The sequence below is a fragment of the Pseudomonas sp. AB6 genome (assembly GCF_034314105.1).
Lineage (GTDB): Bacteria > Pseudomonadota > Gammaproteobacteria > Pseudomonadales > Pseudomonadaceae > Aquipseudomonas.
Window position 1 is genome coordinate 3,134,166 of record NZ_JAVIWJ010000001.1, and the last position, 57,671, is coordinate 3,191,836.

Sequence of the window (57,671 nt, forward strand, 5' to 3'; positions counted from 1 at the left end):
ACATTTGGCGACCTTGCAACGTGCGGGGCTGATCACCACCAAAAAGGTCGGCCAGTGGCATTTTTTCAGGCGCAACGACGAAACTATCCAAGCGTTCCTCGAAGCTTTAAGCAAACAGCTCTGACTTTTTAAATTCTCCAAGGAGACGCTTCGTGCCCCTTTCGCTGCTTATGCTAGCCCTGAGCGCTTTCGCCATCGGCACCACCGAATTTGTGATTATGGGACTGTTGCCCGAGGTCGCAGCAGATTTGGGTGTTTCAATTCCCGGTGCTGGCTGGCTGGTCACCGGATACGCCTTAGGCGTCGCCATCGGCGCCCCATTCATGGCCATTGTGACCGCAAAACTTCCACGCAAAGCCGCACTGGTGGCATTGATGGTGATCTTCATCATCGGCAACTTGCTGTGTGCTTTGGCCAGTGACTACAACGTGCTTATGTTTGCCCGAATCGTCACGGCACTTTGCCACGGCGCGTTCTTCGGGATTGGTTCGGTCGTCGCTGCCAACTTGGTTGCACCTAACCGTCGGGCTTCGGCTGTCGCGATGATGTTTACCGGCCTGACCTTGGCAAACGTGTTGGGCGTACCACTAGGAACAGCGCTGGGTCAGTACGCTGGTTGGCGCTCGACCTTCTTCGCAGTGACCGTAATCGGTGTAATTTCACTGATTGGCCTGCTCCGTTTTTTACCGGCCAAACACGATGAAGAAAAGCTCGACATGCGGGCCGAACTGGCCGCCCTTAACGGTGCCGGGGTCTGGTTATCGCTGAGCATGACCGTAATGTTTTCCGCCTCGGTATTTGCACTGTTTACCTACATGGCGCCACTGCTGGGTGAAGTCACTGGTGTTACACCGCACGGCGTGACCTGGACATTACTGCTGATCGGCCTGGGCTTGACCCTCGGGAATGTCATTGGCGGCAAGCTTGCAGATCGCAATATGCCCCGCACGTTGATTGGCGTGTTCATTACCCTGGCAGTGGTCTCCACTGTACTGACGTGGACCAGCGCCTCCTTGATCCCGACTGAAATCACCTTGTTCATCTGGGCCACCGCCGGATTCGCGGCCGTCCCCGCGCTGCAAATCAACGTGATGACCTTCGGCGCAGCCGCACCGAATTTGATTTCGACCCTGAATATCGGCGCCTTCAACGTCGGTAACGCACTGGGCGCCTGGATCGGCGGCAGCGTGATCGCCCACGGCTTGGGCTTAAACAGCGTACCGCTAGCCGCCGCAGCGCTGGCCGTGATGGCACTGCTATTGACCTTTCTTACGTTCCGCCAATCGGTTAACCCCGACGTGGCAACCGCTACCCACTGAGGATTCATCATGACGACCATTTTTGACCCGATCACTTTGGGCGACCTGCAATTGCCAAACCGCATCATCATGGCGCCATTGACCCGCTGCCGTGCCGACGAAGGTCGGGTTCCTAACGCCTTAATGGCTGAGTACTACGTTCAACGTGCCTCGGCTGGCCTGATCATCAGCGAAGCGACCGCGGTCACCCCAATGGGCGTCGGGTATCCGGATACGCCTGGCATTTGGTCCGACGCTCAAGTCCGCGGCTGGAGCAACATCACTAAAGCCGTGCATGCGGCGGGTGGCCGTATCGTGCTGCAACTGTGGCACGTAGGCCGTATCTCCCACACTTCGTACCTCAACGGCGATGCACCGGTTGCACCAAGCGCCATCGCCGCAGCCGGCCACGTCAGCCTGGTTCGTCCGCTGGCCGATTACCCAATTCCTCGTGCGCTGGAATCTGCTGAGATCGCCGATGTGGTCGATGCTTACCGTCAAGGCGCAGAAAACGCCAAGGCTGCCGGTTTCGACGGCGTTGAAATCCATGGCGCTAACGGTTACCTGCTTGACCAATTCCTGCAAAGCGGCACCAACCAACGCACTGACGAATACGGTGGCTCCGTGGAAAATCGTGCGCGTCTGATGCTGGAAGTAACCGATGCAGTGGTTGAAGTCTGGGGCGCGGGTCGTGTGGGCATGCACTTGTCACCGCGGGCTGACATTCATGACATGGGCGATGAAAACCTTTCCGAGACCTTCACCTACGTGGCTCGCGAACTGGGCAAACGCGGTATCGCATTTATCTGCTCCCGGGAAAAAGAAGCCGGCGACAGCCTCGGCCCGCAATTGAAAAAAGCCTTCGGTGGCAACTACATTGCCAACGAAAGCTTCACCAAAGACAGCGCCAATGCGTGGCTGTCCAGCGGCAAGGCTGATGCTGTCGCGTTCGGCGTGCCGTACATCGCCAACCCGGACCTGTTCGAGCGCCTGCAACAAGACGCACCACTGAACGCGCCGGTTCCAGCCACCTTCTACGCCAAAGGCCCAGTCGGCTACATCGACTACCCGCGCCTGTAAGGCCTTCGTGCTACATCAAAAGCCCTGCAAATGCAGGGCTTTTATTGACAACTGTCCCGTCAAGGCCCTCGCCTTTGGCTCCTGTATCGGCAGTATATTGCCCGGACGTTTGCTGATTTGCTCAGGGCACACGCGCCCCGAGCATGCGCCCACAGCTAGCTATGCTCAACGCAAAGGCCAGCGCGGCCTGACGGGAAAACCTACTAGACCAGTTCGATACCGTTCGCTTGATAAGTCATCCGATGTAGAGACGATTTGATTAGGCGCGGCGATGCCAAAGTGCATCAGCATTTGGCGGGATTGTATCAATAAGGCTGGTTGGAATTACTTTAAATCGGTTGCACTTATCGTATGTCATTCTGGGTATCCTCGGATTTTAGGCCAGCAATAAGAGCGACATTCATCATATAGGATTTATTACTTTTCAATGTCGGCTTAATCTGACAATACAATCGAAACTTTCTTACAGATACTCCTAACACTCGAAACTCGCTGTTGTCCGTAGGAAATATCCCACATAAATAACGGAAATTGGAGCTTTTTAAATGGCATAAATTCGCTTGTTATAAACACTTAACCGTCGTATTTTTTCGCAACCAAATTATTTGTACATATGTATCTATGCACTGACTGCCTCGACTTAGGTGCTGGGATAGTTGCGCCTATAGCGGTTTCATTCGTCTTGAGTGCGCCATTTTAAGCAGCAAGCGCGCAAATAGTTGCGCAATCTAAAACGACTAATGTCCGCGAAGTTATTCAGGAGTACCGCTTGTGGAAAAACACGACCCCAATTCCTGCCGGGTATGTCTGGCGAATCGACCAAAAGAAAAAACCCCTCAGCAACTCGCCGCCCGGGAGGAGATGCAAAAACCCGCCTTGGCCGCAATTGCGCAGAGGGAAGCACGCCAAGAGGCGCTCTACCGCAGGGTGGCTGAGCAGAAAAAACGCGAGCGGGACAGCAAGGTGCCGGTCTTCTTGACCATCGGTGTGTTCTTCGACGGCACCTGCAATAACGCCAGCAACACCGCGATGGGCATTATGTGTGGCGCGCATCACCCGATTCAGCCGCAAGACCTCGACGCCAGTTGCAAACCGTATATGGCGGATCCTGACAGCAGTTATGGGAATGATTTAAGCAATGTTGCAAAGTTGCATGATCTTTATCAAGCACCCGAGGCGTTAGAGCAAGGAGAGCTGTGGGAGCAAAGTTCGTACGCCTACCGAAAAATCTACGTCAACGGTATTGGAACCGTGGTGGGCGAAAAAGACAGCAAGCTCGGTTCAAGCCTAGGGCGTGGCGAGACTGGCGTGGCAGAGCGTGTGCAGTCGGTATTCGTTGCGATAAGTCGATTAATTAATGATATTTATGAGCTGGATACCAACCACGAAATCACCCACATCATGTTTGATGTCTTCGGTTTTAGTCGAGGCGCCGCAGCGGCCAGGCACTTTGCCACAGAAGTCGCCAAAGTTCGCAACGGTCCCTTAGACGTTGCACTCAATAACCAAAAAATTGCATTCAGCCCGGAATTCATTGGCCAATACAAAAAAGATATCCGCATCGGTTTTATCGGCCTGTTCGATACCGTGGCAGCTACGGGTGGGTTGAGTAACTTACTCAATATCAGCAGTTCAGTTACTCCCGGATTGAACATTGCATTGCCCTCGTCAGACTTCAGATACGTGGTGCAATTAGTGGCTCGCGACGAGTGCCGAGACAATTTTGCCCTTAATAAAATCGGCCCCGATCATCCTGAAATTATCGTGCCCGGTGTTCACTCGGACGTTGGAGGAGGTTATCGCGCCGAGGCGGACGAATGCGTGCTGATCACTCCCATGCAGGCGCTGACGGTCGCGGAAAACTGTGACGTAAAAACCACCTCCATTTACCAGGACGCGCTGCAAGCGAAACTGCACATGATCGCTAAAGGCTGGCCCGCCGAGATGCTGGAAATTATTACGCCGCCCTCCACGGAGTTAGCGATCGACCCGCAGGATCGACAGGCACCCCGGGAAAAAAGAGTGTTTGCGGGCCTACAACTCAAGCGAACAGTACGCGGAGAGTTGTCGCGTGTGTATTTGCGGGTGATGTACACCCTGGCGAAACAAAAGAAGGTACGTTTTACCGATATCGATGAGCAGCGTGCTGACTACAAGCTCCCTCAAGACCTCCAATCGCTGTGCGACCGCTTTGTGGCCGGTGATTACAGCACCACACCTGCCGAAGAAGCTCAGTTAAAGCTGCGCTATATCCATACCTCCGCCCATTGGAACAACCCAGTGACTAAGCGACATGGGGAGGGCCTAAAGCTTTTTTACTTTAATGCACCGACGGAAAACGGCATACGCATCCAACACCCTCACGTAATCAAGGGCCAACGATGAAGATCAAAAAGCTGTGGATATTATTGGGTCTAGCAATGATTGCAGGATGCCAGGCCGCCGACCCGTTGTCCGGCGTTAATGACCCCCATCACCCTTGGTGGGATTTACGGTTTTCTGCACCAAGGTATATGACGGGTTGGGTCGAGATGAGCGCGGTAGTGGATATCAATAACCGATTCTTTCCACGCAGAGGCGGCGGGGCTATCGGCATCGGAGCTTTTCGGAACGACGGCATCGAATATGCCCACGGATGGGCGGATACCGGTGGAAACGGGAGTTTTGTCACCGGTGCCGATCTCCCGAAACGGGTCTTCGTGCGTTGGCAATCCTCGGTCGAGCCTCAAACCTATCAAGGCTGGATAGAAATACCGGAAGAAGCCCGTCAACTGATGCGCTACTCCATCGCTCGACGCTGTGCCAAATACCCTGACCGCCCAGCATCCTGGCACCCCAGCCTGACCCTGGGGGTTGCACCCGGCGGTATCGTGCAAGTGTGGGTGTGGGATGAGTGTTTACGCCGAGTCGCCTTCAACCGCGCCCAAGTGGGGATAGAACCCTTAGGCCCGGATCTCGGCAAATCAAACGGGCACTACTTCCAACAAACCAAGGACTCGAAGCAATACATCGAACGCTTCGGCATTCCGTATGGCAGTTGGTGATCCCGGATGATTATCAGAAAACTCGCCGCATTACTGGGTCTAGCTCTGATTGCAGGATGCCAGGCCGCCGACCCGTTGTCCGGCGTTAATGACCCCCATCACCCTTGGTGGGATTTACGGTTTTCTGCACCAAGGTATATGACGGGTTGGGTCGAGATGAGCGCGGTAGTGGACATCAATAACCGATTCTTTCCACGCAGAGGCGGCGGGGCTATCGGCATCGGAGCTTTTCGGAACGACGGCATCGAATATGCCCACGGATGGGCGGATACCGGTGGAAACGGGAGTTTTGTCACTGGTGCCGATCTCCCGAAACGGGTCTTCGTGCGTTGGCAATCCTCAGTCGAGCCTCAAACCTATCAAGGCTGGATAGAAATACCGGAAGAAGCCCGTCAACTGATGCGCTACTCCATCGCTCGACGCTGTGCCGAGGATCCGGAAGAGCCAGCTTCCTGGCACCCCAGCCTGACCCTGGGGCTTGCACCCGGCGGTATCGTGCAAGTATGGGTGTGGGATGAGTGTTTACGCCGAGTCGCCTTCAACCGCGCCCAAGTGGGGATAGAACCCTTAGGCCCGGATCTGGGCAAATCAAACGGGCACTACTTCCAACAAACCAAGGACTCGAAGCAATACATCGAACGCTTCGGCATTCCGTATGGCAGTTGGTAGCCCCCGGTCAACCTCTCAACTCTTGCATTCACAACCCCGGAGAAACAAATGAAAGGAATTATCCTACTCGTTTCAGCTCTATCCCTGGCCTCCTGCTCCCATGCTGATAACGCGCCATCCAACGATTTAATCAGCCTGGAATAAAAATCCCGGCTCGCGAGAGTCGGGGATTTGTTACGTTCGCCTAATAGGAGTGGATCACTGCTTGGCAGTAATCTGCTGCTGCAAATTCTGAATCTGGCTTTGCAGGGTGTTGATGTTGCGTGTGACCTGACCTCGAAATGCATCAAACTCGGCGGTGCTTGCACTGCCTTGAGCGGAACCGGTTGGACGGTTGTCCTGTTGGCTCTTTAGCACCAGTAGCTCTTGCTCAAGACGGTCAATGGCCACACTAGGGTTACTCTGCTTTTTCAGCGCGGCCACGTCAGCACTCACGGTTTTTAACTGCGCATCCAGTAGTGCCTGAGCCGATTGAATGGCTTTTGAATCGGGTTGCGATCCCTTCAACGTATTCAATTCACCCGTCAGGCTCTTCACCTGATCCTGTAATTGAGCGTTGGCCGTCTGCAACTGGGTAGTTTGCGCCGACATTTGCTGCAGGCGCTTATCTAGCCCACTTTGTTGGCCCGCGACACCTTCCTGCTGCTTGCTTTGATCGTTTAGTTTGCTTTCCAGTTTTTGCAATTGCAGCTTCATCGCTTCACTGCCATTGGTGGCAACCGATTCCGTTGCGACCACTTTGCCGGAGATATCCTTGAGGCGCCCGGCGGCGTCTTCACTGATACGCGCAAAGCTTTCCTGGGTCGCTACAAGCTGTTGCTCCATCAATGAGGTCTGCTGAAAACTCCACCAGGCGAGTCCAGCGAAGGCAATGAACAAGGCACCGACCAACGCCCAGATCGGACCCGTATTGGCGCGCTTGACCACTACCGCAGGCGCGGTACGCGAGTACGGAATGTTGCGATCCCGCGCGCCACCAGCGGCGGCGGCGGGTACAAAATCATCATCCTCGTCGTCTTTGGCGCTGAGGTGCGGCACATCATCGAAGTCGTCGTGAGGATCGTTACGCATGGTTAAACCTTCATGGGACGCGGAGTCAAAAATGGACTGCAGTATAACCACTCCAATCGCTCGCTAAGCCGACCGGGGTCATTTCGATTGTTGTGCCTTCCACCAGCCACAAAATTCGTCGAGTGCCGCCCATAGGCTGACACGGGGCTCATAGTCCAAATAAAGCCTGGCGCGGCTGATGTCCAACGTGAAATCTTTGCTCATTACCTGCATACCCAACCGCGACAATGTCGGCTCTGGACGACCCGGCCATAGAAAGCAGGCGCCCTCATTTAAGGCAGCAGCACTGTAGGCAAGGCCGTAAGAGCGATAACGAGTGACAGGCGGCATGTCCATTTGGCGCATCACGTAATTCACCGCATCCCACAAGGGCACTGGCGCACCATTGCTGATGTTGTAGGCTTTGCCCAGCGCCGAATCCGCCGCCAACAAGCTGCTGAAGATGGCGTCGTTGAGGTTCTGGATGCTGGTGAAGTCAACTTTGTTTAAGCCATTGCCGACGATCGATAACCGCTTTTTTTGCTGCATGTTTAGCAGTCTCGGGAAGATGCTGTTGTCGCCTGCGCCGGTAACGAATCGCGGACGCAAGGCAATGACTTCAAGACCGAACTCTTCAGCCCCGAACACCTTTTGTTCAGCCAGGTATTTGGTGGCGGCGTAGTGATTGTTGAAGTGCTTGGGCACCTGTTCTTCTTTGATGTCCAGGTGAGAGCGACCATCGAAATAAATCGACGGCGAAGAGACATGCACCAAGCGTCGCACGTGCTGTTTCAGGCAGCCTTCGACAACGTTTTCAGTCACCTCAACGTTGCCCTGCTGAAAGACCTGGCGTCGGCCCCACACACCCACCGCGCCAGCACAATGCACCACGGCTTCGACGTCCTGACACAACCGCTGGACTAATTCGGGATCGGACAAATCACCCTGAATGAATTCCGCACCCCGACGCACCAGGTGCTCGACGCCCTCGGCGCGACGACCATTGACCCGCACGCTCAAACCCTGCTCTAGCGCGAAACGTGCGAAGCGTCCGCCAATAAAGCCGCTTGCGCCGGTGACCAGAATCTTCATTTACCGCTCCGTTAGCTGTGTGTGCATGACAAGTGCAGATAGAAAGACGTTCATGGCGAGTCAAGCGGCACGAGCCATTCGCCAGCGCGGCGCGTCAGAAGCTCGGTCAACTGCGTGAGCAACTGACCACCATTGCGCCAATGATGCCAATACAGCGGCACATCAATGGGCTGACCCGGCAGTAGCTCGACCAGCATCCCGCGCTGTGTCTGATCGCGCACTTGCACTTCAGGAACCAAGCCCCAACCGAGTCCGGCCTCAATCATGCGCAAGAACCCTTCGGACGACGGGCACAAGTGATGCTCAAAGCCACCGTCCACGCCCAGTGACGCCAAGTATCGATGCTGCAGAAAATCGTCAGGACCGAAGACCAGCGCAGGCGAACGTACCAGTCGCTCTGCCGTGACACCCTGCGCAAAGTGCCGCGCGATAAACGCGGGACTGGCCAGCGCACGATAGCGCATGGCGCCGAGCAATACGCTACGAGCACCGGCGACCGGCCGTTCGCTGCCACACAGACAGGCCGCGACTTCCCCGGCCCGCATGCGCTTGAGTCCGACATCCTGATCTTCGACCACCAAGTCCAACAATAGGTGCTGTTGCGCACAAAAGTCCCCCACAACAGCCGCCCACCAGGTCGCCAGGCTGTCGGCATTCAGCGCAATGCGCAAGCGCTCGGGCATGCCTTCATCGTCTAACGCCGGAACCTGGCTTTGCAGATCGCGCTCGAGGAGCCTGACCTGTTGCACATGGTTGAGTAGCCGTCGGCCTATTTCTGTCGGGGAAGGCGGCGTGGCGCGAATCAGCACCGGTTGTCCCACCCTCGCCTCGAGCAGTTTTATCCGCTGTGACACGGCCGATTGCGACAAACCAAGAACTTGGGCTGCCCGTTCAAAACCTGCCTGTTCAATCACAGCTGCCAATGCCGACAGTAATTTGTAGTCGAACATCATTTTCTCTAATGAGCGATCAGTAATATTTGTTTTTCTTATACAGGCTTGCACCCCACACTTGCCAGACAAAACCGCGATAGCGGTCGTCGGCACCGACTATGCGCAAGAGTTAAGATCAGGAGCAACATCGCATGTGGCAAAGCTATCTCAACGGTCTGCTCGTGGCAGGTGGATTAATCATGGCCATCGGCACTCAAAACGCCTTTGTTCTGGCACAAAGCCTGCGCCGTGAACATCACCTGCCCGTGGCCGCCCTGTGCGTTGTGTGCGATGCATTGTTGGTCGCTGCTGGGGTGTTTGGACTGGCGAACCTATTGGCGCAAAACCCGACACTGTTGGCCGTTGCTCGCTGGGGCGGGGCTGGCTTTTTGCTGTGGTACGGCAGCCAAGCGCTGCGTCGCGCCTGTTCTTCGCAAAGCCTGCAACAGAACGAAGAAACCGGTCTGCGCTCAAGGCGTGCGGTGCTGCTTAGTGCGTTGGCGGTCACGCTGCTTAACCCGCACGTGTATCTGGACACCGTGCTGCTGATCGGCTCACTCGGCGCGCAACAGACCGTGCCTGGCGCGTATGTCGTCGGCGCCGCTAGCGCTTCGTTGCTATGGTTCACCACATTGGCAGTTGGCGCCGCGTGGCTCGCACCATGGCTGGCAAAACCCGCGACTTGGCGGTTACTGGACTTGCTAGTGGCGGTGATGATGTTCAGCGTGGCTGTGCAATTGGTCGTGGCGCGTTGAGGGTTAAAGAAGAAATTCTTGAGCCTCGCAAAGAAAGCCGTTATTGACCGCTTGCGCCTCATCAATATCATCAATTCCCCGACGAGCCTTTGGAACCTATATCCCACACAGTTGTTGCGTGGTTATGGGTCAACCCCGGTGCTATGATCCAGACCCTGCGTCGTGGAGGGTACAAACTCCCCGGCGTATGTTTTTTTGTCTGGCCGCCCGTGATCGGCCTTGCGCTCACCGCAACTGACCTGATTAGGAGATTAACCATGGCTTTTGAATTGCCAGCGCTGCCTTACGCACACGATGCTCTTCAGCCGCACATTTCGCGTGAAACACTGGAATTCCACCACGACAAGCACCACAACACCTATGTCGTGAACTTGAACAACCTGGTGCCTGGCACTGAGTTCGCAAGCAAAACCCTGGAAGAAATCGTCAAGAGCTCTTCGGGTGGCATATTCAACAACGCTGCTCAAGTCTGGAACCATAGCTTTTATTGGAACTGCCTGGCGCCAAATGCTGGCGGCGAACCTACCGGCGCTTTGGCTGACGCCATTACCGCTACGTTCGGTTCTTTTACCCAATTTAAAGAAGAGTTCAGCAAGACCTCCATCGGCACCTTCGGTTCCGGCTGGGGCTGGCTGGTGAAGAAAGCCGACGGTTCCCTGGCCTTGGCCAGCACCATCGGCGCCGGCAACCCGCTGACCAGTGGCGACACGCCGCTGTTGACCTGCGACGTATGGGAACATGCGTACTACATCGATTACCGCAACGTGCGGCCGAAATACGTAGAAGCGTTCTGGAACCTGGTCAACTGGAAGTTCGTTGCTGAGCAGTTCGAAGGTAAAGCCTTCACTGCCTAAGCCACGCGCCAGCAAGAAACCCGGCTAACACCGGGTTTTTTTTCGCCTGAAGTCCGCTCTTTCCTTTATTGTCTCCCTGCAATAGCGCACTAATATCAAATCTCCACGATTTCTCACAGCCGCTCTAAAGTTCCCTAGGCATATGACCGACACAGTAGGGACAGCCCTACCCCGGTATTCTAAAAAGCGTTAAGGGCGGCATTCGCATACGAGCTCTTTGGCTGCGAAGCCTCTTTCACAAGCAGATTTGTTCGCCAACACGCGTAGACGGTCGCGCGCCCAGCACGGATCAAGGAATAACCATTTGAAGCTGGAACTTAAAAACAGCCTGTCGGTGAAGTTGCTGCGGGTAGTATTGCTTTCGGCGCTGATAGTAGGTGTGGTATTGAGTTGTGCGCAGATCGTCTTCGATGCCTATAAGACTCGCCAAGCCGTCGCTCACGATGCGGAGCGTATCCTCGGCATGTTCCGCGATCCTTCGACGCAGGCGGTCTACAGCCTGGACCGCGAAATGGGCATGCAAGTCATTGAGGGCCTGTTTCAAGACAGTGCCGTGCGCAAAGCGTCTATCGGCCACCCCAATGAAACGATGCTTGCGGAAAAATCCCGTGATTTGCAACAAACCTCCACCCGTTGGCTGACCGACTTGATTCTCGGTCAAGAGCGCAGCTTCACCACCCAACTGGTAGGTCGCGGTCCTTACAGCGAGTACTACGGCGACCTACGCATCACCCTTGATACCGCGACCTATGGCGAGAGCTTTATTGTCAGCTCGGTGATCATCTTCATTTCTGGCGTCTTACGCGCCTTGGCGATGGGCTTGGTGCTGTATCTGGTCTACCACTGGCTGTTGACCAAACCGCTGTCAAAAATCATCGAACACCTGACGAACATCAATCCAGATCGGCCCAGCGAGCATCTATTACCTCTGCTTAAAGGCCACGAAAAAAACGAACTGGGCATTTGGGTCAATACCGCAAACCAACTTCTGGCATCCATCGAGCGCAACACCCATCTGCGTCACGAAGCCGAAAACAGCCTATTACGCATGGCGCATTACGACTTTCTCACCGGCCTGCCCAACCGCCAGCAATTCCAACAGCAGCTGGATAAGATCCTTGTCGACGCCGGCCGCTTGCAACGACGCGTGGCTGTATTGTGTGTCGGCCTGGATGACTTTAAAGGCATTAATGAACAGTTCAGCTACCAGACCGGCGATCAACTATTGCTGGCTCTGGCAGACCGTTTACGCGGCCACAGCGGACGCCTAGGTGCTTTGGCGCGCTTGGGCGGCGATCAGTTTGCGCTGGTGCAGGCCGATATCGAGCAGCCCTATGAGGCCGCCGAGTTGGCGCAGAACATTCTCGACGACCTTGAAGCGCCCTTTGCCTTGGATTTGCAGGAAATTCGCCTGCGCGCCACGATTGGTATCACGTTGTTCCCGGAAGATGGCGATAGCACTGAAAAACTGTTGCAGAAAGCCGAGCAGACGATGACTCTGGCCAAATCTCGTTCGCGCAACCGTTATCAGTTCTATATCGCCAGCGTTGACAGCGAAATGCGTCGCCGCCGTGAACTTGAAAAAGACTTGCGCGATGCCCTGTCACGCAACCAGTTGTACTTGGTGTATCAACCGCAGATCAGCTATCGCGACAACCGTGTGGTCGGCGTTGAAGCGCTTTTGCGCTGGCAACACCCGGAACACGGTCTGGTACCGCCGGACCTATTCATCCCCTTGGCCGAGCAAAACGGTACGATCATCGCGATAGGTGAATGGGTGCTTGATCAAGCCTGTCGACAATTGCGCGAATGGCATGACCAGGGTTTCAGCGACTTGCGCATGGCCGTCAACCTATCCACCGTGCAACTGCACCACGCCGAGCTGCCAAGGGTGGTCAATAACCTACTGCAGATCTACCGGCTACCGCCCCGCAGCCTGGAATTGGAAGTTACCGAAACCGGCCTTATGGAAGACATCAGCACCGCTGCTCAGCATTTGCTGAGTTTACGTCGCTCCGGTGCGCTGATCGCCATCGATGATTTTGGCACCGGTTATTCTTCCCTCAGTTACCTCAAAAGTTTGCCGCTGGACAAAATCAAGATCGACAAGAGCTTCGTACAAGACCTGATCGACGACGACGACGATGCGACCATTGTTCGCGCCATCATCCAGTTAGGCAAAAGCCTGGGTATGCAGGTGATCGCTGAAGGCGTGGAAACCTCGGAGCAGGAGGCTTACATCATTTCTGAAGGTTGTCACGAAGGTCAGGGCTACCTCTACAGCAAACCGCTGCCAGCCCGCGAATTGCTGGTTTATCTCAAGCAGGCGCAGCGCCTCCACGAAGCGTCGATATAAAACAAACGCCCTAATAACTGCCAGCAACCGCTCGCTGGCGGTTACATTGTGAAATGACATGTAACCAATTTTTGCCCTCTTTCCTCTTACGCCAACTGACAATCTTTCGCATCATGACGCAGCTTTTCTAAGTGCTAACGCGTTCTATTCTCTTCCGATGCAGGATCCCGTCATGATTCGTATGCCCCTGGCAACAGCTAGTCTGCTGGCCATCGCTGTCTCTCTCGCTGGCTGTGGTGAAAGCAACGACAAAGTTGCCGCTGCAAAAGCGTCTTCTCCGGTTCCCGCTAATGCTAGATCAGCCACTGCCGTTCAACTCGACGACGCGGCTGCCAAGGCGGTGGTCGCTAACTACACGAACATGATTTTTGCAGTATTTAGCGATGCCGAATCAACTGCCAAACACCTGCGCAAGTCAGTCGACCACTTCTTGGCCAAGCCCAACGATAAAACCCTAAAAGCTGCCCGAGCAGCCTGGGTCGCTGCACGCGTGCCCTACATGCAAGCTGAAGTGTTCCGCTTCGGCAATACCGTCATCGACGACTGGGAAGGCCAAGTTAACGCCTGGCCTCTGGACGAAGGCCTGATCGATTACGTCACCGCCGATTACCAGCACGCATTGGGCAACCCAGGCGCGACCGCCAACATCATCGCCAATCCACAGATTCAGGTCGGCGAAGACACCATCGACGTCAAAGAGATCAGCGCTGAGAAACTCGCCAGGTTCAATGAGCTGGGCGGTTCCGAAGCAAACGTGGCAACGGGGTATCACGCCATCGAGTTTTTGCTATGGGGGCAGGACCTGCACGGCACCGATGCAGGCGCCGGCGAACGCCCTGCTACCGATTACATTGAGGGCCCTGGCGCTACCGGGGGCAATAACGGCCGTCGTCGCGAATACCTCAAAGCGGTGACTGATCTACTCGTTACCGACCTTGAGACCATGGTCAACAACTGGAAACCTGACGTCGCCGATAACTACCGCGCCAGGCTCGAGGCTGAGTCAGGCAAAAACGGCTTGCGCAGAATGCTGTTTGGCATGGGTAGCCTATCGCTAGGCGAACTCGCCGGTGAACGCATGAAAGTTGCATTGGAAGCAAACTCAAGCGAAGACGAGCACGACTGTTTCAGCGACAACACTCACCACTCCCACTTCTACAACGGCGTGGGTATTCGCAATGTTTACCTGGGGGAATACATCCGGGTGGACGGCCAAAAAATCAGCGGCCCGAGCTTATCTTCATTGGTTGCCAAGATCGACGACACGTTAGATGCAACGCTGAGGTCCGACTTGGACGGCACACAGGCGAAGCTGCAAGTGATTGTTGACCGGGCCAATAACGGCCAACACTTCGATCAGTTGATCGCGCCTGGCAACACTGAAGGTAATCAAGTAGTGCGCGACGCCATCGCTTCGCTGGTCACCCAGACCGGCGCGATTGAACACGCCGCGAGCCGGCTGGGCATTACTGACTTGAACCCGGAGAACGCTGAGCATTCGTTTTAATTAATTCGTCCACCACCCGCCCCAATATCAGCTCTAACAGGATATTTATGTTTTCGTTTCGCCCTTTTCTGCCCTCCACTCTGGCCATTCTGTTGAGCGCCTGTGACGACGCTCCGCGCTTCACCCACGCAGAACCGGGGGAGGCGTTGTCCGGCGGAAGCGCCACGGTTAAGAAGACGGATCGAAACGCTTTTTCTATGCCGTCCGCCAACCTCTCACCGCTTCGGCGCCTGGATTTCAGCGTCGGTAACAGTTTCTTTCGTAACCCTTGGGTCATTGCACCGTCGACCACCGCTGCCCGCGATGGATTGGGGCCGCTGTTCAACACCAACGCCTGCCAGAATTGTCACATTAAGGACGGTCGCGGCCATCCTCCAGCAGCGGGGGCGGTCAATGCAGTGTCGATGTTAGTACGCCTGTCGATCCCCTATGACCCTGCGTTTGCAGCGCTTATCGAACGTACCGGCGTGTTACCCGAACCTGTTTATGGAGCTCAGCTGCAAGACATGGCCATCCCCGGCATTGTCGCTGAAGGTAAAGTTCGGGTTGAATACGAAGTGTTGCCTGTAACATTTTTCGACGGCACTCAGGTCTCATTGCGTAAGCCGACGCTGCAGGTCACTGACCTGGGCTATGGACCAATGCATCCGCAGACGCAATTCTCAGCACGCATCGCGCCACCTATGATTGGGCTGGGTCTGCTGGAAGCCATCCCTGAGGAGGCGATTTTGGCGCAGGCCGATGCGCAAGCTGCCGACGGAAACGGCATCGCCGGACGCCCCAATTGGGTGTGGGATGACGTAAAACAGGACATCGTCCTAGGACGCTTTGGCTGGAAAGCGGGACAACCGAGCCTTGATCAGCAAAACGCCCATGCCTTCTCTGGCGACATGGGCCTGACCACAAGCCGTAAACCCGCCGACGACTGCACTCTCGCACAAACCGACTGCCGCCAGGCAGCCCATGGCGGCAGACCAGAGGTCAGCGACAACATCCAGCGGCTGGTTCTATTTTACAGTCGCAACCTCGGCGTTCCGGCTCGACGAGACGTGAACAGCCCATTGGTAACGGCTGGCAAAAACCTGTTTTATCAAGCTGGCTGTCAGCACTGCCATACCCCTCAATTCACCACCGGTGCAAGAGCCGCAGAACCTGAGCTGGCCAATCAAGTCATTCGCCCCTACAGCGATTTGCTATTGCATGACATGGGCGAGGGATTGGCCGACCACCGCAGTGAATTTCAGGCCTCGGGGCGGGACTGGCGTACCCCGCCGCTATGGGGCATCGGCCTGACCGAAACAGTCAGTGGCCATACGCAGTTTCTACACGACGGCCGCGCTCGAAACCTGCTTGAGGCGGTGCTGTGGCACGGCGGCGAAGCACAGGCCGCACAACAACTCGTACTCGGATTCGATGCAACTCAGCGTGCCGCATTGCTGGCCTTTTTGAACTCGCTTTGATGTCGCACTCAGACTGACAAATACAGGAGCCGGACATGTTCCGACCCAGAGCATTACTCACCGCCCTCACCGCCCTAAAGCCCGTTATTGCTTCTACTGAAAGCCATCGCAGCGCGACAAAAAAACCTCGCCGACAGTACCGATGGCATGCTCGCGCAGCTAAGCACCTTTCCCAAGCAACGCTACTCAGATGCTCATGAAACCATCGCCGAGCTGCTGAGCGTGCAGGTCACAGAGACAACAGCGACGGCCAGCACTTTGCTGTGGTTTACCGTCTGGACGGTAAACCCATATTGGCCACCCCAGTCGGTCAACGCTGTTGTGCCTTGGCGCCGGAAGACGAGATTCAACGCGCCCTATTGGGTCATACCGTACATGAATAACAACAAATCATGATTCGGCTTAGTCAACTGCTCGACCTTGGCTATGCGCGGTATGGGGCAATGCCCCATACCTGCCTCTGAAGTTAATATCCTCGGACCAGGTTGTTCCCACACTGTGAGCGCAAGCGCCGCAACCCCAAGCGCTCCAACCAAAAACAAACCTCGGGTAATTTCGAGTTTCATAACTTAAACCTTTGATAGCGCTGCCAAACACATTCCCGTAAAAATAGACCAGTTCCAGTCACTCTGTTTCGTTGAACGACGAATGGCGGGGCACTCTAACGTCGTGAGGAGCGCACTATGAACAGTTCGGCGACTTAAGAAGACGGCGCAAACGTGCAATTCGCGCACGGCGTCGTAGAGAGAGGGTTATTGCGCAAATCTGACACCGTCAAAAATAAAAGGTTCGAAGTTAAAATCAGTCGGGCATTGAGAGAGCGCAAAAATCGGTGAACGGCCAGACTGTTAAAAGCCACTCAACGGCCATTTTGTTAGGTGGATGATTCAGCTAATACCACATGGAACCGGCAGCCATTGGGCGCCATAGTGCTGAGGCTTACGCTCCAGCCTTCGTTCTCGCAGATCCGCTGGACCAGTGATAGCCCAAGTCCTAAACCTTCGCCACGCTGCTCATTACCACGCACAAACGGTTGAAACATAGCCTCGCGTTTTTCTTCGGGAATACCGACACCGCTGTCTTCAACCACAAACCCATTGGTTTCCAGGCTCAAACGGATAAACCCGTGGTCAGTGTAATGCAGGGCATTGCGTAGCAAGTTACCCATCACCGCCAACAGAAAAGTCGTGCTGTAAGTGGCTTGAGAGGGATTACCGGGTTCGAACTCCAGAGCCAAACCTTTACGTTCGATGGGATCGCGCCACAGCGTGATGAGCTGATCAGCCACAGCGGCCAGAGAAATTTTCGACGCCCCAGCTTCTTCGCGCTGAGTGCGAGCCAGCATAAGGAAGGTTTGTACCAAATCGCGCATTTCTTCACAGGCGCGGGCGATTCGTTGCACTTGAGTTCGGGCTCGAAGATCGAGGTTAGGGTTTTCTAACAACAACTCACAGGAACTGGCAAGCACCATCAACGGCGTGCGCAGCTCATGACTCACGTCGCTGGTGAACAGGCGCTCGCGGGTCAGCGCCTGACGCAAGCGACCCAGGGTAGCGTCAAAAGCCGTTGCAAGTTCCCCCACTTCATCTGCGGCGTAGTCTGGCGCCAATGGTGGCGCCAGCCCCAGCAACTGGTCGCGATGACGAACCTGTCGGGCCAAACGCACAACCGGTGCCATTACCCGACGGGCCAATATCCAGCCCAGGAATACAGCCAACGCCAGGGCCAGGACAAACCCCACCAGCACGACGGCAAACAACACCCGCTCACGCTCTTCAAAATCGCTTTGATCCTGCAAAAGCACGTAACGTCGGCCGTCGACGATTTCGACCATCGCGTGATAGGACAAGGTTTCACGGAAGACCTCATGAAACCCCGCAGCCAGATGCCGCAAATCCTTGGGCAGTGCAAAGTCACCACGGCCATTGCTGTAATAAAACAATTGATCCGATTCGGGGCGATGAACCCAGTCGCTGACGCTGTCCATCATGAGCAGACGGTTAAGATCCCCGCCTAGCCCCGAGGAAATTAATTTCTCTTCTACCAGGTGAACCGTTGCAACAATACCTAGTGCGAAAGACCCTGCCACCAATGCACTCATCAACGCAAAAGCGATGATGATCCGCTGGGCAAGGCTTTGCTTAAACTCCATCACGACCCTCGGCCAAGCGATAACCCACGCCGTGCACCGTTTGTAACAAAGGTTTGGCGAAAGGCTTGTCGATCACCTGGCGCAACTGATGCACGTGACTTCGAAGGCTGTCGCTGTCAGGGCAATCGTCACCCCACAGCGCCTCTTCAAGAATTTCTCGGCGTAGTACATGCGGACTTTTTTGCATTAATACCGCTAGCAGCTTGAGGCCTACCGGGTTGAGTTTGAGCAGACGCCCATCGCGGCTGACTTCAAGGGTATCGAGGTCATACTCTAGATCGGCCACGGTTAATGTACGTCGACCGCCTCCTTGGGCACGACGTAATACCGCTTCGATACGAGCGGCGAGCTCAGACAAGGCAAAGGGTTTGAGCAAGTAATCGTCGGCGCCGGAGCGGAAGCCCTGCAGCCTGTCATCCAATTGGTCGCGAGCCGTTAGCATGATTACCGGTGTGTCGCGGCGCGCATCTTCGCGCAGACGCTTGCACAGGGTGTAGCCATCAATGCCGGGCAGCATGATGTCGAGCACAATCAGGTCGTAATGTTCGGTGGCTGCCAAATGCAGACCGGAAAGACCATCTTGCGCGCAATCGACGGTGTATCCCTTCAAACCCAAGTAGTCAGCCAGGTTTGCCAGAATGTCGCGGTTGTCTTCAACCAGCAGGATTCGCATGAGGGTCTCCGTATGCAGTTATGGCCTTTGAAGCTGGCGCAGCTTAAGGCGTCGTGACGCGTTCGACCAGCCTTAACGGTTGAATTGAGCTTATGCTCATCCCAAACATAAAAAACCCCGCAAAAGCGAGGTTTTTTTGGGTCTAGCGTAGGGGTAAAGCTGGCTTACATCATGCCGCCCATACCACCCATACCGCCCATATCTGGCATGCCGCCGCCAGATGACTTGTCTTCAACTATTTCAGCAATCATCGCTTCGGTGGTGATCATCAAGCTGGCAATCGACGACGCCGCTTGTAGAGCAGAGCGGGTCACTTTAGCCGGGTCAAGAATACCCATCTCAATCATGTCGCCATACTCGCCGGTAGCAGCGTTGTAACCGAAGTTACCCGAACCCTGCTTGACCTTGTCGACAACAACACTCGGCTCGTCACCGGAGTTGGCAACGATCTGGCGCAATGGAGCTTCAACTGCGCGACGCAGCAATTGGATACCAACGTTCTGATCAGCGTTGTCGCCTTTCAGGTCGCTGATGGACTGCAGAGCACGAACCAGTGCTACGCCGCCGCCAGGTACAACGCCTTCTTCAACGGCTGCACGGGTTGCGTGCAGGGCATCTTCAACGCGGGCTTTTTTCTCTTTCATTTCAACTTCGGAACCGGCGCCGACTTTGATCACTGCAACGCCGCCGGACAACTTGGCCAGGCGCTCTTGCAATTTTTCTTTGTCGTAGTCAGACGTGGTGTCCGCTACTTGCGTGCGGATCTGAGCAATACGCGAGTCGATGTCCGAACGAACGCCAGCACCGTCAATGATGGTAGTGTTTTCTTTGTTCAGTACAACGCGCTTGGCGTTACCCAAGTGTTCCAGGGTAGCGGTTTCCAGGCTCAGGCCGATTTCTTCGGAGATAACAGTACCGCCAGTCAGAACAGCGATGTCCTGCAGCATGGCTTTGCGACGGTCGCCGAAACCTGGAGCTTTAACAGCTGCAACTTTCACGATACCGCGCATGTTGTTCACAACCAGAGTCGCCAAGGCTTCGCCTTCAACGTCTTCAGCAACGATCAACAGCGGACGGCCAGCTTTGGCCACTGCTTCCAGAACTGGCAGCATTTCGCGGATGTTCGAGATTTTTTTGTCGACCAGCAGAATCAGCGGGCTGTCCAGCTCGGCAACCATGGTGTCTGGCTTGTTGATGAAGTACGGGGACAGATAACCACGGTCAAACTGCATGCCTTCAACAACAGACAATTCGTTTTCCAGGCCAGTGCCTTCTTCAACGGTGATTACGCCGTCTTTAGTCACTTTTTCCATAGCTTCGGCAATGATGTCGCCGATGGAGCTATCGGAGTTAGCGGAGATAGTACCCACCTGAGCGATTGCCTTGGTGTCGGTGCACGGCTTGGACAGCTTGCGCAGCTCAGCAACGATAGCGATGGTCGCCTTATCGATGCCGCGCTTGAGGTCCATTGGATTCATGCCGGCAGCTACAGCTTTCAGGCCTTCGTTTACAATGGACTGGGCCAGAACCGTAGCAGTAGTAGTACCGTCGCCTGCGTCATCGTTTGCACGGGAAGCAACGTCTTTAACCAACTGTGCGCCCATGTTTTCGAAGCGGTCTTTCAGTTCGATTTCTTTAGCAACCGACACACCGTCTTTGGTGATCAGCGGGGCGCCGAAGCTTTTCTCGATGATAACGTTACGGCCTTTAGGCCCGAGGGTCGCTTTAACTGCGTCAGCCAGGACGTTTACACCGGTGAGCATCTTTTTGCGAGCCGAGTCGCCAAACTTAACTTCTTTTGCAGCCATGATCGTTATTCCTTAAATACTTTGAAGTAATGGGAAATTCGCGGGGAGGACTCAGGCTTCGACGACTGCGAGAATTTCGTTCTCGCTCATCACCAGCAGGTCTTCGCCGTCTACTTTCACGGTGTTGCTGCCGGAGTACGGGCCGAACACCACCTTGTCACCCACTTTCACAGCCAGCGCACGCACTTCGCCGTTGTCCAGCACGCGGCCGGTACCTACAGCAAGGATCTCGCCACGGTTAGGCTTTTCAGCAGCCGAACCTGGCAAAACAATACCGCCAGCGGTTTTAGATTCTTCTTCGCTGCGACGGATTACGACGCGGTCATGCAGAGGACGAAGCTTCATTGTCGATCTCTCCTAATTATGGTTTAAACATCCCGGTGACGACACCGGTGAGGTGGAACATCCGGCTCGGCCGGTCGCGATTCGACAAGCGAAACGCAGAATACGGTCTGATGAATTCATCAGAAACCTTGCGGTGACCCATACATAAGGGCGAGCAAGTTGATTACAAGGCTTGAGGTGTATTTTTTTTGCTATCCGTAAGACGGCTATAACGAAGAAAACAGTTGAATAGTCCCAAACCGAACGTCGCGTGATTACTTATCGCGGTGTTCGAACTCACCCTCTATGACGTTCGGCGAACGATTACCCGGCGGCGACATACCTGGACGGCTCAGGCCATCACCCGCGTAAGGGTCATCGGCAAACGCACGCTGGCGCGTCGCTTGAGCCTCTGCTCGCGTACGCAGCTTATTAACCAGCACCCGACGCGTGATCGGCAATAGACAAATGACGCCTATAACGTCGCTGATTAGGCCGGGCAGCAACAACAAGCCACCGCCGACGGCAATCATCAACCCTTCAAGCATCTCCTGAGCTGGCAGTTCGCCCCGTGAAAGGCTTTCGCGAGCGCGCAACGCAGTCGCAAATCCCGCCACACGAATCAAGAACACGCCCAGCATCGAACTGGCGACGACCAGCAAGATAGTGGGTAAAAAACCGATGGCCATGCCAACTTTGATCAGAACGAACAATTCCAACATCGGGAACAGTACAAACAACACCATAAAAACGCGCATCAATGAATTCCTCAAGGGAAGATGGCTGTCAATAAACCTATGTGGCGTCGCAAAAGCGTTAATTCAAGCTTGCTGCGCTTTGTCCCCCGGCCATTTTTCGGCATGAGCCAATTCAACCAAGGCTTCGCGAACCTGTGTCGGCGTATTACAAGGTCGTCCAAAAGTAAGCCTGTGAATGCCCTGACCTATCAGAAGGTGCATACCTTCGCTGTCGACGCCCACCAAGACGGCCGGCGGAGTCGGCGATAGACCGGCCAATTCCACATAATGGGCAATGGCTTTGGTGTGGTCTTCATTCATATGCTCGACCATGCTCGTTTCGGCCGCCCCGCTAAAAGGGTTGGCCAATGCTACATCGTCGAGCCAGTGGATAGCACCGAAACCGCCAATGAAGCGGTAACGCACCGGTACCAATACCCAAAAATCAAAATCATGTGCGATATGGTAGCTCTGCGCTTCAGGGAAGAAACGATAATAACGCCACGCAGCCGCCTCAACTGCAGCAGGATCCTTTATCTTCTCGGCCTCAGCCATCACTGTCACTCGCCCCACTGACTGAACGTCTTCCGCGCCGCGTTCTCCCACCAGCAGCGAACACTTAGGGTCTTGTTGCAGGTTATGAGTGTGCTGAGCAATGCGGCTGATCAGAATCAATGGCCTACCTTGATCGTCCATGCAATATGGCACGACAGAGCCAAACGGAAACCCAGGCATTGACTTGGAATGCGTGGACAGCGCGCCGCGGTATTCCTTGAGTAACAGTTCTCGGGCATGCTTACCGGCTTTCGCGCTCATCTTTATCTCCTAATGAAGAGTCCGTCGGACGCAGACGACCACTCAGAATTTTTGCAGCACCACCGATTGTTTATTGGGCCACGCACATGCAATTGAAAGACAAGATAATAATTATCACTGGCGGTTGCCAAGGCTTGGGTCGCTCGATGGCCGAATATCTGGCTGGCAAAGGCATGAAACTCGCTTTGGTAGACCTGAATCAGGAAAAACTCGACCAAGCAGTTCATACGTGCAAAGCCTTGGGCGTCGAAGCACGCTCTTACCTTTGTAACGTCGCCAACGAAGAACAAGTGACCCATATGGTCACTCAGGTCGCTAATGACTTTGGTGCAATCCATGGCCTTATCAATAATGCCGGCATTCTACGCGATGGGCTGTTGATCAAGGTCAAGGACGGTGAAATGACCAAAATGTCGCTGACCCAATGGCAGGCAGTGATCGACGTCAATTTGACTGGCGTGTTCCTGTGTACCCGCGAAGTGGCGGCGAAAATGATCGAGCTAAAAAACTCAGGTGCGATCATCAACATTTCATCAATTTCCCGCGCAGGGAACGTCGGCCAGACCAATTACTCGGCAGCCAAGGCCGGGGTTGCAGCAGCAACTGTGACCTGGGCAAAAGAACTGGCGCGCTATGGTATTCGTGTAGCAGCTATTGCCCCGGGCTTCATTGAAACTGAAATGACCCTCGGGATGAAACCTGAAGCGCTGGAAAAAATGACCGCTGGCATTCCACTTAAGCGCATGGGCAAACCTGAAGAAATCGCCCATTCGGCGGCTTATATTTTGGAAAACGACTACTTCAGCGGCAGGATTCTGGAATTGGACGGTGGGTTACGGGTTTAATACCGCGCGACTCAAAATTCTTTAGCTCGGCTCTTCGCGAACACGTTCGCTTCCACAGGTTTTTAAACTGGCTGGGAACTTGTTCGCCAAGTAGACGGCGAAGAACCTCTTAAAAGCAGTAACGCTTACCAAGCCACACCAAACCCTGCGGTATAACGCGTTTTATTCAAGTCGCCTTGCGAAGCGCCGCTGATTACATTCTTTTCAGCCTTGAGGTTAAGAGAAGCCCACTCGGTGACCTTGTAACGCAACCCCACCTCTGAATCCAGACTGTAGTCCGCAACGCCACTGAGCGGTTTACCCAGCTCGCCGTTGGTGAAAAATTCGACCTTTTTACCGATAAGGTAGCGGTTATAGTCCCACTTGATCGCGGCTGAATAAAAATTATCTTTCATGCCGCTGGAATATTCATAGTCAGTCCGGTTAATAAGCGAACCCAACGAGAATGCCCCCAATTCATCGTCCCAGAATTGATAACCTGGACCGGTGCCCACTACGCGCTGACGAGCAAGGTTTTCAACATAGTCACGCTTATAGGTCAAGCGACCTTCCCAAAACCATTTATCCGTCAAAAAGCGGTCAATGGAATACTCAGCATTCCAGTTATTGGTGCTAACCGCGTTGTTTTGAGTCTCGCGGTTATATTCACTCTTGGCGTTGTGCCGCCAAAACCCATGACGTGCAGATGTTTTAAAGGCAATGTTGTAATCGTCGGTATTATTTTCCGCGCGCTGAAAGTTCAGCGCGGCATCAACAGTACCTTTCCACACCAGATCCGTAATCACTGGTTTGGGTTTCATAATTTGTTGGATGCTTGAAAGGTCAACCGTCTTAGGCGCTTCGCCGTTAGCCAAAATCACTTTGCCATCTTCGGCCGGCTGCAACGACTTAGCGATTTCGCCGGTGTACTGGTCTTGTTTGACCAGCAATTTCTGATCACTTTGCAAGGTTTTGACCTGCTTCCAATCCAGTGGAATCGCTCCACCGTAGTCGGTCTGCAACAACAGCTTACCGCCATCAAAAACAGAGATTTTACCGGTTAGCTTGTCACCGTTTTTCATCCAGACGGTGTCCGCAAGAAGCGGTGTGGAGGCACTGACAACAGCAAGACACAGCAGGGTTCTAGACAACATAAGCGTCGGCAAGGCTCGAATTCTGGCATAGATCGGGCATCATCCCCCAAGGACGACATTCTGTGTTCAATGACCCCGAGACTTTGCCCGAGTTCCTCATGATCCGACCAACGTTATGTAACAGGATGAACGCTTGACTGACCCCATTACCTCGGAACCTATTTCACACCCAACGCTAGTCGAGATTCGACGCACCACACTTTATTTAGCCCTGAATCAAGTTCCGGAAGGCAAAGTGGTGAGCTACGGACAGTTGGCCGCAATGGCAGGGCTAGGCCGAGCTGCACGCTGGGTCGGTCGAACGCTAAGCCAATTACCCGACGGTACGAGCCTTCCCTGGCATCGCGTGGTCGCCGCTAGCGGAATCATCCGCTTACCCGCAGGATCCGTTTCGGGCGACGAACAACGCGCCCGTTTGCGAGCAGAAGGCATCATGGTCTTGAATAATCGGATAGATATGCAGCGCCATGGCTGGCGCCCGATAGAGTACAGCGGTTAGAGTGCGCCCTTTGTTTTCGTAACCTGAGGCAGACTTCAGCCCATGCCCCGTAAAACTTGGCGCGCAGCGCTCGCCGCTTATGCCACGCCCTCAGCGTTTGTAATGTTATTGCTCGGATTCGCCGCCGGCATGCCATACATGCTGGTATTTTCGACGTTGTCGGTCTGGCTCCGTGAGGCCGGTGTTGCCCGTGAAACCATCGGCTATGCGAGCCTGATCGGATTGGCATATGCCTTTAAGTGGGTCTGGTCACCACTGCTGGATCAATGGCGCCTTCCGTTTCTTGGTCGGCTCGGTCGACGACGCTCCTGGCTGGTGCTTTCGCAGTCGCTGGTTGTTATCGGCTTGATTGGCATGGGCTTTTGCGATCCGCAAAAACACCTTTCCTGGTTGATAGCTATCGCCGTGCTGGTAGCCTTTTCATCCGCGACCCAAGACATCGCCATAGACGCCTACCGCTTGGAGATTGCTGAAGAAAGCAGCCAAGCCGCACTTGCTGCCAGCTACATGTCGGGATACCGCATTGCTGCACTTCTGGCCACGGCTGGTGCGCTCTATATTGCCGAAGGCTTTGGCTCTACCGGCTTCAGCTATAAACACTCAGCGTGGGCCGGCACTTATATCCTTTTCGGATTATTGATGCTGCCGGCTTTAGTGACGACCCTCGTCATGCGTGAATCCCCAGTGCCGTTGCGCACTCAGCTGTCAGCTGCTCGATACGGCTTCAGCCACCAATTGGCCTCGGTTTTCGTGCTGATTATATTGTTGGTCTCCGTGCCAGCGATGTTTACTCAGCTTTACTACACCGACTTCGCCAGCGTGCTCTTTGGCGGGGAAAGCTGGGCTAATTTGCTCATGGAAGACCGTGCCTTTCTGCGCGCCATTCTTTACGTGGTGCTCACTACACTGTGCTTGTCATCGGCTGGGCGGCGCGGGTTAGCTCCTGTGCTGACTCCGGTTAACGACTTCATTCGCCGTTATCGGTGGCAAGCTTTTCTGCTGCTGGGGTTGATCGCTACCTATCGAATGTCAGACACCGTAATGGGCGTGATGGCCAACGTTTTTTACATAGATCAAGGTTTTACCAAGGACCAGATAGCAAGCGTGAGCAAGCTTTTCGGCTTGGTCATGACCCTACTGGGAGCCGGCTTTGGAGGGTTACTGATCGTGCGATTCGGCATCTTGCCGATTCTGTTCTTCGGCGGTGCTGCGTCTGCCGCCACGAACCTACTGTTCCTGCTGCTCGCCGACATGGGCGCAAACCTGCAGATGCTGATCTTGACGATCTCCCTGGATAACTTCAGCTCAGGGCTCGCAACATCGGCCTTTGTCGCCTATCTGTCTAGCCTGACCAACCTTAAGTTTTCCGCGACCCAATACGCTCTACTCAGTTCGATAATGCTGCTATTGCCGCGTTTGATCGGAGGCTATTCCGGGGTGATGGTAGAGCGGTTTGGCTATCACGATTTCTTCATGATCACCGCACTAATGGGTATTCCTACGCTGATCATGATCGCCATTCACTGGTCACAGGAAGTACGCCGTACTCGGGCAGCCGAGGCAACCAAGGCTGCTCAGACAACACCTGCCTCAGATACGCCAGCCCGCGAATAGACTTAACACCAGCCAAATCAGCAGGACTCTTTTTAGTCGCAACCGGGACCTCCTGAGCAAAGAGAATTTGTTTACGAAGAAACTGCCGCAGCATGACCCTGTTATTTCGCAGGCACTTCCTGCATCACACGAAGCATACGCTGCGGTGAAGGGATAGAGATGTCAGCTGATTTCAGACGATCCAGCACCTCAATATTGAAGTACGAAACAACAGCGCCATAGTCACTGGTTTTTGTCCAAGCCCTAAGCGACAGAGTGATAGCGTTCTCGCCCAATGCCGAAACAACCGCTTCCGGCGCAGGATCCAGCAGAACACGCGGGTCTTGTGCCATTTCCAACAACACGTTCAGCGCTTGCTTGAGGTCGGCATCGTGATCCACACCGATGTCGAACACTACTTTTCGAGTGGGCTGACGGTTGGTATTGATGATAATCCCGTTGGACAAAATACCGTTGGGCACGATCACAGTCTTGTTGTCGCCTGTGCGCAATACCGTGTGAAAAATTTGGATATTATCCACCGTGCCACTAATGCTCTGGGCTTCGATCCAGTCGCCAATGCGGAACGGACGGAACAGCAGAATCAGGACGCCACCTGCAAAATTTGCCAGACTGCCCTGTAACGCCAAACCAATGGCCAAACCTGCAGCACCGATTACAGCCACGAAGGACGTCGTTTCGATGCCGATCATTGAGACGACACTGACGACCAGTAAAATTTTCAGAATGATGTTCGCCAGGCTGCTGATAAATCCCTGCAGCGCCAGATCGGCTTTACGCAACGCCAGCAAGCCCCCCAGCTTGCGGGTAGCGATGTTAATCAGCCACCAACCAATGCCAAGGGTTACCAGGGCTAACAAAAAGCGACTACCGTACTGCAAGAACATCGGAAGCCAAGCCTCCGACACCCTAACTAGATGATCAACCTGATTATTCAAATCCATTTATTTCTCCTTAGTCACGGAAATTATTGAATTGCAGCGGCATGCCGAAATCCTGACCACGCAGCACCGCCATCGCTTCTTGCAGATCATCACGTTTCTTACCCGTGACACGCACTTGCTCACCTTGGATTGCAGCTTGGACTTTTAATTTGGCCTCTTTGATGTGCGCGACAATTTTTTTCGCCAATTCTTTATCAATGCCTTCTTTTAGCACCGCTTCTTGCTTCATCAATTTGCCAGAGGCGAACGCATCTTTTACCTCAAGGCACTTCGCATCGATCTTTCGTTTTAGCAGGCATAACTTAAGAATTTCGATCATCGCTTCAAGTTGAAAGTCTGCCTCAGCAGTCAAGTTGACCGTTAGTTCCTTAAACTCGAACGTCCCTTTGCCTTTAAGATCGTACCGACGGTCTAGCTCTTTGATAGCATTATCGACGGCATTGGTGACTTCGTGTTTGTCGAGCTCTGACACTACGTCGAACGATGGCATGTAATCTCTCCAGATAAATGGCGCGACTCCGGATGTAGAAGGAGTACGCCTGACTTGACGGTATGAATGCGCGGTCATTATAACGAGACTTTTCCTCGCCACGGTGTGAGCCTGCCACGTCGAATTTCTATTCCGTAGGTTCTCGGCTCCGCGTGCTCTTTTCAGAGACCAGCTTATGGCTACTCCATGGCACGTTTTAGGCGCAGGCAGCCTCGGCAGTTTGTGGGCCACCCGTATGGCCCGCGCGGGATTGCCGGTGCGGCTTATCCTGCGCGATCCTACGCGGCTGTCAGCCTATAACGCTGTAGGCGGTTTGACCTTGGTAGAGCACGGTCATAGCCAATTTTTCGCGATCCCGGCGCAAACGTTCAGCGCGATAGAGCCCATCGAACGCCTTTTGGTAGCTTGCAAGGCGTATGACGCTGAGTCCGCTGTTGCACGACTGGCACCGCGCCTTACCGCAAATGCTGAGTTGATCCTATTGCAGAACGGTCTGGGCAGTCAGGATGGCGTAGCCTCCAAAGTACCCCAAGCACGTTGTATTTCTGCGTCGAGCACAGAAGGCGCTTTCCGCGGCAGCGATTGGAACGTCGTGTTTGCAGGTCACGGTTACACTTGGCTGGGCGATGTCAGCGACCCGGCACCACCGCTTTGGCTGGAAGAACTAGACACCAGCGGAATTCCGCATCAATGGACTCCCGATATTCTTACGCGTCTGTGGCGCAAGCTTGCACTGAACTGCGCGATCAATCCGCTGACGGTTCTCCACAACTGCCAAAACGGCGGTTTGCAGGCGCATACGTGTGAAGTCGCAACGTTATGCGCTGAACTGACCGACTTGCTGCACTGCTGCGGCCAACCAGCGGCTGCGAACGACCTGCACAGTGAAGTGGCACGCGTTATTCAGGCAACGGCAGCCAACTATTCATCGATGTATCAGGACGTCACTCACGGCCGTCGCACCGAAATCAGCTATCTCTTGGGGCATGCCTGTGCCGTCGCAGCGCGCCATCATTGCCCGATGCCGCACATGGACCAGTTACAGGCGCGCTTGATTAGTTTTTTGCAGTCCCGAGGCCTACCCATCGACTAGGTGTCTGGGCAACTGGATTGCTCGGCGAGCGATCGGCGCGTTACCCTGCGAGTTCATTCAATCGCTTGTGATTTTGCCCGATGCCATTGCGCCAACACCTAGAAAACTTGCCGGTCGGCCAGAAGCTTCTGGCAGCACTGTTAGTCTTGCTGATCACCGTATTGTTGGTGGCCAACCTGACCTTCATCGGCGCCGCCTATTATATTTCCCAGGAAAGCATGGCGCCTCAAGCCTTGCAAACCATCGGTAAACTGATCAGTAACCCTAACCTCGCCGCACAAGCCTTGAGCTCAGCCGAAGATGGCCAAGCGCTGCTCAAGGAGCTTAAAAATTACAGTCCTCTGCGCGCGGCGGCGCTTTACGACGACAATGGCGATCGACTGGCTCAACTGCAACAAGGCGACAAGCTGAAACTGCCCGAGCGTTTCAAGGGCGTGGAAGCTTGGCGCCTCACTGAATTTCGCAATACGCAGCTCATTTTGATCCCCAAGCCGGGTCAAGAACCGGGTCATTTGTTATTGGTGGCCAGCAGTGAACTACCCGCTGCTTTCTATACCGGCACCTTTACTGCCAGCGCGGGCATTCTGGTGTTTAGCGTATTGCTCTGGCTGGTGATTGCGCGGCAGATTCGGCGACTGATCACCGAGCCGATCTATCAGCTTGAAGAACTATCCCGACAGGTCACACGTGAAGAGGACTACGCACTTCGAGCGCAGCCGGGTAATAACGATGAAATTGGCAGCCTGGCGGAAGCGTTCAATACAATGTTGTCGCGCATCGAAGCCAGAGAGCAGCAGCTCAAACGCGCCCGGGACGACTCCCAAGACGCCTATGCCCAAGCTCAAGGGCTAGCGGAAGAAACCCGCCATTCAAACCGCAAACTTGAACTCGAAGTGCAAGTGCGAAGCAAGATCGAAAAAAAGCTAACCGGTTTTCAGAATTACTTGAACAGCATCATCGACTCTATGCCGTCCGCGTTGATTGCCCTGGATGAGCAACTGTATGTCACCCAATGGAATCAGGAAGCCAGCGCCCTCTCCGGCACACCACTGGACGAAGCGCTGAACCAACCGATCTTTCTCGCGTTTCCACCTATGAAAGCTTTTTTGCAAAAGATCAAACATACGGTAGAGCGCCATATTGTCGCCAAAATTGAGCGGGTCACTTGGGTCAAAGATGACATCCCGCACCACTATGCACTGACTTTTTACCCGCTGACCGGCGGCGCTGGCCGAGGCGTGGTAATCCGCATCGACGACATTACTCAGCGTTTGACTCTGGAAGACATGATGGTGCAGTCGGAAAAAATGCTTTCTGTAGGGGGACTGGCAGCAGGCATGGCCCATGAAATCAACAATCCGTTGGGCGCGATCTTGCACAACGTCCAGAACATTCGTCGGCGTTTGTCACCGGATTTGCCGAAAAATATTGAACAGGCCGAGTTGGCTGGAATTAAGCTGGAAACTGTTAACCAATACCTGCTAGGTCGCGAAGTGCCGCAGCTGCTCGATGGCATTCAACAGGCGGGCGCTCGCGCAGCAAAAATCGTCAGCCATATGCTTAACTTCAGCCGACTCAGTAATCGCAAAATGGCGCCGTGTGACTTACCGGCATTAATCGACCAAGCTGTGGAAATTGCCAGCAACGACTTCGATCTGACCATTGGTTTTGATTTTAAGGGCCAGGCTATTACCCGTCAGTTCGATCCGAACCTAGGCCCTGTACCGGGCACAGCAAACGAATTGGAACAGGTGCTACTGAACTTGCTGAAGAACGCGGCGCAGGCAATCCATCAGCGGGCGGACGACAGTGAGCCAGGCCGCATCGTACTGCGCACTCGACTAAACCCGCCATGGGCGGAAATTCAGGTCGAAGACAACGGCATTGGCATGCCAGAAAGCGTGCGCAAGCGAACGTTCGAGCCGTTTTTCACCACCAAAGAAATCGGCCAGGGCACCGGGCTCGGACTGTCGGTGTCGTACTTCATCATCACCAATAACCACAAAGGCCAGATGGAAGTTCATTCAACCCCCGGCCAAGGCACCTGCTTCACCCTGCGCCTGCCTTTGGCGGGCAGCACCGCAAACGCTTTGGAACAGAACCTTTCGGAGTTATAGGCATGAGCTTTCGTCTTTCAAAAATCTACACACGTACTGGCGACGCTGGCGAGACCGGTCTTGGTGACGGACGTCGCGTCCCCAAAGACCACCCAAGAATTGAAGCCATTGGTGAAGTCGATACATTGAACAGCCAAGTAGGCCTGTTACTCGCCGGATTAACAGACGAAAAGGCGCGCCACCCAAATCTGGCTGAAGTGATAGAAGTATTAGCGCCGTGCCAGCACCGCCTGTTCGACTTGGGTGGCGAATTGGCAATGCCGGTTTATCAGGCGTTGAATAACGCCGAGATAGCGCGCCTTGAAGCGGCTATCGATCTTTGGAACGAGGAGTTGGGACCACTTGAGAATTTTATCCTCCCAGGTGGTTCACCATTGATTGCCCAAGCCCATGTCTGTCGGAGCTTGGCGCGTAGCGCAGAACGTCGTTGCCAACACCTGAATGCCGTTGAACCGTTGAGCGGCGTTGGCTTGGCCTACATCAATCGGTTGTCGGACCTGCTGTTTGTTGCAGCGCGGTTGATTGCTAAACGTCAGGGGATTGCGGAGATACTGTGGCAGGCGGCGGCGAAGCCTTGAGGGTCAGATCAATTGTCTGAGCCGACGGGTTGGCTCCCGATTAAACCTCAGGCCAAAACGCCCGAATCCCCGCCACGCCCTGTGCGCCGCTTTCCCATGCATGTTGGCGATCATCACTGCCCATGCCGCCCAGCAAAAACACGGGCTTACTGAAACCCGCGATCAACTGCGTCGCGGGCTCCCAACCCAATGGCAAAGCGTCTGGATGCGTCTGAGTTGGCTGCACCGGTGACAACGTCACGAAATCCACGCCCATCTGTTCAGCCAGCACCAGCTCTTCAGCGTTGTGGCAGGAGGCAGCCAACCAGCGCTCTTTCGGGAAAGGACGGCCATTAACGGCGAGCTTTCGCAATTGCGCCGCCGTCAGGTGCCAACCGGCTGCTGGAAAGTCACCCAGCCACTCCAACGGGCCCTTGAGCATCAATTGCGCTTTACCCGCACACAAGCCCACGGCATCCACCGCCAAATCACGGTATTGCGGGTTATAGCCATTAGGCGCACGCAGTTGCACCAGCTTGATGCCCCCGGCGATCGCGTTCTGCAAGCCGCGCAGCAATTCAGGCGTGCTCAATCCTTCCGGGGTGATCAAATAGCGATCCGGTAAACGCGCAGCGGCGACGATGGCTTGATTGGCGGCTGGAAAATCATAGCTCGTCAATTCCCGAGCAGACACCCACGCCAACGGCTGACCTTCTGCGCCACGCACCTCCCCGCTGAACGCGGATACATCCCATACATCCAGCAACACCTGTTTGTCCGAATAATCATGCTGGATTTTTATCAATGGGCGAGCGGCAACAACGGCAATGCCCAACTCCTCCTGAAGTTCGCGCGACAGCGCTGCTTCCACTGTTTCACCAGCTTCAACTTTGCCGCCCGGAAACTCCCACAAACCGCCCTGGTGCTGAGTATTGGCACGTTGCGCGATCAGGATCTTGCCATCGTTGCCACGGATAACCGCAGCCGCTACATGAATTCGTTTCACCGAACCGCTTCCTCTAGACCTGCTTTCTGCCAGCGCTGAAAAGCGGGCCACTGATAAATCGTTTCTACATATGCCTGCGCCTTGGCCGGCAGGGGCACACGATTGGTTCGCAGACGCACCGCCACTGGGGCGAAGAATGCGTCAGCCAGACTCATCCGGCCGAACAGATACGGTCCACTTTCAGCGGCTGCCGCACGGCATTCAGCCCATAAAGCAACGACACGGTCGATATCCGCCTGCACCTCAACCGGCATAACCTCCAGCGCATGGTCGCGACGCAAATCGAAGCCCATGTGCGACCGCAGGTGGCCAAAACCGCTGTGCATTTGTGCGCAGGCCGAACGCGCTTGTGCGCGTGGGGCGATTTCCTGGGGCCAGAGATGGGCCTCAGGAAAACGCTCGGCCAAGTATTCAACAATAGCCAAAGAATCGGAGATGGTGCCGTGCTCGGTCTTCAGCATCGGGACTTTACCCGTCGGCCCGTGCTCAAGACACTTTTGCAAGGTGTCGGACTGATTCAGCAAAATCATCTGCTCAGTGAACACTGCGCCCGCCATGTCCAATGCCAGCCAAGGGCGCAGGGACCAAGAGGAAAAGCGTTTGTCGCCGATAATCAGGTGCAAGCTCATGTCCGGTACTCCGCGTTGATCTTCACGTACTCATGCGATAGATCGGTGGTCCAGATAGTTTCGCGGCAATCGCCACGGCCCAGTTCGATGCGGATGGCGATTTCTGCTTCAGCCATGACCGCCGAGCCCTGCTCTTCGGTGTAAGTGGTGGCACGACAGCCTTTGCTGGCAATGCAAACCGTACCGAGAAACACATCAATTTTGCTGACGTCCATATCCGGCACGCCCGCACGGCCAACAGCCGCCAGAATACGACCCCAGTTAGGATCGGAGGCGAACAGCGCCGTTTTGATCAGTGGCGAATGGGCCACGGCGTAAGCAACGTCCAGGCATTCCTGATGGTTGCCACCGCCATTGACTTCTACCGTCACGAACTTGGTAGCACCCTCGCCGTCACGCACGATGGCTTGAGCTACTTCCATGCAGACATCAAACACCGCTTGCTTGAGCGCGGCGAACAATGGGCCTTTGGCCTCAGTGATTTCCGGCAGCGCAGCTTTGCCGGTAGCTATCAGCATGCAGCAGTCGTTGGTCGAGGTATCGCCGTCGATGGTAATCCGGTTGAACGACTTATTAGCACCGTCACGCAGCAGGTCTTGCAACACGCTTTGTGCGACGTTGGCGTCGGTAGCGATGTAGCCGAGCATGGTCGCCATATTCGGACGAATCATGCCTGCACCTTTGCTGATGCCGGTGACAGTGATAGTCACGCCATCGTATTCGAATTGGCGGCTAGCGCCTTTGGGCAAGGTGTCGGTGGTCATGATCCCGGTGGCCGCAGCCGCCCAGTTATCCACAGACAGGTCATCAAGAGCAGCTTGTAACGCCGCTTCGATTTTTTCTACCGGCAATGGCTCACCAATAACGCCGGTGGAATACGGCAGCACTGCGTGGGCGTCAACGCCGGCCAGTTCAGCCAGCTTGGCGCAGGTCCGCACCGCCGCCAAAAGACCTGGTTCGCCAGTGCCCGCGTTGGCATTGCCGGTGTTAGTCAGTAAATAACGGATGGGGCCTTCAAAGCGTTGCTTGGCCAAGATCACCGGCGCGGCACAGAAAGCGTTTAGGGTAAACACACCCGCAACACGGGAGCCTTCAGCGCAACGCATGACCACGACGTCTTTGCGCCCCGGACGTTTGATACCCGCAGAAGCGATACCCAGCTCAAAACCAGCAACCGGGTGCAATGTCGGCAAAGGACCAAGACCAACAGCCATTAAGTGCTCCTTGAAAGCTATCTGCGCCGCCCATGTCGGTACGGCTCAATCGATTGAAAAACGCCGCGACGGCTAAAGCCGGTCGCGGCGCGGATATTTCACATAAACAGCGCCAGGCTGAACTTAGTCGATCTTGCCGTGGCAGTGTTTGAACTTCTTGCCTGAACCACAAAAGCACAGCTCGTTGCGGCCTTGCTTTTGATCATTACGGGCCGGCTGATCATTACGAACCGGCACGGCGGCAACGGCAACATCTTCGCCTTCTTCCATCAGTTCCTGTGGCGCATCAAGACCCGGGGCTTCAGCGTGTTGGAATTGCATGCGCTGAGCCAGTTCCTCCGCGTCCTGGCGCATGCGGGCTTCTTCTTCAACCGGATCTTCGCGGCGAACCTGAACGTGTGACAGTACACGGATGGTGTCGCGCTTGATCGAATCGAGCAGCTCCTGAAACAGGGTAAAGGATTCGCGCTTGTATTCCTGCTTCGGGTTCTTCTGCGCGTAGCCGCGCAAATGAATACCGTGACGCAGGTGATCCATGGTCGAAAGGTGGTCTTTCCACAGGTCGTCGAGGACACGTAGCAGAATCTGCTTCTCAAACGTGCGCAGCGCGTCGGCACTGGCTTGCTCTTCTTTTTCGTTATAGGCCGCCAGCAGCTCTTGCAGCAGTTTTTCGCGCAGGGTTTCTTCGTACAGATGATCGTCTTCGTCAAGCCACTGCTGGATAGGCAACTGCACACCGAAATCCGTGTTTAGCGCAGCCTCCAAACCCGCAACATCCCATTGCTCTGGTAGCGACTGAGGCGGAATATGCTGGCTTACCAAACTGTTGAGTACGTCCATGCGGAAGTCAGCAATGGTGTCACCAATGTTGGTGGCAGCCAGCAGGCTGTTACGCATGTGATAGATCACTTTACGTTGTTCGTTAGAGACATCATCGAATTCGAGCAATTGCTTGCGAATGTCGAAGTTGCGGCCTTCAACCTTTCGCTGAGCCTTCTCAATCGCGTTGGTCACCATGCGATGCTCGATCGCTTCACCAGACTGCATACCCAGCGCTTTCATAAAGTTCTTCACCCGATCAGAGGCGAAGATGCGCATCAGGCTGTCTTCCAGCGACAGGTAGAAACGGCTGGAACCGGCGTCACCCTGACGCCCGGCACGACCACGCAGCTGGTTATCGATACGGCGAGATTCGTGACGCTCGGATGCAATAACGTGCAAGCCACCCGCTTCGATCACTTGTTGATGGCGTTTCTGCCAGTCAGCTTTGATCTGGGCGATCTGCTCGGCGGTCGGCTCCTCCAACGCAGCAACTTCCACTTCCCAGTTACCGCCTAGCAAAATGTCGGTACCGCGACCGGCCATGTTGGTGGCGATAGTCAGGGCACCGGGACGTCCTGCCTGGGCAATAATTTCGGCTTCTTTTTCGTGGTACTTGGCGTTTAAGACCTTGTGCTCGATACCTTCCTTGATGAGCAGATTAGACATGTGCTCGGAAGTTTCGATAGTCGCCGTACCCACGAGGACAGGACGACCTTGGGTCATGCTTTCCTTGATGTCAGTCACAATGGCAGCATATTTTTCATCGGCCGTCAGATAGACAAGGTCGTTGAAATCTTTACGCGCCAAGGCTTTGTTGGGTGGAATAACCGTTACCGACAAGCCGTAGATTTGATGAAACTCAAACGCCTCTGTGTCAGCCGTACCGGTCATGCCGGACAGCTTGTTGTAAAGGCGGAAGTAGTTCTGGAAGGTAGTCGACGCCAAGGTTTGGCTTTCGGCCTGAATATTCAGTACTTCCTTCGCTTCGATTGCCTGGTGCAAGCCTTCGGACAAACGACGGCCCGGCATAGTACGACCGGTGTGCTCATCGACCAGCAGGATCTGACCGTCCTGAACGATGTACTCGACGTTACGATGGAACAGCTTGTGCGCTCGCAGACCCGCATATACGTGGGTCAACAGACCCAGATTATGTGCGGAGTATAGACTTTCACCGACCGCCAGCAGGCCCACCTCAGTCAACATTTCTTCGATGAACTGGTGACCGGCTTCGTTCAGCTCTACCTGACGGGTTTTTTCGTCAACCGTGAAGTGCCCTTCCTTGGTAATAACGCCCTCCACCTCTTCAATATGCTGCTCCAGCCTCGGGATCAGCTTGTTGATTTCGGTGTACAGCCTGGAGCTGTCTTCGGCCTGACCGGAAATGATCAGCGGCGTACGCGCTTCGTCGATCAAGATCGAGTCGACTTCGTCGATTACGGAGAAGTTAAGCTCGCGCTGAAACTTGTCTTCCATGCTGAAAGCCATGTTGTCGCGCAGGTAATCGAAGCCAAATTCGTTGTTTGTGCCGTAAGTGATGTCCGACGCATAGGCTTCGCGTTTTTCTTCCGGCGGTTGAAAAGGGGTAACGACGCCAACAGTCAGACCGAGAAATTCATACAGCGGGCGCATCCAATTAGCATCTCGGCGAGCCAGATAGTCGTTCACGGTAACCACGTGCACGCCTTTGCCCGACAGCGCATTGAGGTAAACCGCCAAGGTCGCGACTAAAGTCTTGCCTTCACCCGTGCGCATTTCGGCGATCATGCCTTCATGCAAGGTAATGCCACCAATCAACTGGACATCAAAGTGACGCATGCCCATAACACGCTTACCGGCTTCGCGAGCAACCGCAAAGGCTTCAGGCAGCAGGGTATCGAGGGTCTCACCTTTGGCTAGGCGGGCCTTGAACTCTTCGGTCTTGGCTCGCAGTTGCTCGTCCGAAAGGGCCACCATTTGCTCTTCGAAGGCATTGACGAACTGAACCGTCTTGAGCATGCGCTTAACTTCGCGCTCGTTCTTGCTTCCAAAAAGTTTCTTTAACAAAGGCGCAAACATATCGACAGGATCTTCCACACATAGGGATGGAGGGCGGCCCCGTGAGTCGCCCGTGCAGCCCTCATGGCCGCATGCGAACGAGCATTCTACCCGGAAACGGTGGTGAGGAAAGTGGCGTTCTTCCACGATGCTGGCACAGCGCTGTAACGGGGCTCTTTTACAATAGGGTCGTTTTATCAAACTTCAACCCAACAGCTGATGAAGCGCCCTGCTAAAGCACCAGTGGACGCTAAGGAAATCCCCTTATCGCAGAGTTTAAGGGGCACTTTCTGCTACCATGCCAGCTCTGCAATTCTAGGTGTCCGCCATGGCATTTCGCCCCCTTACAGCCCGGGCACCCGCCGTCTTGCTTCGCGAAGCGAAACCGCTCAAAGCCATATTCCATCAGGCTCAGCGCCTGAGTCACTTGCAACGCCTGCTCGAAAGCCAGTTGCAACCGGCAGCTCGCGAACATTGCCACGTGGCGTCTTGGCGGGAAGGTAGCCTGTTATTGATCGTGACCGATGGGCACTGGGCAACGCGCCTGCGTTATCAACAAAAACGCTTACAACGACAGTTGGTCGCTTTCGAAGAGTTCGCCAACCTGACCCGCATTTTATTCAAAGTACAGCCCCCTACCGTGCAACAGGGAGCAGCTGGGCATACGATTAAATTGTCAGAAGTAGCGGCTGAAAGTATTCAAGCAACAGCGGACGGGATCAGTGATCCAAAGTTGCGCGCAGCACTGGAGCGGCTCGCTAGTCATGGAAAACCCCGCCCTTAAACTGCAACCACAAAAAAAGGCCACCCGAAGGCAGCCTTAAAACTAGAAAAGAGAGTACTAAATTACACGGCCGCGACAGGACGCATGTAAGAGATCGGTGCGGCGCTGGCATCTTCGAAGGTCACAACTTCCCAAGCGTCTGTCTGCGCGATTAATGCACGAAGCAGGACGTTGTTCAATGCATGCCCGGACTTGAAGCCTCGGAACTCGCCTATCAGGCTATTACCCAGCAGGTAAAGATCGCCAATTGCATCCAGAATTTTGTGTTTGACGAATTCGTCCTCATACCGCAGGCCATCTTCGTTCAGCACGCCGTCCTTATCGACCACGATGGCATTTTCAACACTACCGCCGAGCGCGAGGTTGTGCTTGCGCAGGTACTCGATATCACTCATGAATCCAAAGGTACGTGCGCGGCTGACTTCTTTAACGAAAGAAGTGCTTGAAAAATCCACGGTTGCACTTTGTGTGCGGTTACGGAAAACCGGGTGATCGAAATCGATCTCGAAACTCACCTTAAAGCCTTCGAAAGGCAGGAAAGTAGCGCGTTTACCGCCCTCCTCCACTGTCACTTCCTTCAAGATCCGGATGAATTTCTTGGCTGCGTCCTGCTCTTCCAGGCCGGCAGATTGAATCAGGAATACGAAGGGTCCTGCGCTACCGTCCATGATCGGAACTTCGGAGGCGGAGAGTTCAACGTAGGCGTTATCGATGCCCAGGCCAGCCATGGCCGAAAGCAAGTGTTCCACCGTATCTACCTTGGTGTCCCCGCTGACCAGTGTGGTCGACAGGGTGGTGTCACCGACGTTTTCCGCACGGGCAGCGATCTGCACCATAGGGTCGAGGTCAGCACGGCAAAACACGATGCCGGTATTCACGGGTGCGGGCTTGAGGGTCAGGTAAACCTTCTCCCCGGAGTGCAGACCTACACCTGTGGCACGGATAATATTTTTCAGGGTGCGTTGTTTAATCATGGCATTGGCCGCTTCAGCGCAAGTTGCGAACTGGTATCAACAAAGGCTGGCGATAATAGCAGACCAGACCTTTGCTGAACACCAATCACCCTAATACCCCTGATACATTTCATTAATCGGCCTGGCGACGCAGGAAAGCCGGGATGTCCAGGTAATCCAAATCATCGTGAGAGCTCGTCCTGGCGGACGCTTGGGCACCGGCATGCGCCTGATTGCGCATCACGGTAGGGCGGTCCAGATCGCGGTAGTTCACGGACGGCATTTCCTGACGAGCAGAAGGTTGTGCCGAAGCGTGCTGCGAAGGCTGAAGGGTGTTGTCGATGACCTTCACAGGCTTCTCGATTTTTGCACCCAGACCTGTAGCGACCACAGTCACGTGCAACTCGTCACGCATGTCCGGATCGATAACCGTACCGACCTTGACCATGGCGTGCTCGGAAGCGAACGCTTCGATGATGCTACCGACGTCCGAATACTCACCCAGAGACAGGTCAGGACCGGCAGTAATGTTCACCAGGATACCGCGAGCGCCTTGCAGGTTAACGTCTTCAAGCAGCGGGTTGCGGATCGCGGCTTCAGTCGCTTCACGTGCACGGTTAGGACCGCTGGCGCAGCCAGTGCCCATCATCGCCATACCCATTTCGCTCATTACAGTGCGCACGTCGGCAAAGTCGACGTTGATCATGCCCGGACGCTTGATGATGTCGGAGATACCGCGAACGGCACCGGCCAGCACATCGTCTGCCTTGGCGAAGGCCGACAGCAAGCTGGCGTCTTTACCGAGGATGGTCAGCAGCTTCTCGTTAGGAATAGTGATCAACGAGTCCACGCTTTCCGACAACAGACGAATGCCTTCATCAGCGATCTGCATGCGCTTGCGGCCTTCGAATGGGAACGGACGCGTTACAACAGCAACGGTCAGAATGCCCATTTCCTTGGCCACTTCGGCGATGATTGGTGCCGCACCGGTACCGGTACCGCCACCCATGCCGGTTGTGATGAACACCATGTTCGTGCCTTGCAGCACTTCAGCAATACGCTCACGGTCTTCAAGTGCAGCCTGACGACCTACTTCAGGATTGGCACCCGCACCCAAGCCTTTGGTCACACCAGTGCCCAATTGCAGGATGGTCCGTGCGCCGATGCTTTTCAGCGCTTGCGCGTCAGTGTTGGCGCAGATGAATTCCACACCTTCGATGTTGCTCTTAACCATATGGTTAACAGCATTACCACCACCGCCACCAACACCGATAACTTTGATTACCGGGCTTTGCGGGACATTGTCTACGAGTTCGAACATTTTCCCTCTCCTTTCATTTTCTCTAGTTTTTTTGCCTACTGCCGCCTACCACTACCGCTTTGAATCTTAGAAATTGCCCTGCACCCAGCGCTTTAGGCGCTCAAGCACAGGAGCTTTAGGTTCATCGCTGCTATAGCCGCTGTTACTGCTACTGATGCCGGACAATGAGATGCCGTCGGATTGCTTTTGCAGTCCGTACAGCAATAGCCCTACACCTGTGGAATAGATCGGGTTGCGCACGACATCGGCGAGCCCTTTGACGCTATGCGGCACGCCGAGGCGTACCGGCATGTGGAAGATTTCTTCAGCCAACTCAATGGCGCCTTCCATTTTTGAAGTACCACCAGTCAGCACAATGCCGGCTGGGATCAAATCTTCGTAACCACTGCGACGCAGCTCAGCCTGAATCAAGGTGAAGAGCTCGTCGTAACGTGGCTCGACCACTTCGGCCAACGCCTGACGCGACAACTCGCGCGGTGGACGATCGCCAACGCTTGGGACTTTGATGGTTTCACCGGCGCCGGCCAGCTTGGCCAAGGCGCAGGCATAGCGAATTTTGATTTCTTCGGCGTACTGAGTTGGTGTGCGCAAAGCCATGGCGATGTCGTTGGTAACCTGATCGCCCGCTATCGGGATAACTGCGGTGTGACGAATCGCTCCTTCGGTGAAGATCGCGATGTCGGTGGTGCCACCACCGATATCAACAAGACAAACACCTAGTTCTTTCTCGTCATCGGTCAGGACCGAATAAGCAGACGCCAACTGTTCAAGGATGATGTCGTCGATTTCCAGACCGCAACGGCGCACACACTTCTCAATGTTTTGCGCAGCGTTTACGGCGCACGTCACCACGTGGACCTTGGCTTCCAAACGCACGCCCGACATACCCAAAGGCTCACGCACGCCTTCTTGGTTATCGATGACGTAGTCCTGCGGCAGGGTGTGAAGCACCCGCTGATCGGCCGGAATAGCAACGGCCTGCGCAGCATCCAGCACACGTTCAAGGTCGGCCATGCTGACTTCGCGATCACGAATAGCAACGATGCCGTGGGAATTCAGGCTGCGGATGTGGTTGCCCGCCACCCCGACAAAAGCCGAGTGAATTCGGCAGCCCGCCATCAGTTGGGCTTCTTCAATCGCGCGCTGGATCGACTGCACGGTGGACTCGATATTCACCACCACGCCCTTCTTCAGGCCGCGGGAAGGGTGCGTGCCGATGCCGACGATTTCAAGGGTCCCATCGGCCCCGACCTCGCCCACCAGCGCTACCACTTTGGAGGTGCCGATATCCAAACCGACGATCATTTTCCCGCTTTGCACGTTTGCCATTGTCCTGCCTCTTATCAATTCTTCGCGACGGCGGGTTTGTCCGTCGAAGGCGCTGCCTGCTCCCGCCATCCAACGGCCAGGCCGTTGGAATAACGCAGGTCGATGCGCGCGATATTCGTGATCTGTTCTTTGAGCGTTTTTTCGTAAATCGCGATGAAGCGGCGCATTTTTTCCACCAGATGGTCGCGGCCCAACAACAATTCGATACCTGGGCCTGAACTGCCCGCTCCGGTGGTCAAAAACCAGCTACCACGTTCGCGTAACTCCAGGCGCACGATGGAGAAGCCCAAAGGCCGCAACATCTGACTTAACACCTGATACTGCTGCATCACTTGTTGCTGGGCACGCTTGGGGCCAAACAACTGCGGTAAATGCTCATAATTGGCCAGCTCGCGCGGCGCAAATGCCTGACCTTGGTTATTCAGCAACGCCTGATCACCCCAGCGCGCTACGGGCAGCTGTTCTTCCAGACGAATCACGACTTGATCCGGCCAGACGCGGCGAACTTCGGCGTGAGCAATCCACGGCATCTGCTCTAACTCGGTCCGCATTCCCGTCAGGTCAATGGTGAAAAAGCTCGCAGCCACAAACGGCGCAATACGTTGCTGCACGGCTTGTTGACTGATGTAGCTCAGATCACCCTGGACGTTAATCTTGGTGATCGGCCGGTCGGCATACGGCAGCAGACGTGTGGCGGCTTCGTAAGTACCAAAACCAAGAACGACCAACATGACCGGCCAGAACAACTGTTTAAAAAACCCAAAGTTGGCTTTAGGCAGGCGCGCCGACAGCGGCTCTTTAGCCACCATTCGACTTGCACCACGCGGCACCGGCTTGCGGCCGGGAACGGGTTGCTGATGACGTAGCATCGCGCCTTGCATGGGATTAACCTCGCGCCTCGAGACTGTCGGCCAAAATCGCCAAAACCAACTGCGTGAAATCCAGACCAGCAGCACGCGCGGCCATTGGAACCAAGCTGTGATCGGTCATACCTGGAACCGTGTTCACTTCCAGCAGCCAAAATTTGCCACTAGCGTCTTGCATAACATCCGCACGCGCCCAGCCCGCGATACCAACAGCTTCGCAAGCACGCGCAGTCAACTCTTTGAGCTCATGTTCTTTAGCATCGTCAAGCCCGCAAGGAATTCGATACTGGGTATCGGAAGCCACGTACTTGGCGTCGTAGTCATAAAAGGTGTGAGGAGTGCCGAGACCGATGGGCGGTAATATCTGGTCACGCAGGGTGGCGATGGTGAACTCCGGACCTTGAATCCATTGTTCGACCAACACTTGCGAATCATAGGTACTGGCAGCTTTCCATGCGGCGATTAATTCGTCGACGCTGGTCACCTTGGCCATACCGATACTGGAACCTTCATGGGCCGGTTTGACGATCAAAGGGAAGCCCAGTTCCCCGGCCGCAGAAATACAATCGACCTCAGAGCTCAATACCGCATGGCGAGGGGTGGGTAGGCCCAGACTTTGCCAAACTTGTTTAGTGCGCAATTTGTCCATGGCCAGTGCCGATGCCAATACCCCGCTACCGGTGTAAGGAATTTCCAGGCACTCAAGCAGGCCCTGCATGCTGCCGTCTTCGCCGCCACGCCCGTGTAGAACGATAAAGGCACGGTCAATTTTTTCGTTGACCAGATGCTGCAAAAAATCGTCGCCTACGTCGATGCCAAATGCGTTTACACCGGCGGCTTGCAACGCCTCAAGCACCGCTTGACCGGATTTCAGAGACACTTCCCGCTCAGCGCTTTTACCGCCAAACAACACAGCGACACGACCGAACACTGTCGGGTCTAAGGTGCAGACCAGTGAGGCATTAATGGTCATTGTTGTCATTTCAATTTCCCCTCAGTAGGGGCAACGATTGCGCCTGCGAACAACGGGCTTTTCAGCAGTTGTGGCGCAAGACCACCAATGTCACCGGCGCCTTGGCAAAGCAGGATATCGCCAGCGCGCAGCAGCGGTTTGACCAGTGGTGCCAGTTCGACGCCGCGCTCAATGTAGATCGGGTCCAACAAGCCGCGTTGACGGATGCTGTGTGCCAAGTGACGGCTGTCCGCACCAGGGATTGCCTCTTCTCCGGCCGGATAGACTTCCATCAACAACAGCACATTGGCTTCGGTTAGTACCTGCACAAAATCGTCGTAAAGATCACGGGTACGGCTGAACCGATGTGGCTGGTAGACCATCACCAGCCGACGATTCGGCCAACCACCACGCACAGCTTCAATCACCGCTGCCACTTCACGCGGGTGATGACCGTAATCATCAACCAGCATCACGTTTCCGCCTTCAACCGGCAGCTCACCGTAAATCTGAAAACGCCGGCCGACACCTTGAAAACCAGACAAACCCTGAACAATAGCTTCGTCAGAAACGCCTTCATCGGTAGAGATTGCGATGGTCGCCAGAGAATTGAGAACGTTGTGATTGCCCGGCATATTCACCGAAACATCCAGCGGCTGGTGATCTCGGCGCAGCACGGTAAAGAAGGTCTGCATGCCGTTCTGACGCACATTGATTGCCCGTACGTCAGCTTCTTCGCTGAAGCCATAGGTCATGGTCGGACGCTTGATCAGCGGCAGAATTTCCCGCACGACAGGGTCATCGATGCAAACTACCGCCAAGCCGTAAAAAGGCAGGTTATGCAGAAACTCGACAAAGGTTTTCTTCAATTTATTGAAGTCGCCTTCGTAGGTTTCCATGTGGTCAGCGTCGATATTGGTGACCACGGCCACCAACGGCTGCAGGTGTAAGAAGCTGGCATCGCTTTCATCAGCTTCGGCGATCAGGTAACGACTTGTGCCCAGTTGCGCGTTAGTACCCGCGGCGTTCAAGCGACCACCAATCACGAACGTAGGGTCCAGACCACCGGCAGCGAAAACCGAGGCGATCAAACTGGTGGTGGTGGTTTTGCCATGGGTACCGGCTACGGCAATGCCGTGACGATAGCGCATCAATTCGGCGAGCATTTCCGCGCGCGGCACTACTGGAATACGCCGTTCAATGGCACTGGCGACTTCTGGGTTAGACGTATTCACTGCGCTTGAAACTACCAGTACATCTGCGCTCGCGGTGTTCTTGGCGTGATGGCCGATAAAGATATGCGCACCGAACGATTCGAGGCGCTCTGTCACCGGGGAAGCTTTCAGGTCAGAGCCAGACACTTCATAACCCAGGTTCAGCAGCACTTCGGCAATCCCGCACATGCCAACACCGCCAATACCAACGAAGTGGATACGACGGATGCGGCGCATTTCCGGTTGCGGCATCGCGCGTTTATTTTCAACCATGAGCCACCTCCAGACACACATCTACCACGGTGCGGGTTGCATCAGGTTTGGCCAGGCGGCGAGCAGTGCGAGCCATGCTGTTCAGTTGTTCGGGTTGCATCAAAACCTCTTTCAGACGTGCGGCCATTTCGGCTACGCCAGTTGTCGCTTGAGGCATGACGAAGGCAGCGCCTTCGCGGGCCAAATACTCAGCGTTACGCGACTGGTGATCATCGATTGCGTGGGGCAATGGCACCAACAGCGAAGGCAGACCAGCTGCTGCCAGCTCACTTACCGTCAGCGCGCCTGCACGACAGACCACCAGATCGGCCCAGCCATAAGCTTGAGCCATGTCTTTAATGAAAGGCGCCACTTGCGCGTCGACGCCAGCAGTGCGATAGCGCTCTAAGGTAATTTGGTCGTGATTCTTACCTGCCTGATGAAATACTTCAGGGCGCAATTGAACCGGTAACAACGCCAACGCTTCGGGCAGCAACTTGTTAAGCGGTTCAGCACCGAGACTGCCCCCGAGGATCAGCAGGCGGGCTTTACGTCCAGCCAATACTTGACGTGGAGTTTCCAGAAACAATTCGCTACGCACCGGGTTGCCGGTCGTGCGGCGTTTGGCAGAGGTGGAAAAGGTATTTGGAAACGCTTCGCATACACGGCTGGCGAACGGAGCCAAACTGCGGTTAGCGGTACCCGCAATTGCGTTTTGCTCATGAATAATCAAAGGAATGCCGGCCAGTTTTGCCGCCAGTCCACCAGGGCCGGTGACGTATCCTCCCAGACCCAGCACGCACACCGGTTGCAGCTGACGAACGATTTTGCGCGCCTGCATCAGCGCCTTGAGCAACACAAACGGCGCCTTGAACAGAGCCAGCAAGCCTTTACCGCGCAAACCGGTCATGTTGATTAGATGCAACGGCAAGCCTGCCTGGGGCACCAACTCATTCTCGATGCCACGTGGCGTGCCCAACCAATGAACGCTGTAACCACGAGCTTTAAACTCTTGCGCGCAGGCCAACGCCGGGAACACATGCCCACCGGTACCGCCCGCCATGATCAGCACGTTAGCGCCCATTATTCGACTCCTCAGCGAAGTCGCTTTCATTAAATTCCGTTTCTTCACTTCCGGTATTGGTCCGCGACTCCCACTCGATACGCAGCAACAAACCAAGACTCGCGCAACAAATCACCAACGAACTGCCGCCGTAGCTGAGGAACGGCAAGGTCAGGCCTTTGGTCGGCAGCAGCCCGACATTCACCCCGATATTGATCAGAAACTGACCTATCCAGAGGAACGCCAATCCATAGGCGACATAAGCGCCGAAGTATTGCTTAGCCCTTTCGGCCCACAAGCCGATGTACATCGCCCGGATACTGACGAACACGAACAGCGCCACGGTGAGCAACGAACCCACCACGCCCAACTCTTCAGCGAGCACGGCGAACACAAAGTCAGTGTGCGCTTCAGGCAGGTAGAACTGTTTTTGGACGCTATTGCCCAGACCTACCCCAAACCATTCGCCGCGACCAAATGCAATCAGGGCTTGGGTCAACTGATAGCCAGCCCCAAACTGATCGGACCATGGGTCGGTGAAGGTAATCAAACGCGCCATACGGTAAGGCTGCGCTTGAACCAACACGAACACCGCACCCACCGCCAAGACCACCATCAAGGTGAATCGGAACAAACCAACGCCGCCCAAAAACAGCATGGCGGCCGCAGCACCCATCATCACCACGGTGGCGCCGAAGTCCGGTTCCATCAACAGCAAGCCAGCCATGGGCAACAAAACAATGAACGGCTTAAAGAAGCCCATCCAGCTTTCACGGACTTCTTGCTGTTGGCGAACCAGATACCCGCCAAGGAAGATGACGACAAAAACTTTGGCGATCTCGGAGGGCTGAACGTTGAACATCCCGAAACCGATCCAACGCATTGAACCGTTGACCTCGCGGCCCAACCCCGGCACCAACACGATCACCAGCAAACCGAACGCGCCAATCAGCATCAGCCAGCCCAGCCGTTGCCAGGTTGATACCGGAATCATCATCGTCGCAGCGCAGACACCCAGGCCGATGACCAGATAGATAAGGTGGCGAATCATCATGTACAGCGGATTACCGGATTGTACTGCGGCTACTTCCGACGATGCTGAGGTAATCATGACCAAACCGAGTCCCAACAGCGCCAGGCAACCCGCGAGCATCGGAAAATCGACATCGATGCCACGGCCACTGATCAGCGGGGATGGGTAAGGCCGAATTATGCCGAGAATCATGACAACGCCTCCACCGAGCGAGCGAAAAGGCGGCCACGTTCTTCGTAGTTCTTGAACATATCCAGGCTTGCACAGGCTGGCGACAGCAATACAGCGTCCCCGTCTTGAGCGATTTCGGCGGCACGCAGCACGGCTTCTTCCAATGTATTGACGCGTATTAAAGCAACCGCTTCACCCAGCGCTTGCGCCAGGATTTCTGCATCGCGACCTAGTAGCACGACGGCGCGACAATGGGCCGTTACCGGCTCGCGCAGGGCTGAGAAATCAGCACCTTTGCCGTCGCCCCCGGCGATCAACACCAGTTTCCCGGTGATATCTGCACCCAGACCTTCGATAGCGGCCAGCGAAGCACCGACGTTGGTGGCTTTGGAATCATCGTAATAGCTGACACCATCACGCTCGCGCAGCCATTGGCAACGGTGCGTCAGTCCGGTGAATGCGCGCAGGCTGTTCAACATGGCGTCGAATGGCAAACCGACCGCGTGACCCAAGGCCAACGCTGCCAGCGCATTGGACTGGTTGTGGGCGCCGCGCACCTTCAGCTCGCGAACCGGCATCAAGGTGTCGAATTGGAAGGCGAGGAATTTTTCGCCGTTCTCTTCTCGCAAACCGAAGCCGTGGAAATCAGGAGTGTTCAAACCGAAGGTCCAGCAAGGCAGGCCCTCGCCGATCAGCGGCCGCGACAATGCGTCCTGCCGATTGACCACCACTTGCCGCGCGCCCCGGAAAATCCGATGCTTGGCCAAGTGATACGCTGGCAAACCACTGTAGCGGTCCATATGGTCTTCGCTGACGTTAAGCACGGTGGCCACTTCAGCACCGAGTTGATCGGTGGTTTCAAGCTGGAAGCTGGAGAGTTCAAGCACGTAAAGCTCGACAGAGTCGTCGAGCAGGTCCAGCGCCGGAGTACCCAAGTTGCCGCCGACCGCGACGCGCTTGCCTGCCGACGCCGCCATGTCGCCGACCATGGTTGTCACGGTGCTCTTCGCGTTCGAGCCACTAATTGCGATGATGGGCGCCTTCGCATTGCGGGCAAACAACTCAATGTCACCCGACAACTTCACGCCACGGGCCGCCGCTTGTTGCAACGCCGGAGTGGCCAGAGCCAGACCAGGACTCACGTACAGCTCGTCGGCGCGGCACAGAAACTCCACATCCAGTTCGCCACAACGCACTTCCACCTGCGGGTATTGCTCACGCAATGTCCCCAGTTCAGGTGGATTTTCCCGCGTATCCGCCACGGCAAACGACACGCCCCGGTTCGCCAGAAAGCGAACCAGAGACATGCCGCTCTTGCCGAGGCCGACAACGATGCGGAAGTGGTCAGAAGCGATCAGAGACACTCGTTCTACCTCAGCTTCAGGGTGGCAAGGCCGATCAGCACCAAAATCACGGTAATAATCCAGAAGCGGACAATTACACGCGGCTCGGGCCAGCCTTTGAGTTCAAAGTGGTGGTGGATCGGCGCCATGCGAAACACGCGACGACCGGTCAACTTGAAAGACGCAACCTGGATTACAACGGACAGGGTCTCCATCACGAACACACCGCCCATGATGAACAAGACGATTTCCTGACGAACGATAACGGCGATGGTGCCCAGTGCCGCGCCAAGGGCCAAGGCACCGACGTCGCCCATGAAGACTTGTGCCGGGTAAGTGTTAAACCAGAGGAAGCCTAATCCCGCGCCAATCAATGCGCCGCAAAACACGATCAGTTCACCAGCACCGGGGACGTAAGGAATGAGTAGGTATTCAGCAAATTTCACGTTACCCGACAGGTAGCAGAAGATACCCAACGCGCCGCCAACCATTACTGTTGGCAAAATCGCCAGGCCGTCGAGGCCGTCTGTCAAGTTGACCGCATTGCTTGAGCCGACGATCACGAAGTAGGTCAACACCATGAAGCCTAAGCCAAGCGGAATGCTGACATCCTTGAGCATCGGCACTATCAGTGTGGTTTCCACAGCGGAAGGCGCCGTGGAGTAAAGGAAGATCGCCGCACCAAGACCGAACACCGATTGCCAGAAGTATTTCCAACGACTTGGCAACCCTTTTGAATTTTTTTCAATAACTTTGCGGTAATCATCGACCCAGCCGATGCCACCAAACAGCAAGGTAACGATCAGCACCACCCAGACGTAGCGATTGCTTAGGTCGGCCCACAACAACGTGCTAACGGCGATAGCAGACAGAATCAGCGCGCCACCCATGGTTGGCGTGCCCGATTTGGCCAAATGTGATTGCGGACCGTCATTTCGAACCGATTGCCCGATCTGACGGTTCTGCAAGGTCCGAATCATCCATGGGCCCAGGAACAGCGAGAGCGACAATGCGGTAAGCACGCCGAGAATCCCGCGCAGAGTCAGGTATTGGAAGACCGCGAAGCCTTTGTAGAATTGTTGTAAATACTCCGCCAACAACAGCAGCATCAATGTTTCTCCTGGCTAGAACCACACAAAGCGGCGACGATGTTTTCCATCGCCGCGCTGCGCGAACCTTTAATCAAAATAGTGGTGTTAGTGTCCTGCTCCGCGCCAAGCGCTGCGATCAGGTCTTGCTGACTGGCGAAGTGATAGCCGTGCTCGCCGAACGCTTTTACCGCGTAAGCCATCATCGGCCCTACTGCGTAGAGCGCCGAGACTTTGCCAGCGGCGTACGTGCCTACATCGCGATGGCCCTGCTCGGCCCACTCGCCCAGCTCGCCAATATCTCCGAGCACCAAGACGGTGCGCCCAGAAAAGCCGGCGAGTATATCAACGGCCGCGCACATCGCGGTGGGGTTAGCGTTGTACGTGTCATCAATCAGACGAATGCCGTTAGTAGCCAACTGCGCCACCGCTCGGCCCTTGACCGGTTGAACCGCATTTAAACCTGCGACGATCCCGCCCAGTGACACACCCATTGCATGCGCCGCAGCCGCAGCTGCCAAGGCATTAGCGATGTTATAGGCGCCTAGCAGATTGAGCTGAATCGACGCCGATCCGCAGGGACCATGCAACGTAAAGCTAGGGCAGCCGCGAGCATCGCGGGTCAGGTCTCTGGCGTAAAAATCTGCTGAATCATCATTCAAGGCAAAGCTCAAAACAGGGCGGCCATTGGCGCGGGCATGCCAGGTAGCAAACGCCTTATCATCTCGATTGAGGACGGCTGTACCGCTAGCACTAAGGCCCTCGAGGATTTCACCCTTGGCCTGGACGATCTTCTCCGGGCCGCCGAACTCACCCACGTGGGCGGTTCCTGCGTTAGTGATGACCGCAACGTGCGGCTTTGCCAGACCGACGGTGTAGGTGATTTCACCCCGTCGAGAAGCGCCTAACTCAATGACGGCCGCCGTATGTTCCTGCGCCAGCTCAAGCAGAGTTAATGGAACCCCTAACTCGTTGTTCAAATTGCCTCGGGTTGCCAAGACCGACCCACGCGTACGCAGGATGCTAGCAAGCATTTCCTTGGTGGTGGTTTTACCGCTGGAACCGGTGATCGCCGCGACAGGCCTATCAAACCGGTTACGATTCAAGGCACCAAGCTGAGCCAACGCCAGACGCGTATCCGCAACTACCAACTGCGACAATTCAGAACCCGAGACTTCACGCTCGACCAACGCACCAGCGGCACCTTTGCTCGCGACGTCATTCAGATAGTCATGCCCATCAAAGTTCGGACCGCAAAGCGCGATAAACAGCTGCCCCGGAGCAATATGGCGGCTATCAATACTTACCCCGGCAAAGGCGCAATCAGCGCCAACCTGACGGCCATTGAGTGGAGCAACCAGCTCACTGAAAGTCAGAGGCTTAAGCATGTGCCACCTCCCATGCCGCCAGGGCTTTGGTGGCTTCTTCGAGATCAGAAAATGGCTGACGTTGGCCGTCGATTTCCTGATAGTCCTCATGGCCCTTGCCCGCCAACACGATCACATCAGCGGCTTGCGCGCTGGCAATCAACTGCGCCACCGCCTGACCGCGACCGGCGACAAAGTTCACTTTGTCGGCAGCGACGAAGCCTTTACGAATGTCGTCGAAAATCTGAGTCGGTGCTTCTGTGCGTGGATTGTCATCTGTAACCAACACTGTGTCCGCAAGCCGCTCAACCACTTCCGCCATCAAGGGGCGCTTGCCACGATCACGGTCTCCGCCGCAACCGAACAGGCACATCAAACGGCCTTTCGCGTGCGGGCGTAGCGCTTCGAGGACTTTTTCCAATGCGTCGGGGGTATGTGCGTAATCAACTACTACCAAAGGCTGCCGACCACCGCCCAAACGCTGCATGCGACCGACAGGACCTTCAAGCGTCGGCAGCACGTTCATAATTTCATCCAGCGGGTAATCCAGCCCCATCAACGCGCCGATGGCAGCCAGCACGTTGCTAAGGTTAAAACGGCCCAACAAAGTACTGCGCAGATGATGCTCGCCTTGTGCAGTAACCAATGTGGCGCGCACGCCATCGTCGTCAAAATGCGCATCGCTGCAGTAAAGCGAAGCGCTGCTGTCTTTAACGCTATAAGTGATCAGGCGGGACTCGTGTCTGTTCGCGGCCAACTGGCAACCGAAATCATCATCAACATTGATTACCCGACAACGCAGATGGGGCCAAGCAAATAACTTGGCCTTTGCGGCAGCATAGGCCTCCATTGTGCCGTGATAATCCAGATGGTCGCGAGACAGGTTAGTCAGCACCGCAACGTCAAATGCCAACGCGCTCGCTCGGCCTTGATCCAGACCGTGGGATGACACTTCCATTGCGACAGCGCGGGCACCGGCTTTTCTGAGGTCGGCCAAGGTGGCCTGTACTGCAATCGGGTCGGGCGTCGTCAAGCGCCCGCTTTGCAGGGCACCGTAAAAACCCGTCCCCAATGTGCCAACGATCCCGCAATGCTGACCAAGCTGATCAAGCGCTTGCGCGACCAATTGGGTGACACTGGTTTTGCCGTTGGTGCCGGTAACTCCGACCAAATTCAGGTTGCGGCTCGGGTCGCCATAAAAGCGCCCAGCGATGTCAGACAACTGTGCAGCCAGACCTTTTACAGGGATCAGCGGCACGTCGGTAATCGGCAGAACGGTTGCGCCGTCCACTTCATAGGCTACTGCCGCTGCACCCCGCTTGAGGGCATCTACAATGTGCACGCGACCGTCGATTTTTCCACCCTGAATCGCCAGGAACAGATCGCCTGGGCGTACTTTACGGCTGTCGAGGGTCAACTCGCGAATTAATAGATCGCGATCAGCATGGGCAAAAATCTTGTTCAGGCTAGAAGACATTAACCACGCCCTCCTTTAACAGCGGGCACAGCATTCACTTGCTCCTGCGTTGGCGTCGCCGCCAAATTATCCGGGGTGACGTTCATCAGCCGAAGCGTGCCCGACATGACCTTGCTGAACACTGGGGCCGACACCAGACCACCGTAGTAGCCCGCCTTGCCCGGTTCATCAATTACTACAACGATGGCGTAGCGAGGATTGCTCATCGGGCCAAAGCCAGCGAATAGCGAGCGATACGCGTTTTCTTCATAACCCTTGGTGCCCGACACTGTTTTACGCGCAGTGCCGCTCTTGCCTGCCACGTGATAGGACGGCACCCGAGCACGGTATACACCGCGAGGATCTTCGATCACTTGCTGCATCATGCCCTGTACGGTTTTCGCGGTTGCTTCCGGGATTGCTTGAACCGCGACCGGTGGCGTATCAGCTTTAAGGATGGTCAACGGCACAATGCGCCCGTTGTTCGCAATGGCGGCGTAAGCATGCACCAACTGCAACGCGGTGATCGACAGGCCGTAGCCGTACGACAGGGTTGCGGTCTCGGCTTTGCGCCATTCGCGGTAGTTTGGAAGATTGCCCACACGTTCGCCGGGAAAACCCAGGCCGGTGTATTGTCCCAAGCCGACTCGCTGCATGGCATGGAAAATTGCTTCACCCCCAATATCGAAGGCTACCTTGCTCATGCCTACGTTACTGGAGTTGATTAAGATACCGGTCAGATCGAGGATAGGCCCCTCGGTTCTTGTCACGTCGCGAATCGTGTATTTACCGATCTGCAGCGTTCCAGGGTAAACCTCAACTTTATCGGTCGGCTTCCACCGACCACTGTCTAGCGCAGCCGTCATGGAGATTGGCTTCATGGTAGAACCAGGCTCGAACACGTCAGTGATTGCGCGATTGCGCATGGCGGCCGGGATCATGGTGCGGCGGTTGTTCGGGTTATAGGTCGGCGAGTTGACCATCGCCAACACTTCGCCTGTTTTCACGTCCATGATCACCAGGCTTCCGGCCTTGGCGTCGTTTTCCTGGATGGCATTGCGCAGTTCGCGAGTCGCCAGGTATTGCAGGCGCAGGTCAATAGACAATGCCAAGGTCTTCCCGGCCTTGGCATTTTTGGTGACCTGAACATCTTTGATCAATCGACCGCGTCGGTCCTTAATCACTTGTCGCTTACCGGGCACACCCGCTAGCCAGTCGTCGTAAGCCAGCTCGACACCTTCGCGACCATGGTCGTCGAGGTCGGTGAAGCCCACCATGTGTGCGGTAACGTCACCGGCCGGATAAAACCGCCGAAATTCTTCGATGCCGTAAACGCCCGGCACTTTCAGATCAAGCACCACTTGACCCTGCTCAGGCGTAAGGCCGCGGACCAGGTAGATAAATTCTTTATCGGCCTGCGCCTCCAGGCGATCACTCAGCAACTTGACGTCTTGTCCCAAGGCGGCAGCCAGCGCTGGCCATTTGTCCTTGGCCGTCTGCAGTTCTTTCGGATTGGCCCACAGCGTTGTCACTGGCGTACTGACGGCTAAAGGCTCGCCGTTACGGTCAGTGATCAAGCCACGATGAGCGGGAATAGGAATGTGACGGACGCTGCGAGCGTCGCCCTGTTCCTTGAGAAACTTATGGTCGACCACTTGCAGGTCGATGATGCGCCAGCAAATGGCAGCCACCATAATGCCGAGCAGACCCACCACCACGCGAAAACGCCAGGGATACAGGGCGCCTTCGAGGTTCATCATGGGGCCACCATTCGAACTTCAGCAGCGCTTGGGATACGCATATGCAGTTGTTCGGTGGCCAGCGTTTCGATACGGCTGTGCGCTGTCCAGGTGCTTTGCTCAAGAATCAACCGGCCCCATTCGGCCTGAGCTTTGTCGCGCACACTCAGCTCACTGTAAAGCGAGTTCAATAACTGCCGGTTCCAATGGGCGCTGTATGCCACGCCAATCGCCGAAACCAGTACGGCAATGAACAACAGCAGCATAAAGAAACTGCCGGTAGGCAAAGGCTTAAGGACGAGCTGGCTCACTTAAGCTTCTCCGCTACACGCATCACAGCACTGCGCGATCGTGGATTGGCCTTGGTTTCAGCCTCGGAGGCGAATTGCGCTTTGCCGTGGATTTTGATTTTCGGGTCGAATGCCTGAAAACGGATCGGTAAATCGCGAGGCATTGTGTCGGTTTCGCCTTTTGCGAGCTTACGCATGAACAATTTGACGATGCGATCTTCCAACGAGTGGAAGCTGATGACAACCAAACGTCCGCCAACTTCAAGCGTTTCTAGGGCAGCTTCGAGCCCGGCTTCAAGATCGCCCAGTTCGTTATTGACATGTATGCGCAGGCCCTGAAAAGCGCGAGTCGCCGGATTTTTGCCTTTTTCCCATGCAGGATTAGCAACCTTCAACACCTCAGCAAGGTCGCCGGTGCGCTCAAAGCGTTGGGTTTCACGACGCAGAACCACGGCGTTCGCCATGCGCTTGGCGAAACGCTCCTCGCCATATTCCTTGAACACACGGGCAATTTCTTCCGCGGATGCCGTGGCGATGAACTCGGCAGCGCTGACGCCGCGACTAGGGTCCATGCGCATATCCAGAGGACCGTCGTTCATAAAGCTGAAGCCGCGTTCTGGATCGTCCAGTTGCGGCGATGAGACGCCAAGGTCGAGCAAAACTCCGTTGATCTTGCCCGCCAGACCGCGACTTTCAACTTCAGCGCCCAGCTCAGCAAAGCTGCGTTGCACAACGACAAAGCGGCCGTCTTCGGCCGCTAGCGCTTGCCCTGTGGCAATCGCTTGAGGATCTTTGTCAAATCCCAGCAAACGCCCGTCAGGGCCAAGATGCTGCAATATCAGGCGACTGTGGCCGCCGCGGCCGAATGTACCATCCAAATAGCAGCCATCGGTACGTACCGCGAGAGCCTCTACGGCTTCTTCGAGCAGTACGGTGATGTGGGTAAAGCCGCTAGTCATAGTCACAAGATCAAATCACGCAGTTCATCAGGCATAGCGCCAGGTTGTTGAATAGCCGCCAGGTCCGCTTCAGCAAGCGTGTTCCAGGCGTCCTCGTCCCACAGTTGAAACTTATTTAGCTGGCCAACCAACATCACGCGCTTATCCAACTTCGCGTAATCGCGCAGCCGCGGCGGAACCAGAAAACGGCCACTTCCATCCAGTTCCAGATCGACCGCATTCCCAATCAACAGCCGCTGCAGGCGACGGTTTTCTTCACGGAATGTCGGCAAGTCACGCAACTTGGCCTCAATCAGTTCCCATTCGGATAACGGGTACAGGCATAAGCAGGGGTCTACAGCGTCAATCGTTACAATTAACTGCCCGGCACTGCGCGAATCCAACTCGTCGCGGTACCGGCTCGGCATTGCGAGGCGACCCTTTGCGTCAAGATTGATTGCGTTGGCACCACGAAACACAGGCGCGATCTCCGAATATTAACTTTTTGAGCTGAAAAAACCCACTTCATGCCACTTTCCGCCACTTGCGCACACTATATAAATGCGCCCACCACACCGTCAAGGCACGGTCCTAAGGAATTCCCTTACAGAACGGAGATTTAGGAGAAGAAAGTCAGACTTCGGAGCATTTTTTTAATTGTTTTGATAGATAAACCCCGGAGAGCTCAAAGGCCTGAGTCTCGAAGTTAATGTGATTTATCAAGAGTAAGATTTTTTTGATATTACGAAAGGTTGATGCTGCGAAAAGCGGGGGTAGAAAATAAGGTGGAGAGTCGATCTGTAAGCCGGGTTCTGTCGTGAACAGTCATTCGTCTACGACGGCCATCACTGGACGTCTTTAGCAACCTACCCGGTTCCAGCGCGGGCCACGCCTTGGAACCCTATTTGGTCTTGCTCCGAGTGGGGTTTACCTTGACCACGACCTGTTGCCAGACGTGCGGTGCGCTCTTACCGCACCTTTTCACCCTTACCGGCACCGAAGTGCTTAGGCGGTTATTTTCTGTGGCACTTTCCGTAGGCTCACGCCTCCCAGGCATTACCTGGCACTCTGCCCTATGGAGCCCGGACTTTCCTCCCCCCTTTATTGCGGAACAATAAAAGGCAGCGACTGTCCAATCGACTCTCCGCCGACAAGGTTAGCGGCACGGACCGTCAAGAACAAGCTTTAATACATTCTGCGACCTCTAGCGGTTAGCGCCGACGCAGGAATTTATTCGCCTTTTTGCTTTTCCAGCGCTACCTGATAGAGCAAGTTTTTGCGAACGCCGGTAATTTCGGCGGCCAATGCAGCGGCTCTTTTGAGCGGCATCTCCTCCAGCAAGAGATCTAAAATACGCCGTGCGTCCGCACCGATAACGTCTTCATTTTCTGGCGCTGTCCAACCCGCAACCAACACCACGCACTCCCCGCGCTGCTGATTGCTGTCACCTTCGACAAACGCTCGCAGATCGGACAACGGCAGCCCCTTAAGGGTTTCAAAGGTTTTGGTCAGCTCTCGTGCCAGTAATGCGGGACGCTCTGGGCCGAACACAGATTCAAGATCTTGCAGGCACTCCAGGATTCGATGTGGCGCCTCATAAAAAATCAGCGTGCGGGGTTCACTCTTAAGCAACTCAAGTCGAGCCCTGCGGCCAACCGCTTTAGCGGGTAAAAAGCCTTCAAAGATAAAACGGTCGGAAGGCAGCCCGGCCGCCGACAACGCGGCGATCAACGCGCACGCTCCAGGAATCGGCACCACTCGGATGCCCGCTGCACGCGCTTGCCGCACCAAGTGATAACCGGGATCGGATATAAGGGGAGTGCCCGCATCGGAGATCAGCGCAACATCATCACCGGCTAATAGCCGTGTCAAAAAGCGACTGCCCTCCTCCCGCTCGTTGTGTTC

General features: G+C 55.2%; 52 protein-coding genes, 1 other RNA gene and 1 pseudogene (2 of these 54 cut by a window edge). 19 read left to right on the forward strand and 35 right to left on the reverse strand.

What is annotated here, in order from left to right; genetic code table 11:
- The 6 genes from RGW60_RS14780 to RGW60_RS14805 form a co-directional block, all read left to right on the forward strand.
- A protein-coding gene (locus RGW60_RS14780) for a helix-turn-helix transcriptional regulator (RefSeq protein WP_322205304.1) crosses the window boundary here: on the forward strand, positions 1-124 show its 3' portion. Its footprint begins 179 nt before the window's first position; only the last 124 of its 303 coding nucleotides appear in the window; its start codon lies off the left edge, out of view; it ends in the stop codon at positions 122-124.
- Positions 125-152: 28 nt separating this feature from the next.
- On the forward strand, positions 153-1,319 hold the full coding sequence (locus RGW60_RS14785; RefSeq protein ID WP_322205305.1) for an MFS transporter: 1,167 nt from the start codon (positions 153-155) through the stop codon (positions 1,317-1,319).
- Between the two features lie 9 nt (positions 1,320-1,328).
- Positions 1,329-2,378: an alkene reductase gene (locus RGW60_RS14790; protein WP_322205306.1), complete on the forward strand. Its 1,050-nt coding sequence runs from the start codon at positions 1,329-1,331 to the stop codon at positions 2,376-2,378.
- 771 nt (positions 2,379-3,149) lie between these two features.
- A complete protein-coding gene (locus tag RGW60_RS14795; protein WP_322205307.1) occupies positions 3,150-4,763 on the forward strand; it encodes a DUF2235 domain-containing protein in 1,614 nt (537 codons plus the stop codon).
- Positions 4,760-5,422 carry a DUF2931 family protein gene (locus tag RGW60_RS14800; protein ID WP_322205308.1) on the forward strand — a complete coding sequence of 221 codons (663 nt, stop codon included), beginning with the start codon at positions 4,760-4,762 and terminating at the stop codon, positions 5,420-5,422. The genes RGW60_RS14795 and RGW60_RS14800 overlap by 4 nt, the downstream gene beginning before the upstream one ends.
- 12 nt (positions 5,423-5,434) lie before the next feature.
- A complete protein-coding gene (locus RGW60_RS14805) occupies positions 5,435-6,091 on the forward strand; it encodes a DUF2931 family protein (RefSeq protein ID WP_322206925.1) in 657 nt (218 codons plus the stop codon).
- 198 nt (positions 6,092-6,289) lie between these two features.
- On the opposite strand, the gene RGW60_RS14810 is transcribed toward RGW60_RS14805, so the two are convergent.
- The 3 genes from RGW60_RS14810 to RGW60_RS14820 all read right to left on the reverse strand — a co-directional run bounded on the left by RGW60_RS14810 (position 6,290) and on the right by RGW60_RS14820 (position 9,183).
- Positions 6,290-7,162 carry an ATPase gene (locus tag RGW60_RS14810; RefSeq protein WP_322205309.1) on the reverse strand — a complete coding sequence of 291 codons (873 nt, stop codon included), beginning with the start codon at positions 7,160-7,162 and terminating at the stop codon, positions 6,290-6,292.
- A 78-nt stretch (positions 7,163-7,240) separates the two neighbouring features.
- Positions 7,241-8,233: an NAD(P)-dependent oxidoreductase gene (locus RGW60_RS14815; protein ID WP_322205310.1), complete on the reverse strand. Its 993-nt coding sequence runs from the start codon at positions 8,231-8,233 to the stop codon at positions 7,241-7,243.
- A 50-nt stretch (positions 8,234-8,283) separates the two neighbouring features.
- Positions 8,284-9,183 (reverse strand): LysR family transcriptional regulator ArgP, encoded by a 900-nt coding sequence (locus RGW60_RS14820; protein ID WP_322205311.1) that lies wholly within the window; start codon positions 9,181-9,183, stop codon positions 8,284-8,286.
- A 134-nt stretch (positions 9,184-9,317) separates the two neighbouring features.
- On the opposite strand from RGW60_RS14820, the gene RGW60_RS14825 reads away from it, so the two are divergent.
- From RGW60_RS14825 to RGW60_RS14850, 6 genes and pseudogenes are all read left to right on the forward strand, one after another.
- A complete protein-coding gene (locus RGW60_RS14825; RefSeq protein ID WP_322205312.1) occupies positions 9,318-9,920 on the forward strand; it encodes a LysE/ArgO family amino acid transporter in 603 nt (200 codons plus the stop codon).
- Positions 9,921-10,177: 257 nt separating this feature from the next.
- Complete coding sequence (locus RGW60_RS14830; RefSeq protein WP_322205313.1) at positions 10,178-10,774, forward strand: superoxide dismutase; 597 nt, start codon at positions 10,178-10,180, stop codon at positions 10,772-10,774.
- Positions 10,775-11,078: 304 nt separating this feature from the next.
- Positions 11,079-13,130 (forward strand): putative bifunctional diguanylate cyclase/phosphodiesterase, encoded by a 2,052-nt coding sequence (locus tag RGW60_RS14835; protein ID WP_322205314.1) that lies wholly within the window; start codon positions 11,079-11,081, stop codon positions 13,128-13,130.
- 172 nt (positions 13,131-13,302) lie between these two features.
- Positions 13,303-14,637, forward strand: coding sequence for an imelysin family protein (locus RGW60_RS14840; protein ID WP_322205315.1), 1,335 nt, complete (start codon positions 13,303-13,305; stop codon positions 14,635-14,637).
- A gap of 47 nt (positions 14,638-14,684) precedes the next feature.
- Positions 14,685-16,097 (forward strand): di-heme oxidoredictase family protein, encoded by a 1,413-nt coding sequence (locus RGW60_RS14845; protein ID WP_322205316.1) that lies wholly within the window; start codon positions 14,685-14,687, stop codon positions 16,095-16,097.
- 76 nt (positions 16,098-16,173) lie between these two features.
- Positions 16,174-16,331 (forward strand): annotated as a pseudogene (locus RGW60_RS14850) (imelysin); the annotation flags it as partial.
- A 122-nt stretch (positions 16,332-16,453) separates the two neighbouring features.
- Here the strand turns inward: RGW60_RS14850 and RGW60_RS14855 are convergent.
- From RGW60_RS14855 to RGW60_RS14885, 7 genes are all read right to left on the reverse strand, one after another.
- Positions 16,454-16,663, reverse strand: a complete 210-nt coding sequence (locus RGW60_RS14855; RefSeq protein ID WP_322205317.1) for a hypothetical protein — start codon at positions 16,661-16,663, stop codon at positions 16,454-16,456.
- A 308-nt stretch (positions 16,664-16,971) separates the two neighbouring features.
- Positions 16,972-18,249 carry a HAMP domain-containing sensor histidine kinase gene (locus RGW60_RS14860; RefSeq protein ID WP_322205318.1) on the reverse strand — a complete coding sequence of 426 codons (1,278 nt, stop codon included), beginning with the start codon at positions 18,247-18,249 and terminating at the stop codon, positions 16,972-16,974.
- Positions 18,239-18,922 (reverse strand): two-component system response regulator ColR, encoded by a 684-nt coding sequence (gene colR / locus RGW60_RS14865; RefSeq protein ID WP_322205319.1) that lies wholly within the window; start codon positions 18,920-18,922, stop codon positions 18,239-18,241. The genes RGW60_RS14860 and colR overlap by 11 nt, the downstream gene beginning before the upstream one ends.
- A gap of 164 nt (positions 18,923-19,086) precedes the next feature.
- Complete coding sequence (gene groL / locus RGW60_RS14870) at positions 19,087-20,730, reverse strand: chaperonin GroEL (protein ID WP_322205321.1); 1,644 nt, start codon at positions 20,728-20,730, stop codon at positions 19,087-19,089.
- A 51-nt stretch (positions 20,731-20,781) separates the two neighbouring features.
- Positions 20,782-21,075, reverse strand: coding sequence for a co-chaperone GroES (locus RGW60_RS14875; protein ID WP_020292988.1), 294 nt, complete (start codon positions 21,073-21,075; stop codon positions 20,782-20,784).
- 254 nt (positions 21,076-21,329) lie between these two features.
- A complete protein-coding gene (locus RGW60_RS14880) occupies positions 21,330-21,812 on the reverse strand; it encodes an FxsA family protein (protein ID WP_322205322.1) in 483 nt (160 codons plus the stop codon).
- A 63-nt stretch (positions 21,813-21,875) separates the two neighbouring features.
- Positions 21,876-22,607: a HugZ family protein gene (locus tag RGW60_RS14885; RefSeq protein WP_322205323.1), complete on the reverse strand. Its 732-nt coding sequence runs from the start codon at positions 22,605-22,607 to the stop codon at positions 21,876-21,878.
- 86 nt (positions 22,608-22,693) lie between these two features.
- Here RGW60_RS14885 and RGW60_RS14890 point away from each other — a divergent pair, with 86 nt between their 5' ends.
- Positions 22,694-23,452, forward strand: a complete 759-nt coding sequence (locus RGW60_RS14890) for an SDR family oxidoreductase (RefSeq protein ID WP_322205324.1) — start codon at positions 22,694-22,696, stop codon at positions 23,450-23,452.
- A 125-nt stretch (positions 23,453-23,577) separates the two neighbouring features.
- Here RGW60_RS14890 and RGW60_RS14895 read toward each other — a convergent pair whose 3' ends face one another.
- Positions 23,578-24,585, reverse strand: coding sequence for a DUF481 domain-containing protein (locus RGW60_RS14895; protein ID WP_322206926.1), 1,008 nt, complete (start codon positions 24,583-24,585; stop codon positions 23,578-23,580).
- 133 nt (positions 24,586-24,718) lie between these two features.
- On the opposite strand from RGW60_RS14895, the gene RGW60_RS14900 reads away from it, so the two are divergent.
- Positions 24,719-25,084, forward strand: coding sequence for an MGMT family protein (locus tag RGW60_RS14900; RefSeq protein ID WP_407074087.1), 366 nt, complete (start codon positions 24,719-24,721; stop codon positions 25,082-25,084).
- Between the two features lie 42 nt (positions 25,085-25,126).
- Positions 25,127-26,698 carry an AmpG family muropeptide MFS transporter gene (locus tag RGW60_RS14905; protein WP_322205325.1) on the forward strand — a complete coding sequence of 524 codons (1,572 nt, stop codon included), beginning with the start codon at positions 25,127-25,129 and terminating at the stop codon, positions 26,696-26,698.
- Positions 26,699-26,799: 101 nt separating this feature from the next.
- On the opposite strand, the gene RGW60_RS14910 is transcribed toward RGW60_RS14905, so the two are convergent.
- Together RGW60_RS14910 and RGW60_RS14915 are read right to left on the reverse strand one after the other, a co-directional pair.
- Positions 26,800-27,642 (reverse strand): mechanosensitive ion channel family protein, encoded by an 843-nt coding sequence (locus RGW60_RS14910; protein ID WP_322205326.1) that lies wholly within the window; start codon positions 27,640-27,642, stop codon positions 26,800-26,802.
- A gap of 10 nt (positions 27,643-27,652) precedes the next feature.
- Positions 27,653-28,132 carry a YajQ family cyclic di-GMP-binding protein gene (locus tag RGW60_RS14915; protein ID WP_322166009.1) on the reverse strand — a complete coding sequence of 160 codons (480 nt, stop codon included), beginning with the start codon at positions 28,130-28,132 and terminating at the stop codon, positions 27,653-27,655.
- A gap of 175 nt (positions 28,133-28,307) precedes the next feature.
- Between RGW60_RS14915 and RGW60_RS14920 the strand changes: the two genes are divergently transcribed.
- The 3 genes from RGW60_RS14920 (at position 28,308) to RGW60_RS14930 (ending at position 31,920) form a co-directional block, all read left to right on the forward strand.
- Positions 28,308-29,225, forward strand: coding sequence for a putative 2-dehydropantoate 2-reductase (locus tag RGW60_RS14920; RefSeq protein WP_322205327.1), 918 nt, complete (start codon positions 28,308-28,310; stop codon positions 29,223-29,225).
- A gap of 80 nt (positions 29,226-29,305) precedes the next feature.
- Complete coding sequence (locus RGW60_RS14925; protein WP_322205328.1) at positions 29,306-31,342, forward strand: ATP-binding protein; 2,037 nt, start codon at positions 29,306-29,308, stop codon at positions 31,340-31,342.
- A gap of 2 nt (positions 31,343-31,344) precedes the next feature.
- Positions 31,345-31,920, forward strand: coding sequence for a cob(I)yrinic acid a,c-diamide adenosyltransferase (locus tag RGW60_RS14930; protein WP_322205329.1), 576 nt, complete (start codon positions 31,345-31,347; stop codon positions 31,918-31,920).
- Between the two features lie 40 nt (positions 31,921-31,960).
- Here the strand turns inward: RGW60_RS14930 and RGW60_RS14935 are convergent, their stop codons facing one another.
- From RGW60_RS14935 to secA, 4 genes are all read right to left on the reverse strand, one after another.
- Positions 31,961-32,905: a Nudix family hydrolase gene (locus RGW60_RS14935; RefSeq protein WP_322205330.1), complete on the reverse strand. Its 945-nt coding sequence runs from the start codon at positions 32,903-32,905 to the stop codon at positions 31,961-31,963.
- Positions 32,902-33,534 (reverse strand): glutathione S-transferase family protein, encoded by a 633-nt coding sequence (locus RGW60_RS14940; RefSeq protein WP_322205331.1) that lies wholly within the window; start codon positions 33,532-33,534, stop codon positions 32,902-32,904. The genes RGW60_RS14935 and RGW60_RS14940 overlap by 4 nt, the downstream gene beginning before the upstream one ends.
- Positions 33,531-34,748, reverse strand: coding sequence for a bifunctional glutamate N-acetyltransferase/amino-acid acetyltransferase ArgJ (gene argJ / locus RGW60_RS14945; protein WP_322205332.1), 1,218 nt, complete (start codon positions 34,746-34,748; stop codon positions 33,531-33,533). The genes RGW60_RS14940 and argJ overlap by 4 nt, the downstream gene beginning before the upstream one ends.
- A gap of 123 nt (positions 34,749-34,871) precedes the next feature.
- Entirely contained in the window at positions 34,872-37,628 is a 2,757-nt protein-coding gene (gene secA, locus RGW60_RS14950; RefSeq protein ID WP_322205333.1) for a preprotein translocase subunit SecA, read from the reverse strand.
- Between the two features lie 307 nt (positions 37,629-37,935).
- On the opposite strand from secA, the gene RGW60_RS14955 reads away from it, so the two are divergent.
- A complete protein-coding gene (locus RGW60_RS14955) occupies positions 37,936-38,391 on the forward strand; it encodes a DUF721 domain-containing protein (protein WP_322205334.1) in 456 nt (151 codons plus the stop codon).
- A gap of 62 nt (positions 38,392-38,453) precedes the next feature.
- Here the strand turns inward: RGW60_RS14955 and lpxC are convergent, their stop codons facing one another.
- The 18 genes from lpxC to rsmI all read right to left on the reverse strand — a co-directional run.
- Positions 38,454-39,365, reverse strand: coding sequence for a UDP-3-O-acyl-N-acetylglucosamine deacetylase (lpxC, locus tag RGW60_RS14960; protein ID WP_322205335.1), 912 nt, complete (start codon positions 39,363-39,365; stop codon positions 38,454-38,456).
- Between the two features lie 112 nt (positions 39,366-39,477).
- Positions 39,478-40,665 carry a cell division protein FtsZ gene (ftsZ, locus tag RGW60_RS14965; RefSeq protein WP_322205336.1) on the reverse strand — a complete coding sequence of 396 codons (1,188 nt, stop codon included), beginning with the start codon at positions 40,663-40,665 and terminating at the stop codon, positions 39,478-39,480.
- A gap of 66 nt (positions 40,666-40,731) precedes the next feature.
- Positions 40,732-41,994, reverse strand: a complete 1,263-nt coding sequence (gene ftsA, locus RGW60_RS14970; protein WP_322205337.1) for a cell division protein FtsA — start codon at positions 41,992-41,994, stop codon at positions 40,732-40,734.
- Between the two features lie 14 nt (positions 41,995-42,008).
- Positions 42,009-42,875, reverse strand: a complete 867-nt coding sequence (locus tag RGW60_RS14975; RefSeq protein ID WP_322205338.1) for a cell division protein FtsQ/DivIB — start codon at positions 42,873-42,875, stop codon at positions 42,009-42,011.
- Between the two features lie 4 nt (positions 42,876-42,879).
- Entirely contained in the window at positions 42,880-43,833 is a 954-nt protein-coding gene (locus RGW60_RS14980; RefSeq protein WP_322206928.1) for a D-alanine--D-alanine ligase, read from the reverse strand.
- 5 nt (positions 43,834-43,838) lie between these two features.
- On the reverse strand, positions 43,839-45,299 hold the full coding sequence (murC, locus tag RGW60_RS14985; protein ID WP_322205339.1) for a UDP-N-acetylmuramate--L-alanine ligase: 1,461 nt from the start codon (positions 45,297-45,299) through the stop codon (positions 43,839-43,841).
- The gene (gene murG / locus RGW60_RS14990) at positions 45,292-46,362 is read right to left on the reverse strand and encodes an undecaprenyldiphospho-muramoylpentapeptide beta-N-acetylglucosaminyltransferase (RefSeq protein WP_322205340.1); all 1,071 of its coding nucleotides are present in this window, start codon (positions 46,360-46,362) and stop codon (positions 45,292-45,294) included. Before murG ends, murC begins: the two co-directional genes overlap by 8 nt.
- Positions 46,352-47,563, reverse strand: coding sequence for a putative lipid II flippase FtsW (gene ftsW / locus RGW60_RS14995; protein ID WP_322206929.1), 1,212 nt, complete (start codon positions 47,561-47,563; stop codon positions 46,352-46,354). Before ftsW ends, murG begins: the two co-directional genes overlap by 11 nt.
- Positions 47,563-48,909, reverse strand: a complete 1,347-nt coding sequence (gene murD / locus RGW60_RS15000; protein ID WP_322205341.1) for a UDP-N-acetylmuramoyl-L-alanine--D-glutamate ligase — start codon at positions 48,907-48,909, stop codon at positions 47,563-47,565. The genes ftsW and murD overlap by 1 nt, the downstream gene beginning before the upstream one ends.
- Before the next feature lie 5 nt (positions 48,910-48,914).
- The gene (gene mraY / locus RGW60_RS15005) at positions 48,915-49,997 is read right to left on the reverse strand and encodes a phospho-N-acetylmuramoyl-pentapeptide-transferase (RefSeq protein ID WP_322205342.1); all 1,083 of its coding nucleotides are present in this window, start codon (positions 49,995-49,997) and stop codon (positions 48,915-48,917) included.
- Positions 49,997-51,364: a UDP-N-acetylmuramoyl-tripeptide--D-alanyl-D-alanine ligase gene (locus RGW60_RS15010; protein WP_322205343.1), complete on the reverse strand. Its 1,368-nt coding sequence runs from the start codon at positions 51,362-51,364 to the stop codon at positions 49,997-49,999. The genes mraY and RGW60_RS15010 overlap by 1 nt, the downstream gene beginning before the upstream one ends.
- Positions 51,357-52,820 carry a UDP-N-acetylmuramoyl-L-alanyl-D-glutamate--2,6-diaminopimelate ligase gene (locus tag RGW60_RS15015; protein WP_322205344.1) on the reverse strand — a complete coding sequence of 488 codons (1,464 nt, stop codon included), beginning with the start codon at positions 52,818-52,820 and terminating at the stop codon, positions 51,357-51,359. Before RGW60_RS15015 ends, RGW60_RS15010 begins: the two co-directional genes overlap by 8 nt.
- Entirely contained in the window at positions 52,820-54,559 is a 1,740-nt protein-coding gene (locus RGW60_RS15020; RefSeq protein WP_407074088.1) for a peptidoglycan D,D-transpeptidase FtsI family protein, read from the reverse strand. The genes RGW60_RS15015 and RGW60_RS15020 overlap by 1 nt, the downstream gene beginning before the upstream one ends.
- A complete protein-coding gene (ftsL, locus tag RGW60_RS15025) occupies positions 54,556-54,849 on the reverse strand; it encodes a cell division protein FtsL (RefSeq protein ID WP_322205345.1) in 294 nt (97 codons plus the stop codon). Before ftsL ends, RGW60_RS15020 begins: the two co-directional genes overlap by 4 nt.
- The gene (gene rsmH / locus RGW60_RS15030; RefSeq protein ID WP_322206931.1) at positions 54,846-55,787 is read right to left on the reverse strand and encodes a 16S rRNA (cytosine(1402)-N(4))-methyltransferase RsmH; all 942 of its coding nucleotides are present in this window, start codon (positions 55,785-55,787) and stop codon (positions 54,846-54,848) included. Before rsmH ends, ftsL begins: the two co-directional genes overlap by 4 nt.
- A 2-nt stretch (positions 55,788-55,789) precedes the next feature.
- Complete coding sequence (gene mraZ, locus RGW60_RS15035) at positions 55,790-56,245, reverse strand: division/cell wall cluster transcriptional repressor MraZ (RefSeq protein ID WP_322205346.1); 456 nt, start codon at positions 56,243-56,245, stop codon at positions 55,790-55,792.
- Between the two features lie 306 nt (positions 56,246-56,551).
- Positions 56,552-56,910, reverse strand: an RNA gene (gene rnpB / locus RGW60_RS15040) — RNase P RNA component class A.
- 86 nt (positions 56,911-56,996) lie between these two features.
- Positions 56,997-57,671: the 3' portion of a 16S rRNA (cytidine(1402)-2'-O)-methyltransferase gene (gene rsmI / locus RGW60_RS15045; RefSeq protein ID WP_322205347.1), read on the reverse strand. Its footprint extends 198 nt past the window's final position; the window shows 675 of its 873 coding nt (coding positions 199-873); the start codon falls outside the window, past its right edge; it ends in the stop codon at positions 56,997-56,999.

Bases quoted from the DNA above. Each gene is read 5' to 3' on its own strand.
- RGW60_RS14790 (WP_322205306.1), top strand. From the start codon at position 1,329: ATGACGACCATTTTTGACCCGATCACTTTGGGCGACCTGCAATTGCCA.
- RGW60_RS14800 (WP_322205308.1), top strand. From the start codon at position 4,760: ATGAAGATCAAAAAGCTGTGGATATTATTGGGTCTAGCAATGATTGCA.
- RGW60_RS14810 (WP_322205309.1), bottom strand. From the start codon at position 7,162: ATGCGTAACGATCCTCACGACGACTTCGATGATGTGCCGCACCTCAGC.
- RGW60_RS14815 (WP_322205310.1), bottom strand. From the start codon at position 8,233: ATGAAGATTCTGGTCACCGGCGCAAGCGGCTTTATTGGCGGACGCTTC.
- RGW60_RS14820 (WP_322205311.1), bottom strand. From the start codon at position 9,183: ATGTTCGACTACAAATTACTGTCGGCATTGGCAGCTGTGATTGAACAG.
- RGW60_RS14825 (WP_322205312.1), top strand. From the start codon at position 9,318: ATGTGGCAAAGCTATCTCAACGGTCTGCTCGTGGCAGGTGGATTAATC.
- RGW60_RS14830 (WP_322205313.1), top strand. From the start codon at position 10,178: ATGGCTTTTGAATTGCCAGCGCTGCCTTACGCACACGATGCTCTTCAG.
- RGW60_RS14840 (WP_322205315.1), top strand. From the start codon at position 13,303: ATGATTCGTATGCCCCTGGCAACAGCTAGTCTGCTGGCCATCGCTGTC.
- RGW60_RS14845 (WP_322205316.1), top strand. From the start codon at position 14,685: ATGTTTTCGTTTCGCCCTTTTCTGCCCTCCACTCTGGCCATTCTGTTG.
- RGW60_RS14855 (WP_322205317.1), bottom strand. From the start codon at position 16,663: ATGAAACTCGAAATTACCCGAGGTTTGTTTTTGGTTGGAGCGCTTGGG.
- RGW60_RS14860 (WP_322205318.1), bottom strand. From the start codon at position 18,249: ATGGAGTTTAAGCAAAGCCTTGCCCAGCGGATCATCATCGCTTTTGCG.
- colR (WP_322205319.1), bottom strand. From the start codon at position 18,922: ATGCGAATCCTGCTGGTTGAAGACAACCGCGACATTCTGGCAAACCTG.
- groL (WP_322205321.1), bottom strand. From the start codon at position 20,730: ATGGCTGCAAAAGAAGTTAAGTTTGGCGACTCGGCTCGCAAAAAGATG.
- RGW60_RS14875 (WP_020292988.1), bottom strand. From the start codon at position 21,075: ATGAAGCTTCGTCCTCTGCATGACCGCGTCGTAATCCGTCGCAGCGAA.
- RGW60_RS14880 (WP_322205322.1), bottom strand. From the start codon at position 21,812: ATGCGCGTTTTTATGGTGTTGTTTGTACTGTTCCCGATGTTGGAATTG.
- RGW60_RS14885 (WP_322205323.1), bottom strand. From the start codon at position 22,607: ATGAGCGCGAAAGCCGGTAAGCATGCCCGAGAACTGTTACTCAAGGAA.
- RGW60_RS14890 (WP_322205324.1), top strand. From the start codon at position 22,694: ATGCAATTGAAAGACAAGATAATAATTATCACTGGCGGTTGCCAAGGC.
- RGW60_RS14895 (WP_322206926.1), bottom strand. From the start codon at position 24,585: ATGTTGTCTAGAACCCTGCTGTGTCTTGCTGTTGTCAGTGCCTCCACA.
- RGW60_RS14905 (WP_322205325.1), top strand. From the start codon at position 25,127: ATGCCCCGTAAAACTTGGCGCGCAGCGCTCGCCGCTTATGCCACGCCC.
- RGW60_RS14910 (WP_322205326.1), bottom strand. From the start codon at position 27,642: ATGGATTTGAATAATCAGGTTGATCATCTAGTTAGGGTGTCGGAGGCT.
- RGW60_RS14915 (WP_322166009.1), bottom strand. From the start codon at position 28,132: ATGCCATCGTTCGACGTAGTGTCAGAGCTCGACAAACACGAAGTCACC.
- RGW60_RS14920 (WP_322205327.1), top strand. From the start codon at position 28,308: ATGGCTACTCCATGGCACGTTTTAGGCGCAGGCAGCCTCGGCAGTTTG.
- RGW60_RS14925 (WP_322205328.1), top strand. From the start codon at position 29,306: ATGCCATTGCGCCAACACCTAGAAAACTTGCCGGTCGGCCAGAAGCTT.
- RGW60_RS14930 (WP_322205329.1), top strand. From the start codon at position 31,345: ATGAGCTTTCGTCTTTCAAAAATCTACACACGTACTGGCGACGCTGGC.
- RGW60_RS14940 (WP_322205331.1), bottom strand. From the start codon at position 33,534: ATGAGCTTGCACCTGATTATCGGCGACAAACGCTTTTCCTCTTGGTCC.
- argJ (WP_322205332.1), bottom strand. From the start codon at position 34,748: ATGGCTGTTGGTCTTGGTCCTTTGCCGACATTGCACCCGGTTGCTGGT.
- secA (WP_322205333.1), bottom strand. From the start codon at position 37,628: ATGTTTGCGCCTTTGTTAAAGAAACTTTTTGGAAGCAAGAACGAGCGC.
- RGW60_RS14955 (WP_322205334.1), top strand. From the start codon at position 37,936: ATGGCATTTCGCCCCCTTACAGCCCGGGCACCCGCCGTCTTGCTTCGC.
- lpxC (WP_322205335.1), bottom strand. From the start codon at position 39,365: ATGATTAAACAACGCACCCTGAAAAATATTATCCGTGCCACAGGTGTA.
- ftsZ (WP_322205336.1), bottom strand. From the start codon at position 40,665: ATGTTCGAACTCGTAGACAATGTCCCGCAAAGCCCGGTAATCAAAGTT.
- ftsA (WP_322205337.1), bottom strand. From the start codon at position 41,994: ATGGCAAACGTGCAAAGCGGGAAAATGATCGTCGGTTTGGATATCGGC.
- RGW60_RS14975 (WP_322205338.1), bottom strand. From the start codon at position 42,875: ATGCAAGGCGCGATGCTACGTCATCAGCAACCCGTTCCCGGCCGCAAG.
- RGW60_RS14980 (WP_322206928.1), bottom strand. From the start codon at position 43,833: ATGACCATTAATGCCTCACTGGTCTGCACCTTAGACCCGACAGTGTTC.
- murC (WP_322205339.1), bottom strand. From the start codon at position 45,299: ATGGTTGAAAATAAACGCGCGATGCCGCAACCGGAAATGCGCCGCATC.
- murG (WP_322205340.1), bottom strand. From the start codon at position 46,362: ATGGGCGCTAACGTGCTGATCATGGCGGGCGGTACCGGTGGGCATGTG.
- mraY (WP_322205342.1), bottom strand. From the start codon at position 49,997: ATGCTGCTGTTGTTGGCGGAGTATTTACAACAATTCTACAAAGGCTTC.
- RGW60_RS15010 (WP_322205343.1), bottom strand. From the start codon at position 51,364: ATGCTTAAGCCTCTGACTTTCAGTGAGCTGGTTGCTCCACTCAATGGC.
- RGW60_RS15015 (WP_322205344.1), bottom strand. From the start codon at position 52,820: ATGTCTTCTAGCCTGAACAAGATTTTTGCCCATGCTGATCGCGATCTA.
- RGW60_RS15020 (WP_407074088.1), bottom strand. From the start codon at position 54,559: ATGATGAACCTCGAAGGCGCCCTGTATCCCTGGCGTTTTCGCGTGGTG.
- rsmH (WP_322206931.1), bottom strand. From the start codon at position 55,787: ATGACTAGCGGCTTTACCCACATCACCGTACTGCTCGAAGAAGCCGTA.